The following is a 57,671-nucleotide window of genomic DNA, read 5'->3' on the forward strand; positions in this document are numbered from 1 at the left end:
TGCTCTTCAATAACCGCGGTGAATTTGTGTTCGCCAACAAGAGATTCTTCGAAATGACGCACTACGCCGCTGACGAAATATGGGGAAAACCGATCTCGATGCTGGTACACCCGGACAGTGCCTCAGATGTAATGCAAAAGATCCAGGAGCTGTTCTTGTCACCCGAACAGCACTTGAGACATACTGTCCGGCTCCTCACGAGGTTTAACGAGGAGCGGGTTGCAGAGCTCAGCATGACGACACTCCGGGCTGCCGACAAGGTCACGGGCATCCTCGCGATCGGTCGTGACGTGACACAGGAGCAGTCTGTGCGTAACGCGCTTCACGAGTCGGAGGAAAAATACAGAAGCCTTGTGGAGCATTCGCTCTTCGGAGTGCTTGTACTTCAAAACGAGAAAATAGTTTTTGCAAATCAGACTCTCAGCAGCCTTTTCGAAATGGATCTGTCGTCGCTCCAGGGAGCATCGATAGACTCGTTCGTGCATCCTAACGATTACGTCCAGCTCTCCGGAAAATTCGCAGAGGTTGCATCGACACCGAACACTGATGTGAGATTCAACCTCCGGATAATGACACCCAGCGGGAGCATGAAAATGCTCGAAGGATGGGCGGCGGCGATAAGTTACATGGGCAAGCCGGCGATTCAGGCCGCGGTTGTCGACGTCACCGATACCAAGCGCCTCGAAGAACAGCTGATCCAGTCACAGAAAATGGAAAGTATCGGACAGCTGGCCAGCGGAATCGCTCATGATTTCAATAACCTTCTCGGTTCGATATATGGCGCGCTTGAAATCCTCAGAAGACGATACGGCGCCTCAGACCAGAACCTGAAAAAGTATATAGATATTCTCGACGGCTCGGCCCAGCGGGCCGCCGAACTGACTTCCCAGCTCCTGATGTTCTCCCGGCAAAGGGAAAGCAATATCAAGCCGGTACGAATGAACGACACGGTCAACGACACGATGAAGATTTTGACGAGAAGTATTGGGAAGAATATAAAGATTGAGTCTGCCCTTGATCCTACGCTTTTCACAATCGAAGCGGATACGAGCCAGCTGGAAAGCGTGATCCTGAACCTGAGCATCAATTCACGAGACGCGATGCCGAGCGGTGGAACATTGAGAATCGAAACCTCCAATATGGAGTTTGACCAGAGGATCACTCACCAGATTGCTGATGCCAAGCCCGGCAACTACGCCTGCTTGTCCGTTTCAGACACCGGCATCGGAATGGATGAAGAGACGCAGAGAAAGATATTCGAACCGTTCTTCACTACAAAGCCGCTCGGAAAAGGCACCGGGCTCGGACTTTCGATTGTCTACGGAATCGTGAAGAATCACAGGGGATTCATCAATGTTTACAGCGAACCCGGAAGGGGCACGACATTCAGAATTTATCTTCCTGCTACCGATAAACTCCCGGTCGATGAAGCGACGGTAACATCCAAAGAGGTGCCGCACGGCAATGAGACAATTCTCCTGATAGATGATGAGTTGACTCTGCTTGACCTGACAAGAGAAATACTCGAAGGTCTCGGATACAGGGTGATGATTGCCGAGGGAGCGCTTGAAGGGATAAGGATCTACAAGGACAATCGCTCAGACGTGAACCTGGTCATACTCGATATGCTCATGCCGGAGATGACGGGGACAGAAGTCTATCCGATCCTCAAAAATATTAATCCCGACATTAATGTCCTCCTTGCAACCGGGCTTAACGTCGGCGAAAAGGTGGAGGACCTCCTCGCAATGGGTGTCACCGACGTCGTCGGCAAACCGTATTCCATCAGTGATCTGGCGGTTCACGTAAGGCACGCGCTCGACGGCAGCAGGTAGCCGTTCCCCAAAGATCAGTTTAAGAAATTCCAGTTGACTCCGAACCCGAAGCTCCTATCGAGGGCCGGGTAAACCGGAGTGAGGACGTAGTCTTGGCCCGCTATGTTGAAGAATGTGAGGTAGAGAATCGCGTCGCCGATTTTCGCCTGGAGAAACACGTCGGAGCTTCCGAATGGCCCGAACTCGTCGATATTCGAAGGATAATAAATAAGCGCCTGCGAGTAGAATTCGCTTCCGCTGAATGTGCTCACAATGCTTCCGCGGATTCCGATCTTAAGGTTAAGATGGTTGTCAAACATTATTTCGTGAAGGTAGAGCTCTCCTTCCGCTGAATATTTTGGGAGAGTGTAAACCTGATTGCCGTCCACCTTCTCATAAGTGTAATTCAATTTGCCGTCCGCGACGAGTTTCCAGAAACTGACCTGCGCGTTCAAGTCGAGCCCATAAATATCGCGCGAAGAAAGATTGACGATCGATATTTGTGGATATGCAGGCTTACCGTTATAAACCTCGCGATAGTAAATCGGTTTGTCGATGCTTCTGAAGTAAGGCTTAATGTAATAGGAGACATTGTCACCTGCGTTTCCCGAAACAGTCAGCTGAAAGTCGCGGTCGGTCTCCGCAGTAAGTCCAGGATTGCCTGTAAAATTTTGTGTTACGAAATACTTCTCCGATTGACTTGGCAAATGTCTCGAAGAGCTGCCTCCAAGTTCCAATTTGAATTCATCACTCCCAACGCCGAAGGACGCACCGTAAGCCGGATAGAACTTGCTTTCCACAATGTCTCCCCTTCCGAATATACCTGCCGTCACGAAATTGAAAAGCCTGAATTCCTGATCGCCATAAATTGAAAACCGGGTTACGGAAGGTATCGAGGTAGAGGTATTGTAAGTGTCTTCATCTCTTTCAATCTCCCCGCCATAGTTCAATCTGCCGAGCGGGTTCACTTGACTTCCTCGTGAATCCAAGCCGTATTTCCTGCTATGGTTTGTAAGAGAGTACGGGATGCCGCCGTCACTGAAGATAAAATTGTAGTAGTCATAGTATGAAGTGGCGGAGATGAAATTGCTCGAATCGACCGGATCCGACTGGGAGTATGCCGCGCGCAGGTGATGCTGGAGATATGTGAGATCAGCTTGCTGGCTCCTCAGGTTTATCTGAAACTGATCAAAAGTGCTCGCGTCGATCGCGTACGGCATCGCTCCGCCCGTCATTCCTCCCTTCGTCCGGTAGTAGAGTTCGGTCAGAGTAAATTGCTTGGTGGAATCAATGCTGTATCTGTATTTCGCTCTTATATTTATCCCGTCGTAGACCGAATTTAAAAATCTTCCGTCAGTAGTCTGTCGTTCGAAGCCTGCGTCTAGATTTGAATTGAAACCGATGTTTTGGGAAAAAACTCCGTCGGTGATGAGATAGTTGTACGGCTCCTCGAGGTGCCTAATTTTTGAATACGGCTGCTGCTCGCTGTAGGATTGTGACTTAAAATTCACAAGCGCACCTGTGGAATTGAAATCATAGATCGGAGCCCTGAGTGCGTCTATATATTCAACGTCATTCATGAACTCCATTGGAATATGATACAGGTTCATGGTGGAAGTGGTCGGTTCATTCAGCGCGACCCCGTCAAGCGTGTACCGCGTGTAGTTTCCTCCGATACCGTCGAAAAATATTTCCGACGGATCACCGGGCTGATACATGTTCGCGAGATATACGCCAGGGATTTTCCGGAGCACATCTCCGGAAAACGTGTAATCATTCCAAGCGATTCCCGAATCATTAATTGAATAAGACGGAATTGTCATCACTGATCCGCTGTATAGAACGGGCTTCACCAGCGAGCCCAACGGGATACGCGCGGAATCCTGTTGTCCGTAAGAAGCTGATACCCCAAAAAAGATAAAAAAGATGATGAAGGACCGTGGTCGGAAAGGAAATGACTTCTGCTGATTAATCATTCAAGTGACACAAAATAAACAATACCCGCTAAAATGAACAGCCGCAATTTCAGGTAGATGCGAATATTTCAGTTGTAAAGCTGATACTTAGATCTTTCCGTCTCAAATTTCTGCAGATTGTTCTTCCAAGAAGAAATGATTGAACCGGGATCTTTGCCCGACTCTATCATGATCCAAATCGACGCGTCGCCGGAAAGCCTGTCGAATCCCGAGACCCTCACCTTGAACTCGCCCGGATAGAGCTCGTGCAGCGCCCAGATCAACGTGACTCCCATTTCCACCGGCCTGAATATGTCTCTATCCGTGACAACAATATCAACTCCGTGGCACAGCCTCGAAACAAATTTCGGATCTTTCGCCCACGGAAGGGAGTCGGGAGTAAACTCGATCGGATCGAATCTAACACCAGGAAGGTTCCGAGCGTTAAGCAAACCGATTAACTTTTCTGAATCGATGAAGGGCGCGCCGATCCACCGGAAAGGATGAGGTGTTCCTCGCCCTTCGGAAACATTTGTGGCTTCAAGGAGCACACAACCCGGATAGACTTCAACCGACTGCATGTCGGGAAGGTTGGGCGAGGGATCGATCCATTTCAATCCTGTTTGATCGTACCACATCTCATGACGATAATTCTGCATCTTTATCACCGTCAGGTCGGCTTTCACTCCGTTCTTCAAGAGATGCTCCTCGTTCATCATAGTAGCGAGCTCACCGGGAGTCATGCCGTAAACACTCGGAAGCGGTTGGATACCGACGAAAGATTTGAGTGAATCGTCGAGTACCGGTCCATCAATAAAATCGGATCTAACCATATCGGGTTTGTCCAGCACGACGAATTTTATATTATGCTCGGCTGCTGCCTCCATACATAAATCAAGCGTGCTTATGTAAGTGTAGAATCTGACTCCGACGTCCTGAAGATCATAGACCAACACGTCGATGCCGGAGAGCATCTCAGCGGTAGGCTTAACATTTTTTCCGTAGAGCGAATACACGTGGACTCCGGTCCTCGGATCAATGCTGTCGGGCACGGCAGTACCGTCGCTCGCTTTGCCCCGTATCCCGTGTTCAGGTCCGAAAAGTGCGACCAAACTAAAATCGTGGTTCATCGACAACGCGTCGGCGATGTGCGTGCCGTTCTGCATTATGCCGCTCTGGTTCGTTATTAATCCGACTCTCTTTCCTTTTAGAATCCCCAGGTCGTTCTGTAGGAGAACCTCGTCCCCTGTTCGCACGCGGTCCTGTGCAAATACCGATATAGAAATTGCCAGTATTGCAGCTGGAATGATTTTCAAGCGACGCATCACTGCCTCCCTTTCGTAAATTTTGCGACTTGTTTCTCCGCCAGGCACCATGCCGCGAGCGTCATCCCGTCCCAGATTTCCATCTTCTCGATTCGCCTTCTTAATTCTGACGGACTCATCTTCATAACTTCAAATTCTTCGGACGGGTCGTTTCCCTTTTCCGCCGGTGACAATTCGCTGGCGACATAAACATTACACTTCTCGTCAGTCACACCGTTAAATGGATTGAACTTTCCTACGAGCTTCCAGTTTCTGGCGGACAGTTTGGCCTCTTCTGCCAATTCGTTCTTTGCCGCGGTCAGGAACGACGGCGCGTTCACTCCTCCCGAAGGGAACTCGACGCTCTCAGTCTTCCACAAATACCTGAATTGTTTGACCATCACCAGCTTTCCGTCATGGGTTACGGGAACAACCATCACGGAGCCGGGCGTTCTTACAAAATGGTACTCCCCGACATTTCCGCCGGGGAGTGAATATCTATCGCGCCAATATTCCCAGTAAGGGTTCTTGTGAACCAGCTCAGTCTGGAATGTCTTCAGACGCTTGAGTGCCAATTCTCCTCACAATTCCAGCAGCTCGCGATCACTAAAGAAGAATGCTATTTCACGCTCCGCGTTTTCCGGAGAATCCGAACCGTGCACAATATTCTCCTGCTTGTTTGCTGCAAAGTCGCGACGGATAGTTCCGGGTGCCGCATCTTTCGGATCGGTCGCGCCGATCAATTCCCTGAATTCATCGAACGCGTTTTCCTTTTCGAGGATAATCGGCACACACGGGCCAGACGTCATGAACTCGACGAGATCTTTGTAGAACGGCCTTTCCTTGTGAACGGCGTAGAATCCTCCGGCATTTTCCTTGGTCAATCGCACCATCTTCAATGCGACTATTTTAAAATTCGCTCTCTGGATTCTCGCAATCACTTCGCCTATCAGATTCTTCTTCACACAGTCCGGCTTAAGTATCGCTAATGTGCGGCTCATATGAGTTCAGGTATTCCTCTCTTTCAACGTGTAATTTCTCAATTCGAAACTGTCTGGATAATCCGTGCTATTTTCTTTTTCTTATCCTGGCGGCCGATTTCTTCTTCCGCGATTGTGTCGGCTTCTTTGATTTCTTTGAGACTGAGACGGATATCTTTTTTCTCGAGGCTCTGCCGAGTATTTTTGCCACCGCGTCACCGATCATAGCGGGGCTCTCCACGACTACAACTCCCGCTTTACGCATCGAAGCCATTTTTTCGTCAGCGGTGCCATGTCCGCCGGATATTATGGCGCCGGCGTGTCCCATCCTTCTTCCGGGCGGCGCTGTGCGGCCCGCGATGAACCCCACTACAGGCTTGTTGAAATGGCTCCTGATGTAAGCAGCCGCCTCCTCCTCCGCGGTACCGCCGATCTCACCGATCATCACTACCGCCTCGGTCTGCTCGTCGTTCCTGAAGAGCTCTAACGCATCGATGAACTTGGTACCGATAACCGGATCTCCGCCGATGCCGACACAGGTCGACTGTCCGTATCCCTGCGCGGTTACCTGTGCGACCGCTTCGTAGGTCAGTGTTCCGGATCTCGAAATCAGACCGACGTTGCCCTGTCGGTGTATGAAGCCGGGCATTATGCCGACCTTCGCCTTGCCGGGCGAGATGACGCCCGGACAGTTCGGTCCGACCATTCTCACGTTCTTCTTCTTGAGATAGTCGTAAACTCCGATCATGTTTCGAACGGGGATTCCCTCGGTAATGCATACGACTAGTGCGACTCCGGCGTCTGCCGCCTCGACGATTGCGTCAGGCGCAAAGACAGCGGGGACAAAGATTACCGATGTGTTCGCCCCTTCTTTTTCCACCGCCTCCGCTACCGTATTGAACACGGGAACATCAAGATGTTTACTTCCTCCCTTCCCCGGAGTGACGCCGGCGACGACTTTCGTCCCGTACTCGATCATTTGACCGGCGTGGAATGAACCTTCACTGCCAGTGATTCCCTGTACAACGAGGCGAGTGGATTTATCAACCAGGATACTCATCTACTTCCTCTTCTAATTTTTCTGCGAACGTTCGACAAGATCTGCCAAAGAAAGAATCGTCTGCTCGTCAAATTGGCGGCCGAGGAGTTGCATCCCTACCGGCAGACCGGAAGAGTCATTGCCCGCCGGCACTGAAATTCCGGGTATGCCTGCGAGGTTTGCAGAAACCGTAAATATGTCTTCGAGGTACATCTCAACCGGATCAGAAGTCTTCGCTCCAAACTTGAATGCCGTGGTGGGAGCAGTGGGGGTAATTATCGCGTCAACTTTGCTGAACGCCTGATCGAAATCGTCCTTTATGAGCCGTCGTACTCTCTGGGCTTTTCTATAGTATGCGTCGTAATACCCGGCCGATAGAACAAACGTACCGAGCATTATCCGTCTTTTCACTTCAGGACCGAAACCTTCGGTGCGTGACTGGACGTACATTTCTTCGAGATCATCTATTCCTTTCGTCCGATGCCCGTACCGGGCACCATCAAATCGCTCCAGGTTTGAGGACGCTTCTGCAGTCGCAAGGATATAATATGTCGGGATAGTGTAGTCAAGATGGGGCATAGACAACTCCACCATCTCCATTCCTGCATCTCGCAAGAGATCAATTTGTTTTTCGATCGCGCTCCGAACGTCGTCGGCCACACCCGCCCCCATGGTCTCTTTGACCACTCCGATCCTGAGTTTATCCAAGTCTCCCGTCAGGAATGAGGCATAAGATGGTACAGGCATCTTTGCGGATGTTGAATCGCGCTCATCGTAACCCGCAATTACTTCGAGAATGAGCGCGGCATCCTGCACGGTAGTTGCAAATGGGCCGATCACATCGAACGAAGAAGCGAACGCGACCAGGCCATGTCTCGACACGCGGCCGTAAGTCGGCTTCAATCCGACGACACCGCAAAAGGAAGCCGGCTGGCGGATCGATCCGCCGGTATCACTCCCGAGCGCCATCTGGCAGGTCCCCGCAGCAACCGCGGCAGCGCTTCCGCCGCTTGATCCACCCGGAACCCTAGAGTTATCGACGGGGTTCAGTACGGGCCGATATGCGCTGTATTCCGTCGAAGATCCCATCGCAAACTCGTCCATGTTTGTTTTGCCGATAATGATGGCGTCTTCTCTTTCCAGCCGTTCGATAACGGTTGCATCGTAAGGGGAGGTAAAATTCTCGAGGATCTTCGAACCACAAGTAAGCCGCTTGTTCTTTATCGCAATAACATCTTTTACAGCGAGCGCAAGTCCGGCCAATTTGCCGGCAGTACCATTCTTGATCTTAGTGTCGACACGACGCGCGACTTCCATCGATTCGTCAAAAAGCTCAAGGTAGGCGTTCAAGTTTGACTTCGACTTCGCAGCAGCCAGGCATCTCTCAATGTTCTTCTCACAGGAGATTTCGCCTTGAAGAAGTCTCTTCCTAAAATTTCCGAAAGTCTCGACTTGAGATGATTTTGTGGGCAAGAATACTATGACTTGTGGTCGGTTGCCGCCGGGTCAGTATTGGATGTTCCGCTATGATCCGCAACTCCAGGCTGTGATGATGACGCCAATCTGCCTGACTCCATTTGAGGTTTCGTTTCAGCATCCGGACTTTTCTTCACCTCGTCCGAAACATCGTGCATCGCCTTCTTAAATTCCCTGATCCCTTTTCCTATCGACTGTGCAAGATCAGGTATCTTTTTCGGTCCAAAGAAAATCATTACCACAACGAGTATCAGTAATATCTTGCCAATGCTAAGGTCTTCAAGCATAACATTTTGCTCCTTATATGTATCATAATCATCGACCGGATTCGCTTCTGATCCGGATCGCCGCGATCATTTTGAGAGCATCCCGAAATAAACGCGCCGAGTTCCATTAAATTTAAAGGCTGTGGAGCAATCTTCAAAGGCGTGTAAGATTGGATCCAGACACCCCGGTATCTCTAGCGCTACTTAAGTGGTCAGGACTTGATTTCGGTCTTCGACTGGGAGTCGGCCTTCAATTCCTGATTCTGAGCAGGAGGAGTTACCTGCTTCTGGTCTGTCGTCTTAGGGACTTCGTTCACCGATCTCGTTACTTCATCCTGAACATCTTTCATTGCCCTCTTGAATTCGCGAATCCCTTTTCCGATTGATTGGGCAATATCGGGAATTTTCTTCGGACCGAAGAAAACTATCAATACTATAATGATCAGAAGAAGTTCGCCGAAACCGATATTCTCAAACATCGATTCTTCTCTTAGCTTTTCTTTTCTTCTTCCTTCTTGTCAGGATCTTCCTGGATTTCCTTCACCGATTTTTTGAACTCTTTTATACCTTTACCTATGTTCTGGGCAAATTCAGGTATTCTCTTGGCACCGAAGAAAATGAAAAGGATCGCAACTATCAGTATAAGCTCAGGGACACCAATTCCATCAAACATATCAGCCTCTTCTTTGACCTAATTTAAGTTTTCGATCACCGATTTCAAAACCATCGCGCCGCTTGCGCTTCCCAATATCTGTTCGCTGGCCCGCTCAGGATGAGGCATCATTCCCAAAACATTTCTTCTATTGTTCACGATCCCGGCGATATTCATGATCGACCCGTTCGGATTTGATTCAGGGGTGATTCTGCCGTCGGACGTGGAATATCTGAAAACTATCCGGTCTTCATCCTCGAGACTCTTGAGAGTCGATTCGTCCGCATAATAGTTTCCATCACCATGCGCGATCGGCACTTTTAATATTTGTCCCGGTTTCAGTTGCGAGCTGAAAGGTGTATTCGTCGTCTCTGTCCGCAAATAGACCTGCTTACACACGAATTTCAGCTCTGCGTTCCTGAGGAGCGCTCCCGGGAGCAATCCCGCCTCCACAAGTACCTGGAAGCCGTTACATATTCCGAGGACAAGTCCGCCCCGTTCAGCGAATTTCACAACCTCATTCATGATGGGAGAGAACCTCGCGATTGCTCCCGACCTCAGGTAGTCACCGTAAGAGAAGCCGCCGGGAAGGACCACCAATTCCGATCCGTTGAGATTTGTATCTTTGTGCCAGAGAAATGCTACATCCTGGTGCATCACGTCTGCGAAAGCGTTGTATGCGTCTCTGTCACAATTGGATCCTGGAAATACCACGACGCCTATTTTATGTGACATCAGGCGCCGACCTTCTCGCGTGTTGAAGCAGACTTCACGCTCGAGAAATGCTGGAGGAGATTTCCTTTCTCGTCAAACATATCGAGCTCATAATCTTCGGTTACAGGATTTGCCAGGAGTTTCCTGCAGGCGGCCTGCATCGATCCGAGCGCGCGTTCTGTGTCAGTCTCGTCGACCGAGATTTCGATCGTTCTTCCGGTTCTCACGGAGCCCAGCTTTCCAAAACCAAGATTATGGAGACTGCTCTCAATCGCTTTCCCCTGCGGGTCAAGTATCTTTTTCTTCAGGTTGACTTTGACGACGGCCTTGAACATTTCAAATCCCCTTAGATGTCGAAGCTGCTGAATTCCACGTCTTCTTCTTCCTCGCGGCCCTTTCTCGAGTGGACAAGCGATTTGATGTGCTCAATTATCCACCTCACTATACCTCCGAGGATATAAAGAAGGAATAGCCAGAACAATGCTTTGCCGATTGTAACCACGATGAGTGTCAATGAGACGATAAAAACTGAGGCCTTCAATGGATGAGCGCGAATTCCCCTTCTGCTCAGCTTCGGCATCGTATCGTATCTAACCGTACTTACCATAAGGAGAGAGAGACTTACCGCAAGCACAATCAGAAAAGGTGCCGCGTCAGCAGTCAGCGACTTCAAGTTTCTGTCAAGAAAAAGAAGCACAAAGGAGCTCACCGTAATCGCTGCCGATGGAATCGGAAGTCCTTTGAAGTAATCTTTGTCAAAACCGACGAGCTGGACGTTGAACCTCGCGAGCCGCAATCCTCCAAAGACCATGAGCATGGCGCTGGAGAGTGTGCCCAGCGGGCCCATTGCTCTTAAGCCCAGCATGTAAATCAAGAACGAAGGCGCCACACCGAACGAGACAAGGTCGGAAAGTGAGTCCAGTTCCACACCGAACTCGCTCGAGCTTCTCGTCAAGCGCGCCATGACTCCATCAAGACTGTCAAATATTGCCGCTAAAATTATAAGCCATGCCGCAGAAACGAAATCCCTGTCCGTGGTCGAGAGGATCGATAGGAAACCGGAAAACATGTTGAGGATCGTGAAGAAATTCGGGATGACCGCACGCGAGATGCGTATGTTGTATCTTCTTTGTTTACTCATTGCGCAAAAATCCCAGTACAGTCTTGCCTGAAAAAGTCTTATCGTTCATCTTGACAGTCACTTCACTATTCATCGGTAACAAAACATCCACCCTTGATCCGAACTTGATCATACCAAACCGGTCTCCGGCATTCACTACCTGACCGTTCGTCAATTCGCACACAATTCTTCGCGCGACAAAACCCGCTATCTGCTTGAACAGAAGCCGCTGGCCTTTATCTTCGATGCCGATCAGCATGCGCTCATTTCGACTGCTCGATTTCTCGTCGAACGCTACAAGATAATCACCTTTAACGTATTTCAGAAATTCCACAGTCCCCTTCATGGGGATCCTGTTCACGTGAACATTCAGGGGTGACATGAATATGCTGATCATTCTCGCATTTGACTTGAGGTACTCGTCTTCTCTAACGTCGCCTACAAAAACGATTTTGCCGTCCGCTGGCGAAATGACGGCGTCTTCCCTTTCTGAAGCCGGTGTTCTGTCCGGGTCACGAAAGAAATAAAGAGTAAAGGCGGTCGCGATAAGAGCTATGAAGTCGAGAATTATCCTGACGACAGGTCCTTCCGTTAGGAATGACCCCACGACCAGTGCTACGCTGACGATGACAACAACTGCGATCACATCGGATCCGTAACGCGCCAATCTGGGGAACATTAGATATCAAGCCTTGCGTGAGGCAGAGGGAAGGATGCGGTCGTACACCAGTTGATATTGCTTAGACGCCTCCCGCGAATCTCGCGCCGAGAAAACGGAAATCTCTTCGCCGGTAGGATTGTCGATGGCAGTCATGTTTTCCGGCGAGATCTCGTCTCCAAGCATGACCACACCTTTATACTTTCCGAATTTCATGGAAATATCGACCAGGGTGAATCCACGCCGTTCGAGAAAACTCTTCATCACAGCGTCGATCTTGCTCGCCAGTCGGTTGATAGTCCGGAATTCTTCCGGCGTGAGAATCTGCAAGGCGTACAAATGAGTCTCGTTGACAAGAAAGTCACCGCTTTCATCTTTCAGGAGGTATTCATAGATGGGAAAATCAAGGGGGTGCTTCGCCTTGAAATGTTTGAATCTTTTTGCAAATGCCTGTGACACCAGATTCCGGACAGTGACTTCCACCGGAATTATGCTCAACCGTTTTATGAGAAGTTCATCAGCGGACTGGCTGAAGAAATGCGTAGGAATCTGGTAAGTTTCCAGATAAGCATAAATGAACGCCTGTAATTCTGCGGCGATCTTTGGTCTGTCTTTAATCTTGAAGACTTTTTTTCCGTCAACTGCCAAATCAGGACGAAATTCCGCCAAAAGTATGTCGTCTTGAGGAAGGGAGTAAAGAATTTTTGAACTCCCCTTGGAAAGGATGACACGTTTTTCCTTTTTTGCCAAAAACCCTCCGGTAAAATTCGTAAAATAATAACAAAAAGGGAGGCAAAAGTCAAGGTTCTAACTTATTGATTCTGCGAAAGTTACAATATTTTTCGGGGTCTTTGAAAACACTAAAAATCTGGCGGGTGAAAATTAAGGGCAGTTGAACTTCGATCTTCAAAAAAATCAAAATTCTGGCACTCTAAGAGATTCCGGACGGCGAAAGAAATCTGAAGCCAGAGGGGTTCAGCTACTCGGCCAAGCAGCAGCATCCACCCACCAAATCAAATCACCGTGAGACGGCTTGATTCCCGCGGAGGGGCACAAATGATGATCAGTTGAAGGCGTCACCGCCGCTCGAAGTGCCTCCCGCTTGCCCGCACCGGCAACCAGGAAAAATATGTTTCGCGAAGAGTTGAGGGGAGGATAAGTAAGCGTAATTCGGGTCGGAGGCAGAGCTGTGGTGCTTACTGGGACGACCCATCGATCCGTTTCGTCAAGCGCGGGTGAATACGGAAATAGCGACGCGGTGTGACCTTCCTTCCCCATTCCAAGTAATGCAAGTGTGAACGTATTTTCGGTCCCCGGGAAAAACTCACGCACCTCGCGCTCGTATGCAACTGCGGCTTTCTCAGCGTCAGGAAAATTTGTGCGAATAGGATGAACATTTTCTCTCGGGATGGGTACGGCCTCTAACAAAGTTTCCCTGGCCATCCGAAAATTACTTTGCAGGTCATCTTGAGAGATATAACGTTCATCTCCGAAAAAAATATGTATTCGGTCCCAGGGTATAACATCGCGTCTTGTCGTAGAAAGAAACTTATAAAGTGTTTTGGGCGTGCTCCCACCTGAAAGGGCAAGCGAGAAGACGCCCTCCTTCGAAACGACTTCATGGATTATCTCGACAATACGATCCGCGGCGGCGGCGCTGAGATCTTCCAGGTTCCGGAATGATTTTATTTCGCCGTTCAGACCGTGCACCACTTACCTCCCCCAAGGAGGCGCTCCGCCACTTCGGGTCCCCAAGTGCCTGATGCATATTTGTTGACCTCGAACTTGTTGCCGAGGAGTGGGGTATAGATTTCCCAGGACGCCTCGACCTCGTCGGCGCGGACAAAGAGCGTCTGGTCTCCTTTGAGAATGTCCTGCAGGAGGGTTTCGTACGCGTCGGGAAGTTTCCCGAAAATGTCGGCGTACTGGAAATGAAGTCTCTGTGTCGAAAGCCTGAACGGATCGCCCGGTTCCTTCACCTTGAATAGGAGATCGAATCCTTCGTTTGGCTGGAGCGTCATGACTAACTCGTTTGCCTTGATATCCTGGATTGAGAATTGTCTGAAGATTGAAACGGGGGGGCGTCTGAAAGTGATCGCCACTTCCGTGACTCCTTTAAACAGTCGTTTACCTGTACGAAGTATGAACGGAACGCCTTGCCATCTCCAGTTCGAGATGTTCACCTTCAGCGCCACGAATGTTTCAGTTCGCGATTCTCCGGATATGCCCTCTTCCTCAGAATAACCGACGACCTCTTTTCCATCGACTGCACCTCGCGAATATTGTCCATAGATGACGTCATCGTTTGAAATCGGGGACACGGATCGGAGGACTTTTACTTTCTCGTGTCTGACAGCTTCAGCCTCGAAAGCCGTGGGAACTTCCATCGCAACGAGAGTCATGATTTGTGTCAGGTGATTTTGAATCATGTCGCGGAGCGCGCCGACTTTGTCGTAGTATCCCGCCCGGTGTCCCAGACCGACAGTCTCGGCCACTGTGATTTCCACTCTCTCGATCCTATCTCTATTCCAGAGCGATTCAAACATCGCGTTGCTGAATCTGAACGCAAGTAGATTCTGCACGGTTTCTTTTCCGAGGTAGTGATCGATCCTGTAGATTTGCGACTCGTTGAAATAACTGTGGACAAGCTGGTTCAGCTCGCGGGCAGTTTTCAGATCCTGACCAAATGGTTTCTCCACGACCATTTTGACGTCACCTGCGCTCTTGTTCAGGCCGACCTCGCCTATATTTCTTATGGCAACGGGAAAAACCGAGGGTGGCACAGCCAGGTAAAAGACTCTATTGCCGGGGAGATTCATCTGTTTCTCGAGCTCCTGCACTCGATCAGCAAGTCCTTTGTACTCTTCAAGGCTTCCACCACCGACGGAGTGATAGTGCATCCAGCTGAAATCGTCTCCCAGCGTATTCAAGTTCACCCCTTCGTCCTCGAGGGAGCGGGCGACGAAATCGCGGTAGGTCGCATCATTGTGTTTCCTTCCTGTCCCCGCCCCGATGAGATAGAATTCGGAGAGATTCTTTTCGCGCAATCTACAAATAGCCGGGAGGAGTTTTCGTCGCGCTAGATCGCCCGTCCCTCCAACAATTACAAGCAAATACGGGGGTACTTTTTTGCCGTTCATTTTATGTCCTCATTAATTGCCGCCCGACGATTCAAGTTCAGATCCTTCACCTTTCAAAGTCCCGTAAGCGTATCATGATAACAATTTGAACATCCCTCACGTTCCTCTCGTGCTCGAAATGGATTTGTCAAACGACTTCCACACAAAAATCTTTCTCCTCCCATTTACCTGGTTCCGTCCAAAAGAACGTGAAGAAGATCTTCGTTCCCTTCTTGAGTCTGGAGATATCCAGGTCGACTGTGAAAAGTCCTACACCTGAATCCGTGGTCGATGAATCGATTACTTTCTTCCACTTGTCGGGACTCCAACGAACCATTGCGGGCGCAAGCACTTCTATTCTGAGCTTTAAGCCGGCAGCGATAGATTTGATCTTATGATTGAATCGCCATGAGCCGAAAGCTGCGGGGTGATTCTCTTCCACATATCGTTTGAAAGTCTGAGGAGGCATATCAAATACTGTCCCTTCTTCCAGGGAGCGTACAAGTTTAAGGTATTCAGCGTGCGCCCACACAAGCGGCATTGCCGAGCCTGAAGGCTTCCCGAAAAAGAGTTCCTTATCCGGAATGTCGGCGGAGTCCCAAATCTGTTCAGGCGGCATCCCACCGTCGCCGGCGAATGATCCCATCGCAGCAAGCAATTTCCTGGCGCCCGATATCCTTCCCGCTGCGAGTTCGTAATGAGCCCGCTCGCCCGTAAGGAGCGGCCAGGCCCTGCCGATTCCGGTTCCGTCGAACGGACTGCCATCCTCGTGTTCGCCATATCCATCATCGTTATACCTATGCCAGCAAGGGCCCCTCGGAGTTTCCACACGGAGGGTGTAGTCTATCGCCTTTACAGTATCGACCAGACGCGGGTCACGCGCACTCCTAAGTCCCATACGCACAAGTGCGAGAGCATCGGGACTGATAACGTGCGCGGCATCTACGTTGGCTTCAGACGGAGGGCGATTCTTGATCGGGACGAAGCCGTCCTTTGGCGAACCCGCATCGGCAACATCGGCAGGCGCGACGCGTACATAATACCCATCGACCTCCAAACGCTTTGCGAAATCAGTATTGGAAACGTATATCCATTTTTCTATGTTCGAGTTCCAGGTGCCTGCTGTTTCCAGCAAGTATCGCGCCAGTCTCACATCTTTGAACCTGCGGGAATGTTCAGCTGCAACGACGAGTGCCGCAATCTCGGCGGCTAGAGTAAACGGCGTGTAACCCGGATCTTCTTCCCAACGATCCTCCTGGCTCACAGGTCCGTTTCTGAGGATGAACCCGGCCGCCTTCTTCATCATCGGCCAGAATCTCCGGAGGTCTGAAAGAGAGATCGCATTCTTCCGGAAGGCGAGGTCGACGAGAAGAATCGGAAGCGCCGACTCGTCCATCTGAACTCCGTCCCAGTACTTTCTTCCATCAGTCCACATATTCTGCGGCCAGTGTCCATCGTCTTCCTGAGTGGCCTCAAGATATTTCAGCGCGGTTCTGACTTCGTAGTTTGCGTTGATCGCGAGGAATCCACCTGCCGCCTCCGCCATATCGCGCGGCCAGATAAGATGGTAGCCTCCGAGGTCGTCATCACCTTTCGATGATCCCCACGGTACTGACAGGCTCGCGATTATGCCGCCGGAAATTGAATAGCCTGAATGCGACTTCAGAACGGATTTGCTTACAGCGTGAAGATCATTTTTCTTTTTTGGACACCAGGTATCTTTGGTCCAATCGCTCCAGAATTTCAGGTAATCCTTAAGGAGACTTTCGAAGTCCTCGAACAGCGAAACCGAAGCCTGATGTGCCGCTTCTTCGGGAGTCTTTCCGAACCCGAGGGCCAGAACAAATTCACCTCCCGACGAATCAATATCTATCTCGGCGACAAGCGCCACATTTCCGTTCTCCGCGCGATCGTAACAAGTGGTCAGCTTAGCGTTCGCCCGAAGGTCCAGCCACCCGTCAGAGAAGCCGACGAATCCCGCCGAGATATCATTCAGGGAGACCGAGGCAAGGAGTGAAAGCGCGGACTCGTCCCGGGACGCCATTAGTGCGGGGCGACCTTTGTAGTCGCCTCTCCACGCCGTGTTCCCTCCGCCTCTGTTTGAAATGTGCGGTGCAAGCAGGACGTAAACGTGGTAGTTCGATCTTGGTTCTTTCGCGACGCTGAACTTTATGTGCTGAAGTACGACGGCGCGATGAGGATCAGTTATGATTTTCTTTTGAATAACAAATCTGCCCGAAAGACACGTGTTCGTGAGCTGGTACGCCGGGAAACTGCCGGAGATCGACTCGACTCTGTGTTCCGTATTTCTCTTTTCTTCTGAAAAAAATCCGTCATCGCAAGTGACTATCAGCTCCATGTCACGAATCATGGCGACATCCAAACGAGGATAGTATACTTCGTTGAGAATGCCGTGGGATATCGTGAACCACACCGGGCTCAGACCGGCATGTGCGGTTCCGACACCGTTTTTCGCGCTTGAAGTCCATCTCCCCTCAATCCCTGGCCATCCCGGCGCGTTTTCTAATCTGACCAATACAATCCCATATCTTATCCTGAAACAATTTATCTAAACCGAGTCAAAATCGACAAGGTATTTTAGATTAAAAATGATTCATGACGATATCCGTCCCACTTGAATTGATTGATTTTAAAGCAGAGCTGTACGATCCCGAAAATGGGAATGGAAAGGATCTAATGTCTCTTTAAGATCGGCACCATAAGGATGCCAGCCGCGAATCCTCCGACATGTGCCCACCACGCGATTCCGCCCGAAGTATCGAGTCCCCACGATTGAAGTCCGCTCACGAACTGTAACACAAACCATATTCCGATAAAGATAACCGCATACATTTCGATTATATCGAAGAAAAAGAAAATGAAAATGAATGTAACTACTTTTGCTTTCGGAAACATGACAAGATAAGCGCCGAGAACTCCGGAGATCGCCCCGCTGGCCCCGATCGTCGGCGCGGAAGACGAAGAGGACACAAATGCCTGTAGTGCCGACGCGGCAAGCCCGCTCAAGATGTAGAAGACGAAATAATTGCCATGGCCTAGCTTATCCTCGACATTGTCCCCGAATATAAATAGGAACCACATATTCCCGATTATGTGCATCCATCCACTGTGGAGGAACATGGACGAAAAGAAGGGGAAGTACCTCATAAAAATGTGAGTGTGGCTGCCTGCCAACTCAAAGAATCTTGCCGGTACAAGTCCGTATTTTAAGAAGAAGACATCAAGCTTGGGTCCGAGCGAAAGCTCGTAAAAGAACACTGCGACGTTCGCGGCAATCAGAAGATAATTGACAATCGGAAATGTACGTGAAGGGTTCCTGTCCTTCAGAGGAAGCATTTAGATCTCTTCGGACTTGTAGAGCCTGTTCAGTACGGTTGCTGGATGCACGACCTTCAGCGGGAGGCCGCGCTGTTTGATCCCGGCATCGATTTGTGCAAGACACCCCGGATTTCCCGTTATCACGATTTCGGCACCGCTGGCAATAATATTTTCCATTTTCCGCTCGAGAAGTTTTGCCGCGTCTTCATACCGAACAATATTATAGATTCCCGCGCTTCCGCAACACCATGTGGACTCGTTCAGCTCGCAAATATTTGTCCCGGCCAGCTGGCTCACGATCGCGTTCGGTTCCTTGCTGACCTTCTGGGAATGCACGAGATGACAGGCTTCATGATACACAGTCTTCTTTCCGATGGCCCGTTGGGGTATCTCGTAACCCGTCTTGAAAAGGAATTCTGAGAAGTCAAGAACTTTAGAACTGAATCGCGCGGCCTTCTGTGAGAATTCCGGATCATCCGATAAGAGCGAGGCGTATCCCTTCATGAAGGCACCGCAGCCGGCGGAATTGATCACGTAATACAACGCCCCGGTCTCTTCAAACACCTTTATGTTTTCCCTCGCAAGCCGCTTCGGCAATTCTGAATCGCCGTAGTGGCCGCTGAGCGAGCCGCAGCAAACCTGCTTCCGCGGTATTACGACTTTCCAGTTGTTCCTGACCAGAACCTCCACCGTATCTACGTTGATGTCTGAATAGAAGACATCCATGACGCAACCGGTCAGAACAGCGACTGTTCCCCTGGAATTGCCCTGAGACTCGATAGTCTCGGGTAATGTAGCCCTGGCACTTCTCCTTGAAATGCGCGGCATCAGAAGGGCACGAGCGTAAAGATTGCTTGACAATTTTCGAAGCAGAACAAGGACACCTTTTTCAATTCCGGATATTTGATACACTCTAAGCAGTCCGGCGACAAACTTGAGTACGGGGCGCTTAGAGACGATGTACCGGAGAATGAACTTTTTAAGAGTGAGGGGCCTGTTTTCATCTACGAGGACCCGGGCGGACTCGACCAGTTCACCGTATTTGACTCCCGCGGGACACGCTGTTTCACATGCCTGACAGTCCAGACAGAAATTCATTTCCTCGGCAAACTCGTGCGACACCGGGAGAGCCCCCTCCATCACGCTTTTCATGAGCCTGATCCTCCCCCGCGGCGAACTCTTCTCCATTCCCGTGAGCGCATAGGTCGGGCAAACCGGAAGACACAATCCGCAATGCATGCACTGTGTAAGAAGATCGTCCGGAATGCGCGGCGTCAAAAATACGCCTCCGAAGGATTGTCCATGTTTCGGGTTGCCTTTTCGATTTGCTCGCGACTCCTTGGTAGCGCACCTTCACAGCGAGGTTCAACCGAGATGATCTTTCCGGGATTGAGAATCAGATTCGGATCGAGCATTCTCTTTGTGGTCTTCAGCAACTCTATGTACGGCGAATCGTACAACTCCTCGAGAAACGCCTTCTTGGCGAGACCGACGCCGTGTTCACCGGTGATCGTGCCGCCGAGCTCAACAGCCTTAGCAAATAGTTTCCTGAAAACTTCTTTTACCTTTTCTATTTCCTTTTTGTCTCTCTCGTCTGTCAACCCCGTCGGATGGAGGTTCCCATCGCCGGCGTGCCCGAAAGTCCCGATTTGCACGGCATGCTTCTTTGCGGTCTCATTTATGAAGTCCACCATAACCGGCACTTCGCTTCGCGGCACCGTTACATCTTCGAGAATAGTAGTCGGACGGATTCTCGCGAGTGCCGCAAAAGCCGACTTTCGCGCGGCCTTTAGCCGTGCCGCCTCCGCATTGTCCGTGGCAGCTCTTACCGTTACCGCTCCCGCACTTTTACAAATCTGAGCGATCGCGGATGCGTCCTCATCAACAACTGCGCGAGGCCCATCCACCTCGATCAAGAGCACAGCTCCCGAGTTCTTGTCCATGCCGAGGTGGGAGAAATCTTCAACAGCGCGGATCGTTGGGTTATCGAGAAATTCCAACATCGCGGGCATGATCCTCGCAGATATGATCGCCGATACTGTCTCGGCCGCTCGCCCGATCGAATCGTAAAATGCCAGGAATGTCTTGCTCGCCGAAGGTATCGGTATAAGCTTCAGAAGAATTTTCGTGAACACACAAAGTGTCCCCTCAGATCCGACCAAGACGTCTTTCAAGTTATACCCCGCGACGTCCTTGGTATTCTTCCCGCCTATATGCATGACGTCGCCGTTCGGCATCACCGCCTCGAAGCCGAGCACATAGTTCTTCGTGACGCCATATTTGAGACCTCTCAACCCGCCGGCGTTTTCCGCCACATTTCCTCCGATAGTGCAGATCTGAGAACTTCCGGGATCGGGTGGATAGAAGAATTTCATCGATTCAACCTGCGATTGGAATCTTCCCGTAATCACACCGGGTTCAACCCAGGCGGTGAGATTGTCGGGATCGATTTGAATAATCTTGTCCCATTTGTTCATAAGGATAATAACAGAGTTCTCGGAAGGTATGGAGCCGCCGCTCAAACCGGTACCCGATCCTCGCGGAATAACGGCGAACCTTTCTTCGTTCGCGAGCTTCATCAACCGGCTCAACTGTTCCACATTAGTCGGGATCAGTATTGCATCGGGAAGCGCCCCGAGCAGTGCAGTTCCATCATATGAGTATGCAATTCTGTGTTCCGGGGAATCGAGAAAGTTCGACTCGCCGAAGATCTCTTTCAATTTTTTCTTTAATGCTTCAGTAATCATTTTCTATTCCCTGCTGAAATTTAATTACAACAGGCTCACAGTTCACAAAAGAAAAGTGCAATCTCATATTGATTGGCGATGATATTGCGCGCGCCCGAAGACATTTCGTCCGATTTTCTGCAAATGCGACATTCCGCGATAGACAGCGAGAGTTTTGCCCGTCGACACCGGATGCTTACATTACCAGCAAATGAGAATTGCTGTAACAGGCTCGACGGGATTCATTGGGAAAGGACTAGTGAAGCGCCTGTCCGAAAGTGGTCACGAGATAATTGCGCTTACCAGGAACACAAATCGCGCGATGAAAGTCTTAGGTGCAAGAGTTCGATGCGCAGAATTCCCCGGAGACAATCCGGAGAGAGCTGCCGCCGTGCTCGAAGGCATCGACACGATTGTGAACCTGGCAGGCGAAAACATCGGCTCCTTTCTCTGGACTAAACGTAAGAGAGGAAAGATAATTGATAGCCGCGTTCGCATCGGTCGGTTTATCACTGAGATTATTCGGATCATGAGGAATCCGCCTGAGGTTCTTGTCCAGGCCTCCGCGGTCGGTTACTACGGATCAAGAGGCGATTCGATTCTCACCGAGACTTCAGACAAGGGATCGGGATTTCTTCCAAAGGTCGTAACGGAGTGGGAAGGTTCAGTTGCCGAAGTTGAGTCGCTCGGTGTCAGGACTGTTATCATGAGGAGCGGTGTGGTGATTTCTCCGGATGGCGGAGCATTCCCGAAATTGTCTCTACCTTACAGGCTGGGCGTCGGTACGCTCCTTGGTTCGGGAATCCAATGGCTGCCCTGGATTTATTTTGAAGATGAAATCCGTGCCGTCATTTTCCTCCTGTTGACAAAGAAGTGTTCGGGGACATACAATCTTGTCGCGCCGAACCCCGAACGGATGAGTGAGATCTGCAGAAGGCTCGGCCCGACGCGTCTGTCAATTCCACCGGCGATTCTCCGGTTTGTACTTGGAGACATGGGTAACGAGACAATTCTCACTAGTCAGCGTGTCCTTCCTGAAAGACTGACTGCGGAGGGATTCGTTTTTCAGTTCCCGAGGATAGCTGACATTCCAGCCATGGTTTTTAATAGGAAAACGGATTCACCCCCCCTCCAATAATACACCCGTTGCCTTTCAAACCCGGCAAATGCAGTTGAACGGGACGGTATTCGTGAGTTATTTTGTGATCGAGTCCTGAAGCGGGATCGGGCTTCCTCATAGATGAGAGTTGCTTCCTTTGTACTCGTGGGCTGCGTGTAATATATCGAGAAAGGGTCGTTATGCGTGAAAGGATTTCTGTATCCGTCGGAGCTGTTCAAAGAACATTACTTCTTCCATTGTGGGGGCGAGCCGTGGAGACACGCAGTCCTCACCCTCTTCTCATCGACAAGACGGCAGAGGTAATCGTTGAGAATATCGACTACGATTTTGTGCAGCAAGCCAGGAATCTCAGGAACACGACGAGAAACGCATGGATCATCCGCGCTATATATATGGATTCCGTTATACGAGATTTCCTCTTGAGCCATCCTTACGCGACTGTTGTGAATCTCGGGTGCGGACTGGATACTACCTTCGAACGAGTGGACAACGGAAAGATCATGTGGTACGATCTCGACTTGCCTGACGTGATCGAATTACGACGAAAATTTATACCGGAATCCGAACGACGAATTTTCATCCCTTCGTCATTACTGGAAGAATCATGGCTGAACTGTCTGGTTGTCCGGGACAATATCATATTCATGGCTGCCGGCGTCTTTTATTATCTCGACGGAGAGGATGTCAGAAAGTTTTTCAGGACCTTAGCGGCCCGTTTCCCAGGAGGCGAAATCGTTTTCGACATTTCGTCTACGTTCGGCATGAAGCTCGCCAACAAGGTCGTGATACGCGACAGCGGGCTGGATGAAGGGTCCTTTCTCAGGTGGGGTATCGACGACCTGGATGAAATTCGGCTGTGGCACGAGGGATTAGAAATCGTGGAGTCATTTCCTCTATTTAAAGGAAGGAAGAGACTGTTGGAATTTCCTGACAAAATCGGGGCTTTGTTTTCAGACCTGCTCAAAGTGCAGTCGTTGATCCATATCAAATTCGGTGCGCAAGAGTAGTAGTAAAGTGCTAAATTTGTTTCCGGGATGCCCGAACGGTGTACGACATTCCTAATAAGTCATATTATGAAAGTGCGGAAAAAGGACAGGAGAGCTTAGCTCGTGAAAAGACTTCATTACATCCAGCATGTTCCTTATGAAAGCCCCGGCAGCATTCTAGATTGGGCTCACCAAAAAAAGATCGGTGTGAGTTCCACGAGGATGTATGACAACGAAAACTTCCCCGATATCGAAAGCGTTGATTGCCTCGTAGTTATGGGAGGCCCCATGAGAGCAAACGACGACAAGATTTATCCGTGGCTCAGGAACGAAAAAGGTTTCATCGAGAAAGCGATCAGGTCGGACAAGATTGTTCTCGGTATCTGTCTCGGTTCGCAGATAGTTGCAAATGTCCTGGGAAGCAAGATCAACAAGAACAAAGAAAAGGAGATTGGTTGGTTCCCGGTCCGGCTGGCGGCTGAAAGAGGCGAACTCGGCCCGCTCAGCTTCCTGCCCGATAGCTTCACGCCATTCCACTGGCACAGCGAAATATTTGACATACCGAAGGAAGCGAAAAAAGTCGCGAGTTCAGACGGCTGCGATAACCAAGCCTTCCTCTACGGCAATAAGGTTATCGGCCTCCAGTTTCACCTCGAAGCCACTGACGATTCGTTGGCCGAAATGGTAAAGAACGGCGGAAAGGAACTTGTGCCCGGCCGGTTCGTCCAGGACAAGGATACTATCGTTCGGACCGCGCAGTACATCGCGACGAACAACGCCTACCTGTCGAAATTGATGGACAGACTTGCTGAGTTCTGATTTTTTATATCCAGTAAGTCATCAGGCCGGTTCATAATTAACCGGAACTTTTAAGGTGCATTAGGGCAAAGGAGTCACTCAACATCAATCAAAAAAAATCTTGGGAGGCAAACATGAATCGCGTTATCACTTTGGCAGCAGCACTGTTTTTCGTGACAGTAACGGCTTGGGCACAGGAGGAGCAGGATGCGGAAGGATCTCACGATCACCCGCTGTTCTCCAGGTTGTCCGGATTCTACATCACAGCTTACGATCAGAAAGAGTTCGACAGTTTCGTTTCGCCATACATTCCCGAAGACCAGGGTCCATGGGAGGGAAAGCTGACTCAGATCAACTACAATGTTAAGACGGGGGCGAAGAGAGCGAGTACAATCCAGATCGAGAGGAATTACGAAAACGCAGTCAAGAAGATCGGCGGGAAAGTCCTTTTTCACGATGACCGAATCCTCTGCGCGAAGATCGAGGCAAACGGCGCCATCACGTATGTGCAGGTCGAGGGATTCAATGATGGGATAAATTACCAGCTGACTATTGTAGAATCGAAAGCGATGGAGCAGGAAGTGGTTGCCGATGCTGCGGCTTTAAGTGAGAGCATCGCGTCAACAGGCAAAGCAGCAATCTACGGGATTTACTTCGACACTGGAAAATCGGAGATCAAGCCGGAGTCGAAACCTGCCATCGAGCAGATCACCAAGCTGATGAAAGACAATATGGCCCTATCGCTGTATGTTGTCGGTCATACTGATAATGTCGGCACGCTTGAGTCGAATTTAAAATTATCATCCGACCGGGCCGACGCCGTAGTGAAAGCATTGATTGCCCAGGGCGTCGAATCGTCAAGGCTGAAGGCTGCGGGAGTGGGACCATATTCACCTGTTGCTTCTAACTCTACTGAAGACGGGAAAGCCAGAAACCGAAGGGTTGAACTCGTCTCCCAAAAGTGATTTAGCTGCCGCTTGATAGAGATACTTGCACTCTAATTCACCCGACCGCGTTCAGGTGATGATAGTGCCTTCATCTTATTCAATTGCACGAATATATTGTTCAATAGGTTTCAGATAGAGAAGGCATCTCATGAGAATGAAACATTGGGCAGTACTGGTCCTATCAGTGACGGCGGGCATGTTAGTCGGTTATATCGACAGCAGGCCGACATGGGACGATACGGGAATAACAGTGGCAGCGATCATCGGGACAGGACTTATTATCGGATTCATAGAACGCAGGAGGTCCTGGCTTTGGGCCCTGTCGATTGCGTGCGGATTCAGTGTTTTTCAACTTAACTCAAACCACGTGTCAGTCACTTTGGCCGTACTTGCATTTTCATTATTAGGCACGTATCTCGGGGCATTGGTGAGAAGAGCGATTTCAATCACTTCTTCGGCAGGAGATAAGGGAGTCAGAGAAAAATGATAAGCAGGATCTGGCATGGTTACACGAACATGCAAAATGCTGATAAGTACGAGAGACTTTTGAAGGAAGAAATATTTGTGGGAATTGGAGACAGGAAGATCAACGGTTATCGTGGCATTCAGCTTTTGAAGCGACTAGTGGGCAGCGAAGCAGAGTTCATAACAATTATGTCGTTCGACAACATTAATGCAGTCAAGGAATTTTCAGGCGAGGACTATGAATCAGCGGTGGTTCCGGGGCGAAGGCAAAGGAGATACTCTCGCACTACGACAAAAGGTCACAGCACTACGAGGTCCTAGTGGGGGCGTGAGGCTGCGGCTCGTCGGAAGTATGTGATTTTGATCACCCGTTTCGTAAAAATTGCATCGAAACGCACCTGAAACGACGAGAATTTTTGAAAATGTGCATGACGTGAACACCTCACTGGGAAATGTTGTTATATTTTGGTGAGCGGGCTTGAGGGGAAGGCCAAGTAGAACGCTCACAAAAAAAACGGAAGGAGTTCAGGATGAACATCGCATTATTTGCGGCCAGCGGGAAAATTGGGTCGAAAATAATGAGCGAGGCGTTGCGCCGTGGTCACAAAGTAACGGCCATCGTCCGTAATCCCGCTAAGATTACCTCCTCAAAAGATAACCTTGTCATCAAACAAGGAAACGTCTTAAACGCGCAGGAGGTAGCATCGTTGGCTAGAGGGCATGATGCGGTCGTAAGTGCGTACGGACCTAATGGGAGAGCACAGGAGCTCGTGGACGTGGCTCATTCCCTTCTCGAAGGAGTGAAGATGTCCGGCGTAAAACGGCTTATCATGGTTGGTGGAGCTGGAAGCCTCGAAGTGTCTTCCGGCAAACAATTAATGGATACTCCTCAATTCCCGGCCGCCGCCAAACCTTATGCGGTTGCCCACCGCGACGCGATGGCCGTCTTCCGCATGGAGAGAGATCTGCAATGGACTTTCGTTAGTCCATCAGCACAGGTCGAACCAGGAGAGAAAAAGGGGAGTTATCGGACGAGTGACGACAGACTGCTCACAGACGAACAAGGCAAAAGCACAATCTCGACAGAAGACTATGCAGCTGCGCTCGTCGACGAGCTGGAGCACCCTCAACATATCAGAAGGCGCTTCACGGTCGGTTACTGAACCGGAACATCGTAAGTGCCGGCCGACGCGGAGGTCGGCCGGCACTTTTTTATTTTCTCACCACGGCAGACCCGCACCCAACTTACCACACTCTAACACTGACTGAACCATTCCCCGGGTTTTCAAATGGTCCGGGAGTCGGATTCGCCAGACTTCGATCATGCCCTGAGTAATCGTTCGAAATGCTTATCTGATTTCCATCTCGATCTTCGTAAGGTAAATCAGGTATCACCGCTTTGCCCAGAACCAGACTGGTTACCAGACGGTGTTCCCGCGTGACACTCCACGTCGTGTCGAATTTAAATTCGAGAAAATAACTTTTGTCCTCTTCGATCAACTTAATTGACGGATCGAAGTCGGGCATAATTATCGGATTCCTTTCCTGAACTGTGGGTTTCGCACCGTAGAGATAGACATTTCCATCCATCGGCATCTTTAATTGTGCGTTATCATAATTTTTCAGATCACAACGTTTCACAAAAATATTGTTGTAATATGTCTCATCACCGCACGGATTGTCGTGATAGCCCGCCACCTCAGTTGAGTGCGGCTTCAGGAAAGGTGTTTGGCGGCCATCGAAGTGAAAGATATCGAACGAACCTGCAAAAAGGTTATGCACATACGCGCCTCCCTGCGACCGGTCCATCAAAGATGAGGACGAAAGAAAGAGATTATTGTCGAAGAGGAACGGGCCGTGGTCCACTTCGACCAGCACATCGAAATCGTTGTCGTTAAGGAGATTGCCTGTCACGCGCGTGCCCTGAGCCATCCAATCGAGCCAGAGGCCGAGGCACGTCCGGTAAATATGATTATGCTTTATGACCACGTCGACGGCCGCATGAAACTTGATGCCCGCCATCTCCGCGCCCGAAAAGAGCTTCCGCACGTGAATGTCGTGTATGACGTTGTCCGTAACAGTGCTGAACACGGCACCAAGACTTCCCACAATTCCCGCCTGTTCACAATGAGAGATCGTGTTGTTCCGGACAATATGATGACCGATATTTTCTTTTGACCATCCGTTCGCGAGCGCGCGCTCGATAGTTTTTACATATCCTTCGGCAGTATTTTCAGATGTGTTATCCCACTGATCGCCGTACTTGCCCAATGCGATGCCGGAGCAGGTCGAATAACAAACGACATTGTTTTCTATTATCCATCCCTTGCTCCAACGAGTTCCGATCACACCGATTTGCTCGGCGGTAGGAGGTGCCCAGGGTGTAGCGGCGTCCTCCAACGTGAAGCCGCGTACCGTTATGTAGTTTATCCCGGTCTTGCCGGGATAAAACACAGTTCTTCTAACATTTATTTCTACGAGCTGATCATTCGGATCGACGCTTTTGAATTGAGCCCATATGGTCGTGCTCGCACTGTCAACTTTTGCGAACCACAGCGCATTCTCGCCCACGGGCTTCACTAGATCACTGAAAGTCGCTGCCTCTGTTAGCCAGTCGCCGTTCAGATATACCGCACCCGTGTGATGATCGCGTCCCATATTGTCAAACCAGTCGCCGTGGATTAGATCACTGTAGGGATTGAAGCTTCCGAAGAATGAATTGGGAATCGTGGTTTTCCAGACATCTCCTTGCATTTTCACCCAGTTCCTGGCGACTTCAGATCCTGTTATCACCACTTTGTCTCCAGAAGCGGCTTGGTACACGATCCGTATCGAATCGGAAATGCCTCCGCGGGGCGGATCTACGCGTTCCCTATAAACTCCTTCATGCACCGTGATCACGTCGCCGGGTTGTGCCACGTCGGCGGCTCCTTGGATGGTTCGCATTGGAGCCGAAAGAGTACCGGGATTGGAGTCACTCCCGTTTGTTCCAACGTGGATCTCTCTCGACTGAAGAGTTGCTGAAAAGATTGAGAAGGTCAGAAATATTGGGATCACATTTTTCATTTCCGTATCTCCGCTCGAGTTGTCTGTGCCATTTTAAATTTTGATGGACTATCAATATCCGTGATCAGCAATTTCAAAAACAATAAGAGCAATTGACCGGACGAAATCGGAAAGGACTCTGAAAGATAATCGAGAGATTCATCGATTCTCGCAGACCTTTCTCCGGCAGAATTTTAGGTTGTCTCGATTAGAATTACAATCCGCGTCCGGACCAATCAACGTTGACGTCAAGACTTATTGCGATTAAGGACGGCATTAACAGAGATAAAAGAAGCATTTGGTTTCGAAACAATCGCCGCGAAGGAGAAGCTCGAACACGCGACCAACAGACTGAAACAAAAAATCCCGCCACGCAACCATGTGGCGGGACTCCGATCAGGAGGAGACCGGTGGAGAGCTTATTTTATCAAAAGCATTTTCTTCGCTGCGACATTGGTCCCTGAAACAAGTCGGTAGAAGTAAAGACCGCTCGAAAACCTAGATGCATCGAAATTGACACTGTACGCGCCCGGCCCTTTTGTATCGTTCACCAGAGTTGCCACTTCTTGTCCGAGGGTGTTATAGATTTTCAAACTGACGTGACTGAGCGCTGCAACCTGATAGTTGATTTTCGTCGTCGGGTTGAACGGGTTCGGATAGTTCTGCGCAAGCGCAAAGTCGACAGGTTGTCCAACTGATTTGTTGACAGCTGTCTGAGTCTGGCCGACACGCGTCCAGGAAATCGAAATCACATGCACTGTACCGGATGTAGCGCCGGAGTCGACACCCACTGTCAATTGATGGCCCTCCTGGGTAGTCCAGACGAGCGAATAGCTAGTTGAACTATTTACCAGTGAACCGCCACTATAGATCTTAAAGGTAGTCACTTGATTGGAGCGAAGCGCCTGAAAAGTTCCGTTGGGCAGAGTCAGGGAGCCGTAGGCGTCATACGTGGATGACGTTGTGACCACCTGCATTATGCCGGGGGCGAGAACAACCGTATCCGGCGAGCCGACCGCGACCTCCCCCAAAGAGAGCGGCACATGGAAGGCAAATTTCATCTCGTGCTGAGACAGCGTGGAGTCAATAGCATGCCCGCCGGAAGATCCTGATAAATGTTCTACAAATCCGATCAAGTATAGTGAATCGTTCGAAAGCTCCAGGTATGCGTAGTATGAAAGAGTGACACCCGTGTCGGTCTCAGTGAATGTCTCGGCGTATGTGGCTCCCGGAAAATCGGAGGCAAACGGTGTGGAAGCGGGAGAAACGTTGTCCAGTATAGACGAGTCAAGGACGACAAAGGCGGGGATAGTCCAAGACTGAGCCGCAGAGGTGGATGGAGTTCCGACGTTCATTGTTTCCATGCTGTCGTGATTTGAGTACGTAAAATTCGTTGTTCCGGCCCCAAATAGATTCTGAAGATCCGATACTGTAATTGTGATTTGGGCAAATGCGGCTGATTGAAGAAGCGCAATAACGGTAACAATCATTAAGCCGTAGGTATAGTGTTTCATTGTATTCTCCGATTAATGATTCATAAAAATAAAATCTCTTAATTGCACCAGCCTTTGTCGCGCTATTTTATTAAAATCATTTTTCTGGTTGACACATAACTACCTGCGACCATCCGGTAAAAGTATATGCCGCTCGCAAGCCGACTAGCATCGAACCTGACGCCGTATTTTCCGGCGATCTGTTTTTGATTTACGAGCGTTTGGACTTCTCTTCCCAGAATATCGTAGATCTTCAACGTCACGAAATTGTTAGCCGGTATGTCGTAGCTGATCATTGTAGACGGGTTGAATGGGTTCGGATAGTTCGGGTAGAGCTGGTAGCTCTTTGGGACGTTGCCTGGGGCGGATTTTACAGCGGTCGGGATTTTAAAAGGAGTTATCGAGACCGAGACGTGCGAGGAAGTATACCAGGTTTTTACTAGGCTCGATTCGGTCTCCGTGCTGTCTGCCAGATTATCTCCGACGAAAGCCCATCCGCTATCATTTCCAAAGAAAGAAGCCGTGGTGTATGGAGAGTGCGGATAGGTCAGGAACTCGTTCGTGTATAGATCAATAGCATCTGTAAAAGGAGTGTCTCCACCGAGTGTTGTTGTTGTGCCATCACTATTATAATAAGTGGTGTACCCTGTCGTTATCCCATCGTATTTGATTTGCGATATAAAGCCGAAAGTGGGGACGGTGGCGCTTGGTAATACATACCAGAGAAGTTGCAAGTCGTTTGTGAACTTTTCATGCCTGGAAATCCAACCGCTTGATGTGATGAGACTGTTCATTGTGCTCGTGATGTATTTTTGGGAAGAAAAGACTGAAATACCTCCGCCCCCACCATACATTGCTCTAGTATTAAAGCTGGAGTCCGTTATATCGGCAAGGATGTACTGTTTGAATGTCCCTTTCGACCTAAAGGTTAAATCAAAATAGGAACCACCGGTCTCGGTGCGGCGGGAATTTTCGGACTCTATAATTATCAACTGCCAAATCCTCAATCCGGGATCATTGATCGTCACGACGGCGAACCCTTGCGAGCTTCTCTGCTGGTGCATGGGTGTCGTATACGGGTCATAGATTGCGGTCAGGCCGGCAACATCTGACACGTTATCTGCGGTGAAATTCGCTGTCGCCTCGCCGTTGTCGTCCGTTACGACGCTTGATTGATCGAAGCTGCCATTGCTGCCGCCGATTGTCAGTGTCACGCTTTTCAACGGCGTGCCATCGCAATCATTGACCTGGAAGGTCACCGGAATTGTCTGCAGCGCATTCATTTCTGACTGGGATGGTGTAATGCTTATCTGCGGATCGAGCGCCATGTTGGTGCCATTTTCCACCAGGCTCTTTTGGTATGCCCTGATCTTGCCGAAGACAGGTTCAATGTGCGATACGGTAGAATCCGCTGCCGCCGCTGCGTCTGCGGCGGTCGTGAAATTTCCCTGAGCTGAATCTATCCGTGTCCTGGTGTAGCCATCCTCCAGGTAAACATGGAAGTGATACCGGCCCCCTGAGCTATCGAGCATCGCCCAGATCAAATAGTCGACACCGCCCAACGTTCCGGCGGGAGGTACATCTCCAGCGGAGTTCTTTTCAAGAACTACTTTCATCAGCGAATCCGCCGACGTGTCGGACGGGAAAAAGCTCGTGCCGAAGAACCAATTAACGCAACTTCCCTCCGGGTCGTTGATCGCGATCAAGTCAAGCGCGAAAGTGACATTCTCAAGTGAGGACCAGTTCGATAAAGCCTGATGGCTTGAAGGTGTTGAATAGTCGCCGGTTGTCGAGTCAGGCGGGGGCATGCTCACATTCATCTGAACTCCGTAGATCTCCACTTGTGGCGGGGGACAATTGTCACACTGTGCCATGGCAGTCTTACCTATCGTCAGAAGACTAATTAAAACCGCAAACCTTTTTATAGTCGCCCTCATTTTCATTTCCTCGATCCCTATTCTTAGTGCATGCGTTTTACTTGACCAGCATCAACTTCTTAGTCTGCGAGAAACCACCAGCCTGCAGCCTGTAGAAATAGACTCCGCTCGCGAGCCTGCTCGCGTCGAACCTGACGCCATATTTTCCTGGACTCTGCCTCTGGTTGATAAGCGTTTCGACTTTTCTCCCTAGTAAATCGTAAACCGTCAGACTTACGATAGATGTCGTCGGCACGTCGTAAAAGATCATTGTAGACGGGTTGAACGGGTTCGGATAATTCGGGTACAGATGGAACGTCTTCGGCAAATTGTCGGAAGCGGATTTCACCGCGGTCGGTAATTGGTAGGGCGATATCCCGACGCTGATCATTGCATTATAGATGGCGCGCTTCTGACCCGATGGGGAAACATCGTAGGTACTGTCAACGTGATAATTTCCGCTGAAATGGTAACTTGTTCCGCTGCCTGAAAACGACGAAGTGACTTGAGTCGAAGGAGGATAGGATTGAAACTCCGTCAGGTAAAGACCGAACCCGTCCGTTATCGGATTGGAGCCACTGCCAGAGTTCGAATATCCTGGTTCGTTTTCGCTCGGGACAGGCTTTACTAGATAATACTGGTTCCCTGTAGATTGACCGTCCCACTTGACCTGGGTGGCGAAATAGAAAGTCGGTGGCTGGCCAGGCAGTCGATAGTAGTCTAGATCAAGATCATCTTTATAATTCTCATCGCTGGCAACCCAGCCGGTTGTCACACTGAATCTATTTGTCATGGACCCTCCGCCATCGTAGGCACTAATGTCTTCGAGGGTCTTGTCCGTATTAAAGAGTGTTAAGTCGCCCGAACCTCCGTACACGGCTCTCGCATCTATCGACGAGTCGGTAATCGTCCCGAGGACGTACTGTCTGTAGTTTCCTGATGTTTTAATTTGCTGTTGTTCGTACTCATATGTACGAGTCCCGACATTGTCCGTACTATCAAAGTAGTACAAGTAGGATTGGTCCTCCGACTCGGTGATGGTGTATTGCCATATCAGTAGTCCCGGATTATCGATCGTAACAACAGCGTCTCCGTGTGAGCCTCTTTGTTTGTGCATGGGTGTGGTGTAGGGATAGCACACGGCAGTCAGGTTGGCTACTCCAGGTGAACTGCCCGCTGTAAAATTCGCAGTGGCCTGACCGCTTTGGTCTGTTACGACGGAAGATTGGTCGAAGGATCCCTCACTCCCGCCAATGTTCAGAGTGAAACCGTTGAGCGGCGTTCCATCGCAGTCGGTCACCTCAAACGTTACCGGGATCGATTGAAGGATATGCATGTCCGCCTGAGACGGAGCGATGGTGATCTGTGCGCTTAGGGCCATGTTGGATGTCATGTTCCGAAGATTCGTCTGGTACTCTCTGATTTTATCGAAAACTGGTTCTATAGAGGCAATAGCCGTGTTTGCTGCACCTACAGCGCCGCTTGCGCCGGAAAAGTCGGCGGACCCTGTTGCTATTCGCTCCCTGGTGTATCCGTCCTCGAGATAAACATGGAAATGATACGCGCCGCCCGAGCTGTCCATAGTGGCCCGAATCAAATAGTCGACCCCCCCGAGAGCTCCTGTATCGGGCACGTCACCCGTCCAATAGTTCTGAAGGTGAATTCTCACCAATGAATCGGGCAGAGTCGCCAGCTGATTTGCAAGTGAACCCTGTGACCACCTGACGCAATTCGCTTCCGGATCGTTGTTCGCGATCCCGCTCAGCGGAACAAAAACATCTCCGAGTGCAACCCAATTCAGAAATGCCTGCTGGCTGGCAGTCGTTGTATAACTGCCGGTGGTCGAATCGTCCGGCGAGGGTATGGGCACATTCAACTGCATGCCGTAAATCACGACCTGCGGCGGCGGACAATTGTCGCACTGAGCGCGCGCGCATTCACTAACCGCCAGCATGATAATCATGACTCGCACCAGGTTAATAATTGTTTTCATTTGCATCTCCTTAGTCTCAGTCGATTCAGGTCGCGACGTCTCTAGTGCAACCGATGTGTAATTCGAACATGTTCGAGCAATGCAGCCACAGGTTTGTTGGGCCCTGGGGCACGGAGAACAAAATCTCTCCGTGCCTCACGTGCCTCTCGCAGCTCAGTCGAGCTGCGTGTTCAGCCGATCATTTCACCAGCATTAGTTTCTTTGTCTGCGAGAAACTTCCAGCTTTGAGTCTGTAGAAGTAGACTCCGCTGGACATTTTGCTTCCGTCGAAACTGACTGAATGCGTTCCGGCCGTCTGAACGCCGTTGACAAGTGTAGTGACCTCTCTGCCCAGGATATCGTAGACAGTCAGTGTAACGTGGCTGACAGCCGGCAACTGATAACTGATTAGTGTTGTCGGGTTGAACGGGTTGGGATAGTTCTGCGAGAGAGAGAACTCGGTGGGTGTTCCACTATGATTTTCATTGACGCCGGTCGTGATCTGGGATGCCGGTCGGATCAAAACCGAATTATTGTAGCTCCCGGCAAAGACATCTGTTCCATTAGCAGCTAGTGCATTGACTCTCAAATTAGGTAGACCGCTATTAAACCCACTCCAACTTGTCCCGTTGTCAGTGGAAACATACACACCGCTGTCAGTAGCGGCGATAAGGTTCGAACCGCTGACCGCAAGAGTATGGAGGTACATGTTGTTGAGGCCGGAATTTACCGCAGTCCAACTTGTCCCATTGTCGGTCGATCGGAAGACTCCTTGGCCGGAAGTCCCGGCGAATAAATTCGAGCCGATTTGGGCAAAGCCTTCAACATAATCCGTGTCGCCAATGCCATTATTGGCGCCAGTCCACGTCACTCCGTTGTCAGTCGAGACAAGGACTCCTTGCCCCGAGCTTCCGGCAAGCAACTTATTGCCTACGGTTGTAAAAGAGATGACTGTTGTATCGATGCCGAGATTCCAGCTGCCACCGTTGTCGGTTGAATAATAGATATTTCCGTACGCCCCGGCAATTACATTGGATCCACTGACGCCGATAGCATAGATATTACTAGTGTATAATCCTGAGTTGGTCAGATTCCAGCTTGTCCCATTGTCCGTTGAAAGAAAGACCCCGCTTGTTGTCGCGAGAAATAGATTTGCACCCGACTTCACAAATCCACCAATCCAGGTTGTTCCCAACCCTGAATCAACGAGCGTCCAGGTTGTACCATTATCAGGGGAAACAAAGAGACCGTTGGATGTCCCCGCATAAAGACTCGAGCCGTTAAAGTCTAACGAATAGACATCCATTAAAGATATTCCGTTACTCGCCGGCGTCCAGTCTGCACCGCCGTCGCTGGAAACGAAGATTCCCACCCCACCGGTCGCCGCAAATAGATCCGAGCCGATCGAGGCAAAGGCATTGGTTGAGCCGGGCAATACACCAACTGTATTCCAGGTGTTCCCGTTGTCGGTGGAAAGGTAAAGGGTGTTCTGGTCGTTCCCCACAAACAGATTCGTGCCGACAACGGCCATCGGAGTGAATACCTTGTAGAACGTACCACTCGGACTAACGTCGGTCCAGCTCTTCCCGTTGTTGGTGGAGCGGAAAAGACCATTGTCGGTTCCCACAATAAGATTTGTATCGATGGCGGCCATCGAGAACACATACTTGTTTGTCATCCCTGAATCAGATTCTGCCCAGTAGGTCCCGTTGTTCGTGGAACGAAAGACGCCGTTTGTTGTCCCCAAAAAGAGGTTGGTCCCGCCTGCAAGGAGACCGCTGACGCTTTGGATTGTCACACCTGAATCTTTTGTAGCGGTCCAAGTTGAGCCGTTATCGGTGGAGACGAAGATTCCCCGATAGGAACACCCTGCAAAAAGATTCCCGCCGCTTGCAGCCATGGCGTCAATCCTTAGATTCGACAAGCCTGAGCTGATCGGCGTCCACGTCGCTCCGTGGTCAGTAGATAGAAAACTGCCTCCAGCGGCGCCCGCAAAAAGATTAGAGCCGTTGGTAAACAAAGTCCAGATCTGATTATTGGTCATGCCGGAATTCGAGGCTTTCCAGCTGGCTCCCTGGTTGGTTGATAGGAAGACGCCAGCGGAAGTCCCGGCAACAAGATTTGATCCGCTCGCGGCGAGACTTAAGATGGTCCCTCCTCCGGGCCCGCTGGTTTGGACCCATTGCGCAAACGACGGGTTGATGCCGCAGAAAGACAGAAGCATCAACAAAAGAATATTCCGGTGTGAATTACGCATTTAGAACTCCTCCTCCTTATGATTGAATAATTGTAAAAGGTCTACTGATGATGTCCAGATAAGTTTACGGACGCGCTGAACCGAACGGAGATTAACTCCAACATGAGTAAGCGGGAGTGTGTCCCGGCGTATTTGTTCGCGATCATTTTGATGTGCCAACGCTCTTTTCATATATCAGCACAACTTACCGCAACAATTGCAACCATTCTCCTCGCGATCCGCTCATATGTATCATCTCTAGTATCCTCAGTACCAAACTAGGGTTATAAACAACATGCGCAACTGAACGAATGTACAGTAATGGAGCACAGCCGGGATAGCGTGACTGGCGTCATGGTCGAAGGGATAAGTGGTGATAAGATGGAGCAGTGGCAGCGTTCTGCAATTAGTCGGGGGATATCGGTCTGGGTCCTGCCCTTTGGCCCGGATTCACAGACGATCACAATGACCTATACCGGCCTCACGCCAGTTTCGCGGTGAGTCTCGCTCCATCCTCACCGTCCCCTGAGTGTATCTACGAGTCCTCCTTCGCACCACAACATGGCACACGTACATCAATGCCGGTGGCAAAGTCATGGAATGGGTGACTAACATCCCCAACTCACGTTTGTAATTTCAAATGAAGGCAAAACAATGTGTGAGGCTGAACCAACTCGAGGGAAATTGTGGCGGAGGAGGGACTCTCCGCCGGAGGCGGATCCTCCGATCCGAAGGATTCCGTCGGAAAGGAGTCTCCCGAAGGGATCCTCCGAAGGAGTCCTTCGGACCTTCGGGACTTCGGACCTTCGGGAGAACCCCCGACACATGTTCGGTCGCCTTAGCAGTTTGATCCCGGTCTAATCTACGAAATACAAACTATACACTTCGGGAACCTGGGATGGGAAGGCGAGCATTTAAGATTGGAAGAGACTTAAGTGAAGCAGTAGCGGAGGAGGGACTCGAACCCCCGACACGTGGATTATGATTCCACTGCTCTAACCACCTGAGCTACTCCGCCTTGAAATCAATATACCGCACGCGACATCGTGATTCAAGAAGTGCACTTCGGTTCCAATGTGAACGCCGAATCGATCAACTCCTTCAAGATATTTACGCTCCCGATAGTTTCATCCCGAGATCTGAGCGGACCTGTGGCCATTCCGTATCGAGTATGCTGTAGTAAACCGTATCCCTGATCCGGCCGGAATAAGTTACAACATGCTTCCTAAGCGTTCCCTCTTCCTTTGCTCCTATCCGGAGAATCGCATTCCGCGATTTCTCATTCAGAGCATCTGTCTTCAACTCCACTCTCGTGCATCCGAGTTCTTCAAACGCGTGTCTGAGCATTAGATATTTCATTTCCGTATTCACTCGCGTCCGCTGCCACTTTGTTCCGATCCACGTGGCTCCGATCTCGAGACGATTATTCGGGACGTCTATGCTCATATACCTCGTGCTTCCTATCGCCTTGCCCGAATTCCTTTCGAGGATTGCGAACGGAATCGCAGATCCATCGGCCTGGGCACGGAGTGCCGCTGCAATGTAATCTCTCATTTCATCTACGCTTCGGACCGCGTAAGGGATCCACTTCCATATCGATTCATCAAGCCCGACCTCGCAAAGCTCACCGAGATGTTCCGCGCTAAGCGGCACCAAATCGACGGAATTACCCGTGAGCGTTAACGGATAAGGTTTTTTCATGAAGCACGATGGGCGAGCGACTGCCCCATCATCCCTCCAGGTATTTCTTACTCGTCACCTTGTCGCCATCGAACTCATAAACAAGCGGCACACCTGTAGGAATGTTCAGTTCAAGAACCTGCTCTTTGGTCATATTGTCCAGGAACATCACGAGCGATCGAAGACTGTTGCCGTGAGCCACTACCAAAACATCTTTGCCCGCTTTCACGTCGGGAAAAATTTTAAACCGCCAGTACGGCAGTACTCTCGCCGCCGTGTCCTTCAGACTTTCTCCATTTGGCGGCGCAACGTCATAACTTCTCCTCCATATGTGGACCTGCTCGTCTCCGAACTTCTTCGCGGTCTCCGCTTTGTTGAGACCTTGCAAGTCTCCATAGTGTCTCTCATTTAGCGCGGTGTCGTACTCTATAGGCAAATCCTTTTGACCTGTCTTTTCAAGAACGATTACAAGCGTGTCTATGGCCCTCTTCAATTTTGAACAATAACCCTGGTCAAACCTGTACGATTTCAGTTTCTCACCCGCTGACTCAGCCTCTTTTATTCCGCGTTCCGACAAAGGTACGTCGACCCATCCCGTAAAACGATTTTCGAGATTCCATTGTGATTCGCCATGTCGAATTAAAACCAGTCTTGACATTTTTACTCCGATTCGATTTTATGATTCTCAAAATGTGAATTTAACTGAAGTGGAGCACCCGGCATACCACGCCTTCTCGCGAAACCAGTGTCACAGAAACGGATCGAATATCTCTGTGTGGATCCGGTTCTCCTCAATAAATTTGTCGATTCCCGACGTTGAACGCAAGGTCGCCAGTTTTTCGAGGCGCTCTTTTGAATCATCTCCTCGCTCGATGATCTCCATGAAGAGTCCTGGTTCGTCATGTTTCCGCATTACTGATTTCAGCCCCAACGATTGCGCACTCCGGAAATAGACCGGGATCCTTGCCTCAAAGTCTTCTGATGAGGTGACATGGTAATAAACAAAAATCATCCGGTCTCCTTCAGATTTTGTAAGCGACAGCCACGCCATCTCTCACAGGAATTATGCTCGTCGAGAATTCTTTCAGCGAAAAAAGGAGCCTGTTGAATTCCTTTATGCCTTCGGTCGACTCGTCTCCGCGTGATTCCACCACTTTTCCAGACCACAGGACATTATCGGCAACTATCAGCCCTCCCTTCTTTACACGCGGGACGGCTTTTCGCAGTGCTCGCGGATAGTCCCGTTTCTCGATGTCGATGAAAACTATATCGAATTTTCCTCTGACTCCGTCGATTATCTCAAGCGCGTCACCGACATGGTATTTCACTTTGTCAAGGAGTCCGGCCTTCTTCAGATATTTTTCACCGGAAGATTTGTTCGATTCACTTCCTTCCGTGCAGATGACTTCACCTCTTTCCATGCCGAGAGCCCACCACAAGGCCGAGTAGCCGTATCCGGATCCCATCTCGAAAACGCGACGCGCTCCCGTCATTTTCGCAAGTTGAAAAAAAAGTTTCCCTACCAATGGTCCGACAATCGGGAAATCTCTCTTCTCCGCTTCGGCTTCCATCTCACGCAGAACCCGGTGCCTCTCACCGTAGATCTCGCCCATATAGGTTTCTATCTCAGGACTTACGATTTCCATTTCCTTACCCTCATTTTACAGATGTGTCACCGCTCCGTCAATCTACCGTGAACTGGAGCTTCCTCAAACTTACGATACGCAGAGACTTTGTAATAATAGCAAGGATACCGAACCCTGCCGCGAAGAGAACGCCTTCAAAGAGAAACCGGATATAGACATTTGAGAACTGACCCCGGAGCAGGATCACGGGCCCGAGTCCGACAAGTGATATTCCTACTATCCGCAAAATTTTCAGCCACGGGAAAAATTCTTTGACGTTAGTCTTGAGAAGAAACATCAGGACAGATGCCAGTACAGCAACCTCGAGGTAACTGACGATCACCTTTCCCACCGCCGCCCCTTCAAGTCCGTAGAGTCTCATCATGATGTAAGATGCGAATCCGCTGAGAAGCATTTCTGCAATAGATGTATACATATAAAGTTTTTGCTTGCCGAGAGACAAAAGTGCCTGGCTGTAGAAAACCAATCTCAGAGGTAAAAGAAAAAGAAAGATCCTGAAAATAGTTGCGCTCGCGATATATTTCTCACCGAAGAAGAATCCCATGAAATCCTTGGCGACGAACATTAGAAAGACCATCATCGGGAGGAGGAATAGTCCTGTCTTCGAAATCGAGTTCCGCCATAAGCCGATGAACTGCGCGTTCATTTCCTTTGATCCAAGTTCGCTGAACACGGGGAATAGGACGGCTGATGCCGATCCGGTGATGACCGCGACCATCGGAATTTGTTTAGAGCCGATCGCGTAGATTGCAAACTGGTCGGGAGTGAAGAAAAGGGTCACAAGGTATCGGTCGATCTGCTTGCTGACTGTTCCCATGAGGCTGCTTATGAGAATGGGAAGAGCATAGAAGAGTTGTGCCTTCATAGCCGGGCCGATTCTGTCCGAGGAGAGCCTCCGTTCTCGAATAAGATAGAAGAATAGAAAAGCCGATTTTGCAAGACCGACTCCGGCGATCGAAATGAAGACCACGGTGAGACTATGGAAGAACAAAGCCGATACCATGACGACAGCCGCAAACATGGCTGCCAGGAGGGCATTTCCGATGAGGAGGAGACCGGTTTTGCCTTCGGTCACGAATACGGACTCGAACATAAGCGATGGCGACGATAGTACCGCGTAAAGCGCGAAGATGCGAATGTAAATCGTTAGAGAGTCCGCTTTGAACCAGTGAGCTATCAGAGGCGCGAAAACGGTGAGCACAATGCCGGTCAGCACTCCGATGATTGTCGTTCCGAGTGAGGCAGCTGCATAGACAATCCGTTTATCTTCTCTTGCAGAGAAAAAATAAATCGCGCTGCTCAGACCGTATCCGACCAGCGGGAGAAATGAATTGTACACGAGCCAGACCTGCTCATAATTTCCATATTCGGATCTGTTGAGCAGGCGAGTGAGGATCATAGACGCGGCGAGAAGTCCGAGGATGTTAACGAATTTTGAAACGCCCACGAGACCGGCGCTTCGGGTCAGCGAATTCTCTTCGGGATTTCCCATCAGAATTTCTTGAAACGGGAAGCCAATCTGGTTATCAATGTGTTTGCGCGCCAGACCCTAAAGTACGCCGCAAGTCTCGGTCCGAAGGCCGACTTGAAGAGATTTATTGATGGAGTGTTCGCTCCGCAAAAGTCGACGAAAATTTTTCCCTCGCGTTTTTCTTCATTCAGGATATTGTGATAAAGGAGATGCGACGCACCTCGCTCGGCAATCGCATCCGTCCCGCTGACATAGAGGTACATCCCCCGGCCTCGTATAAGAGAGGTCATCGCAGAAACCACTCTGCCATTCTTGTTCCGGACGCACCGGGTGCGCAGCAATCCTGCCGCATCAAGCCGCTTCAGAAGCGCGAGCAGATTCCCCGCCGATACCGGGGGACGCCGGCCGTGCCTTTCGTAACTTAGCTGCTGAAGTGACACGAGCTCATCCACACCGCACATCCCGCCAGCGAGACCGGAATTTTGCGCGCCACGCAACACTTCTCTCAAAGATTTTGTATAGCCATCTTCCGTGAAACCGGGAAGATCCATGACGTAAGTGTAATTCGTTACGACCTGGGCGCCGTCCCATTGAAATGCCCGTATGTCGGATGTGTCAGGCGGGAAGACCATCTGGTAGAAAGCGAAATTGCGTTTCAGATATTCGGCCAGAGCCTGGAGCGCCGTCAGCACGTCGTATTCCCTCTTCTGATTCGTCGAGGATTCGAGCGACCTGAAATGGACACCGTCATATGGACGGATGGGCATAAGTTTGACCAGCTTCTGGCTTGCTCTTCGTCCCACAAAGAGAGCACAAACCGCGACGGTAGAGTCGTTCCTATTAATTGACAGGAGTTCACTCTCCGTAGAGAATGTTTCGCGGTAGGCCGCAAGAAATTCGGGAAGGGAGAAAGGCGACGAGGGTGGATTGTTGGCAAGAAATTTCGAGTATGCTTCGGCGTCGATCTTTTCTATTTTCAGATCAGCCATCTCAGGGGAGACAAATTCTAAATTCGAAGAACGAAATCCTAAACAATCTCAAATTTTCAAAAGTCAAAAGACATTATCTCCTTTTATGAATTTCTAATCTCGAATTTTGATTTTGTTCGTCCACGACATTTGAATGTCCGGCTGCCGCTTCGATCAAAATGATTCCGTTGGAAAGGAGTCCTTCGGACAAGGCGGCATTTAGAATTTAGAAATTAGGATTTAGTATTTGCTCTCAGAGTATATACTTGCTCAAATCGCGGTCTTTAACAATCTTGCTGAGACGATCGCTTACCATTTCACGCGTGATATTCACCAACTTCTGATCTATTTTGTCCGGCACGTCGAACAGAATTTCCTCGAGTAATGTCGTCATTATCGTGTGAAGTCTTCGTGCACCGATATTTTCCACCTGCTCATTGACTTCAGTGGCGACTCTTGCAATCTCGTGTATCGCATCATCTGTGAACGTTATGTCGACACCTTCGGTGGCAAGAAGAGCGGTGTACTGTTTTATGAGCGCATTTTCAGGAAGTGTAAGAATCTTGTAAAAATCTTCCTCGTTCAGGCTGTTCAGTTCAACCCGAATAGGAAATCTCCCCTGCAATTCGGGGATCAGGTCGGAAGGTTTCGAAGTATGGAACGCTCCGCTCGCTATGAAAAGTATGTGGTCGGTCTTAACCATTCCGTACTTCGTCATCACAGTCGAGCCTTCCACGATAGGAAGCAGGTCCTTCTGAACGCCCTCCCGCGACACATCAGGACCGTGTGTCTCTCCGCCGGTACTGGCGACCTTGTCAATCTCGTCGATGAAAACGATGCCGCTGTTTTCGACACGTCTGACGGCTTCCTTTACCACACTATCCATATCGACGAGCTTCTGCGCTTCTTCCTGTTCAAATATTTTCAATGCCTCCGAGATCGGCACGCGTCTCGTCTTTGTCTTCTTAGGCATGATGTTGCTCAATAGATCCTGGAAGTTAGGTCCGAGATCCTCTGAGCCGAACGGACCGAACACCTGCATCATCGGCATTGCGTCGGTATTCACCTGCACTTCCACCGCGCGTGAATCGAGCTCGCCGTTCTGAAGCATCAGTCGGAGTTTCTCTCGCGTCTGTTTGCGTTCTTCGTCCTCCTCACCGTCGTGTGGACCGTCCGCCTTCAGTTTCTTCGGAGTTTTCATCGGGATGAGCTCGTCGAGGACGCGCTCTTCCGAAAGTACTTTCGCGCGACCGATGACTTCGGAAGTTTTTTCAGTCTTGACGTTTGCAACTGCTATTTCGGCGAGGTCGCGTATCATCGATTCGACGTCGCGGCCGACATACCCGACCTCTGTAAACTTCGAAGCTTCGACTTTGACGAACGGCGCGTTGGACAGCCTGGCGAGTCTCCTGGCAATTTCGGTTTTCCCGACTCCTGTTGGGCCGATAAGTATGATATTATTCGGCATTATTTCTTCGCGCAGGTTTTCCGGGACCTGCTGGCGGCGCCAGCGGTTCCTCAGCGCGATCGCGACGGATTTTTTCGCGGCATCCTGGCCGATGATGTACTTGTCCAGCTCACGCACGACCTGGCGCGGGGTAAGTTCGTTCTTCACAGGATCTACGGGCTTGAGAGCTTTCGGCATGTCAAATTTCTTCAATCGAAAAATTCTTGTTCGTGTAAATACAGATATCGGAAGCAGCCCCGAGAGATTCAAGGACAATTTCACGGGCGGACAGCTTTGTATGTTTGATCAGCACTCTTGCGGCGGACAGCGCGTAATTACCGCCCGACCCTATTGCGACAATCTTGTCATCAGGTTCAACGACATCTCCATTTCCGGAGATAAGGAGCGCCGTCTCGTGGTTCATTACGGCAAGGAGTGCTTCGAGTCTGTGAAGGTACTTGTCCATTCGCCAGTCTTTCGCGAGCTCGACAGCCGCGCGGCTGAGATTCCCGTGATATTGCTGCAGTTTATCCTCGAACCGCTCGAAAAGGGTGAAGGCATCTGCCGACGCGCCCGCAAAACCGGCTAACACGGCATCATTATATATCTTCCGGACTTTTTTGGAATTGTGTTTCATGACCGCCTGCCCGATCGTTACCTGACCGTCGCTTCCGATCGCGCACTTCCCGTCCTTTATGATGCCGATTACGGTTGTCGCGTGAATGTCCATCGTTCTCCTTGATGCGCCCATATTCAATTACCAGGAATAATTATATAAACCGCCGACCGGATCAACCTGGTTAGCCGAACCCACCGGATATTCTTTCGTAAATGCCGAGCATCAGGAGGGCCTCCTTCCAGTCGAGAAGATCGTCCTCAATCTCTGCGGTCATCGCTTTCCCCGCGATTGATTTGGAGAATTCTTCGTAAGTCACCGAATATTTCTTCGTGTAGTGCGAGACGATGCCTTCATAATGCTTGATTTTTTCCTGAACGGATATGTGATCAGAGGTATCTGTAATTCCCATTATGTCATGCCTCCCGGCGCATTCTGGCGGGGGATATCTTCAACTGCTCGCGATATTTCGTCACAGTCCGCCGCGCCACCCGGTATCCCTGCTGGTTCAGGAGTTTCGTTATCTTTTCGTCATTAAGCGGTTTATTTTTTTCTTCAGATTCTATCATGCTCTTTATCTTGTTCTTGATCTCCCGGGTCGCGACTTCCTCGCCGTCGTTCGTCTTAAGCCCCTCGCTGAAAAGTTCTCTCAGCCGAAAGACGCCATAATCGGTCTGCACATATTTCGCGCTGACGACACGGCTGATAGTCGAGATATCGAAACCAGTCCGGTCGGCAATGTCTCTGTATATCAGCGGGTGAATATTGTCGGGTCCTTCCGTGAAGAAATCGCGCTGAGTCTCTATCAGTGCTTGCATCACCTGCGTCATAGTCTGCCGCCGCTGCAGCAATGCGTTCACGAACCACTTTGCCGATTCAAGCTTTCGTTTCAGAAAATCCTTCGTTTGAGGATCTGTCTTGTGTCCGCGAGCCTGCTTCATCATGTCGAGGTACCGAGGGCTAATCCTCACCTGAGGCATGTCGCGCTCGTTAAGGGTCAAGATCAGTTCCCCCTGCTCGTTTTCCGATACTACGAAATCGGGGACGACTACGGTTGTCTCAAGCGGGACCATGAATCCTTCGCCCGGCTTGGGATTGAGTTTCCTGATGATCGCATCTGCCGTCCTGATCTCCTCGGGGGTAATGTTCAACTTCCGGGCAAGCTGGTCATACCGGTGATTCGAGTAATCTTCAAAGCCCTCTTCGATTATCCGAAATGCGACGGTGTGCTCCTGAGGATCCGCTTCAGCTCTCGCTCTCAACTGGACAAGGAGACACTCCCTCAGATTTCTCGAGCCCACACCGACCGGGTCGAGACTCTGAATTCCCGCTAAAACTTTTTCAGCGTCCTGAATAGTGAGGCTCATCTGAAAAGCGAGGTTCGTGTCGTCTACAATTTTCTGGAGGTCTTCCCTGAGATATCCGTCGTCGTCTATATCACCTATTATTTCTTCTCCGAGTCTCTTCTCGTCATTGTTAAAATCGAGGAGCTGGAGCTGCTGGAGAAGATGGTCGTACATTGTGTCGATTGCCGGCGGCGCAAATTCAAACTCTTCATCATTATCGGGACGTTTCTTCAGGCGATAGTCGGTTTCATCGTTCCTGAACTCGTCAAGATCGACATCGCTGAATTCGGGTTCATCGATCGGGTCGTCCTGTTTATCTTCCGAGTCTTTCAGTTCCGTCTCGGGTTCTTCCGAGAGTTCTTCTGCTTCCTCGAGCTCAAGGACAGGATTCTCATCGAGCTCGGTCCTGAGTCTTTGCTGCAGGGCAAATATCGGCTGCTGGAGCAAATCATAATAAAGTATCTGCTGGGGCTGGAGCCGAAGCTCCTGGCTCATCCTCTGTGTCTGTCCAAATTTCAGCATCTCAGTAAAATACTCCCATCACTGTCGTCCCGAAGTCTCCTCGGTCTCCGAGGTAACATGTATTGACTCTTCTATTATCGACTTCCCATACGATTTGAGTTTTGCATACCATTCATTTCCATACCGCCGGACGAGCGGTCCCTTCAGGAAATCCACTACACTTGTATTTTCCGCTTCACCTCTTGCTATTGCGGGCTTGCACTCGAGTATCCGGTGATATCGCAGCGCATCGCCGCCGAACTTATTGACTCGAATCGGGTAGAGGTGACATGAAATCGGCTTCTGAAAGTTCGTCTTGCCCTCATTGAATGCGCGTTCGATGGCGCACTTAGCAATACCTTTTTCGCGATAAACAAATATGCAATCCTCGTCGTTGACACATGTAGTGGCATAATCTCCTTTGACACCTTCGTAGAAACCGACGTGTGATATCCTTTCCCTCTTCTCGTCGCTTAGAAGCGGGAGCACTGAAGGTAGTGTCGCCTCTATGGCCTCGATTTCAGAATCGAGAAGGGGCGCTCCTCGTCCCCCGGGGAGACTGCAGCACGCGCCGCGACATTTCAGGATATCGCAGGCAAATTTGCGGCCGAGAAGGCCCGCTTCCACTGCAACATCGTCGACAATTATCAGCTCTTTCATCGCTGATTAAGTTAACAACTGAATGCCTAACTTGAAACAAACGTGGAACGGGATTTGATAGCCGGAATTCCTGGAACCGGCAAAATTCTTCTAGAGGGCGGATTCCAGGAAATTAGAATGGCGCACAAGCATCAGGATCGACGAATGACCTACGATAAAATACTTTTCGCCTTCGTATTCGATTTCGACGGCCTGATCGCGGAGGAAAAGCGCGTAATCGCCCGCCTCAGCTTGAAGGGGGATGTATTTCACCGGGTCCCGAGGCGAAGTCGACCACGGTTCCTGATCGATGAAGTTCGGGTTGGCGATCGCGAATCCCGGACCGACCTGGACTACAATTCCACCCTGTACCCTGTCTTTTTCTTTCACACCCGGCGGAAGATATAATCCGTGTTCTGTTTTTTCCTGGTTCTTATCGGGTGATATGAGCACTTTATCACCGACGAGTACAATTTTCCTGTGGGTTTTGGTGTCCATCGATTCACCGATAATATAAGATGAAACGGGAAGATATGCTTTCAATGCGGAGATAATGAATCTATACTTTGCAAATCCCCCTTAATCCCCCTTTGGGAAAGGGGGAAAATGTTGGTGCTTTGGGAAAAGAGGAGAGTGTCAGTCCTATGCTGAGGTAGTGGCGCAATGTGGGAGTGAGCAAATCCCCCTTAGTCCCCCTTTGGGAAAGGGGGAAAGTGGTGGCTTTGAAAGTAGAAAAATGATTATGGTATCGGGAAAAAGAGAAGGGAGGAGTTCAAACTGTGAGTGAGCAAATCCCCCTTTTGTCCCCCTTTAGGAAAGGGGGAAAGTGTTCGTGCTAGTCCGATGGGTAAAAATGTTACGGAAGAAGTTTAGCATAACCGAGAGCAAATCCCCCTTAGTCCCCCTTTGGGAAAGGGGGAAAGTGTGAGGCTTTGAAAATAGAAAATTGCTAATGGATCGGGAAAAAGAGAAAGGAGGAGTTCAACCTGTGAGTAAGCAAATCCCCCTTTTGTCCCCCTTTGGGAAAGGGGGAAAGTTTTAGCTTTGAAAAAAGAAAATTGCTAATGGTATCGGAAAAAAGGGAAAGGAGGAGTTCAAACTGTGAGTAAGCAAATCCCCCTTGATCCGCCTTTGGGAAAGGGGGAAAGTGTGAGGCTTTGAAAGTAGAAAAATGATTATGGTATCGGGAAAAAGAGAAGGGAGGAGTTCAAACTGTGAGTGAGCAAATCCCCCTTAGTCCCCCTTTGGGAAAGGGGGAAAGTTCTGGCTTTGAAAAAAGTTAAATGCTTATGGTATCGGGAAAAAGAGAAAGGAGGAGTTCAACCTGTGAGTGTGCAAATCCTCCTTTTGTCCCCATTTGGGAAAGGGGGAAAGTGTTCGTGCCTTTGGGAAAGGGGGAAAATGCTGTTGCGATGTCTTGAGGATGGATATATGACTCAGGTGCTAAGATAAGCTGAACATATTTGAATCTTACCCGGATGTTTGCTAGAATTCCGTTGCAGTTGTCAGATTATTCCAAAACCATCAAAATGGAGGCACAATGAACAAGAAGGTATGGCTGGGGGCCCTGGTGGTCTTCATAGTCCTTGAGCTCCTCATGATCCTGGTGGATGGCGTATTGCTCGCGAGTACGTACCAGTCTGTCCAGGGCGTTTGGCGTCCCGACATGAACTCCAAAATCTGGATATACCATGTCATTAATGTCTTCACCGCATTTTTCTTCACGTTTATTTTTTCGAAGGGGTACGAAAAGAAAGGCGTCATGGAAGGAGTGCGATACGGCTTTTATATCGGAGTCTGGATGAGTGTGGGGATGGCTTACGGAACCTATGCCATGGTCGCGATCCCGTATTCGCTGGCATTACAATGGTTCATTTACGGAATAATTGAGTACATCATCGCGGGCGTTGCGCTGTCATATGTTTTCAAGGAGAAATCCGCGCAAGCACCAGCGAAATAAAATGGGTGAGGCGGCGTCCCCATGGCGCCGCCTTCATTAATCCTGTTTTAGTCCGATTGAAGATGGAGGCTCCCGAGATACTTCTCCGCGTCGATCGCGGCCATGCATCCCGTCCCGGCCGCTGTAACAGCCTGTCGGTATTTTTTGTCGGCAACATCACCGGCAGCGAAAACTCCGGAGACACTCGTCTCTGTTGAACCATTCCGCGTAATGACGTAACCGGCATCATCCATCTTGAGTTGTCCCGCGAATATGGAAGTATTGGGCTGATGGCCGATCGCGACGAACACGCCGTCGCATTTCATTTCTGATCTCGACCCGTCGACGACATTCTTCAGCACAACACCACGGACGTGTTTCTCCGTAACGCCCAGGATTTCGTCCACAACCGAATTCCACACGAATTTTATTTTCGGATTGGAGAATGCACGTTCCTGCATGATCTTCGACGCACGCAGGGCATCACGTCTGTGGATGACCGTGACTTTGCTCGCGAACTTCGTAAGGAATGTCGCTTCTTCCATCGCGGTATCCCCTCCGCCTACAACTATTACTTCACGACCTTTGAAGAAAAATCCGTCGCACGTCGCGCAAGCGGACACGCCGTAACCCATAAGCGATCTTTCAGATTCGATACCGATTAATTTCGCCGACGCGCCTGTGGAAATTATAATTGAATCGGCCGTATACGTTTCGTTATCTGTTTTAACAATAAACGGTCGCTTGGAAAGGTCTACCGATGTCACATCTTTAAAAATAGACTTCGCTCCAAATCTTTCGGCCTGTTTCTTCATTATGTCCATCAGCTCGGGGCCCATTATTCCGTCTGCAAATCCCGGATAGTTCTCCACCTCTGTTGTGATCGTGAGTTGCCCGCCAGGCTGACTCCCTTCAAATATTACAGGTTCGAGGTTCGCACGGGCAGTGTAGATAGCTGCGGTGAGACCTGCTGGTCCGGAACCGATTATCACAACCTTCTTATGACTCATACTTTCTCCTTAGCGTTCACACGAAATATTTTCTGTAATTCTCCGTCGGTGAAATCCTTTATGAAGAAATCAGCTTTGCTTAAGACTTTACGAGTTGTGGTCGTCAGGAGCGCCACGCAGGTTGATCCGGCCGCTTTAGCGGCAATAACACCGGGGTACGAATCCTCGAACACGACGCAATCTTCGGGTTTCTCCCCGATAAGTGCGGCGGCTTTGAGGAAAACCTCCGGATCGGGTTTCCCGCGAGAGACGTTATCTGCACAGACTTCAGCGTCGAATACTCCCGACAATGAGAACGCGTCGAGAAATGCGTCGACGTTCTGGCGAGGCGCAGAAGTGGCCAGCGCGACCTTCCGTCCCTTTTCTTTCAACATATCGATGAATTCGAAAGCACCTTTTACCGGTACCCCGAGTTGAGCGACGGTATCTACAAAGTTCGCGTCGATCCGGTCGGAGAGATTTTTCGCTTCTTCAGGAGTAAACTTCCCTTTTCCGAAAACCTGCTCAAGTGTGTCCGCACCTCTCCTGCCGAAATAAGACTTAAGAAAAGTTTCGTATTCGACATCTCTGCCGAGTTCGTTCAACACTTTTCTCCAACCTGTAAAATGAATTCTTGAACTGTCTATCAATACACCGTCTAGATCGAATATGAATCCTGCGTACACTAGTTAGTCTCTCCTGATTGATATGAAACCTTACAAATTTGTTCGTTCCGAAAATTAAGATAGATAAAATTGGAAAGAGGGACAAAGGCACAAAGGGACAGAGGCGCAGAGGTAAGGAGGCGTGAATGAATGTCGTTGATGTTAATTGTCGGCTTTATTTCCGGATTCAGAATTAGTTTTATTGACTATTAAAGCTTTCGCATTTCGAATGAAGCCGCTGTGTTTCGCGCGTTTGACCGGACTGCGACTGAAACGCCTGGCGAACTCCTCCTGACTTATTAGATGAGCGTCGTCCACATTTAGATTCAGGTTTCCCTGGCGTGGAGCAAATCGCGCTTCATCCGTCGGCTTTTGGAATTTCAAATTCCACGGACAGACTTCCTGACATATATCGCATCCGAAGATCCAGTTCTGCAGATTGCGAGCGAGATCTTCGTGGATGGTGTCGTCACGGTTCTCGATGGTTAGGAATGATATGCACTTGTTTGAATCGAGAACATAAGGTTCGTCGAGCGCGTGAGTCGGACATGCGTCGATGCATGCGCGGCATTCCCCGCAGTGGTCCATTGCAGGTGTATCGTACTCGCACTCAAGGTCTGTGATAATCTCGGATAGAAAGAACCATGAGCCGATGGATGTGTTGATCGCGTTGGTATGTTTACCAATCCATCCTACGCCCGCTCGCTGCGCCCAAGCCTTGTCCATCACGGGACCGGTGTCGCAATAATGGACGAATTTCCTACCCGGAAATTCCGATTTAAGCGATGCAACGAGATGTTTCAACTTTTCCTCAATCACAATGTGGTAATCGTCTCCCCACGCATAGCGTGAAATCTTTGCGGGCCCTTGAGGATGCTCGACCGGGTAATAGTAATTCCTGGCAAGTGAGATGACAGACTTCGCACCTTCGACGATTTTACGCGGATCGATTCTTTTCTCGCGGCTTCTCGCCATCCAGTCCATGCTTGCGTTGTGTCCTCTCGAGAGCCACTCGTAGAGTCTCTCTCCTTCCGGACCGAGCTGTTTGGCTTCTGCGATTCCTACGAGGTCGAAACCTTCTTTTGTCGCGAGGGCTTTCACGATCTCCGACGAGGTCAATTTCACCACAGCGAATTTCTCCCGGGCATTTTGACAAACACGGTTTCATTTTCGATCTTCACTTCGAGCATTCGCAGCTTACCACTTTTCCCGCTCATCATTGTAGTCTCATCTGAATGCGGGATGCCGTAAGACGGCACGTTCACGCACTTTCCGGATTTGAGTTCGAAGGTCCAGCCGTGCATTGGGCAGGTGAGGTTTCCGTCTGCAATTTGACCGCCCGTTTTGTCGACGAGCGGTGTATGTTGATGAGGACAGACATTTATGAATGCGTGGACTTCGCCTTCGAGCTTTACAAGTGCGATGTCGTCGTCCTCAAGCTTGCGCACGATTCCCTTACCTTCGCGAAGGTCGTTCAAGCGTGCAACTTTCTTAAGATCAGTCAAAGTGCAATCCACATCTCAGCCTTAATTTAACCACAAGAGACACGGAGACACAGAGGAGAATATTATTCTCCGTGCCTGCACGCCGAAGTATTATCAGAGTTGGTTCCGGCACGCAGGCGTGCCTCGGTGTTTTAATTCAACCACAAGAGACACAGGAGACACAGAGGGAAGACATTACTCCCCGTGCCTCTGTGCCTCTGTGTTTTAATTCAACCACAAGAGACACAGGAGACACAGAGGGAAGACATTACTCCCCGTGCCTCCGTGCCTCGGTGTTTTAATTCAACCACAAGAGACACAGGAGACACAGAGGGAAGACATTACTCCCCGTGCCTCTGTGTCTCTGTGTTTAGATTCAACCACGGGAGACACAGGAGACACAGAGAGGAGATATCATCCTCTGGGTCTCTGTGTTTTAATTTCTCTTCACTTCAGTCGGATTCTAGATCGATCGGTTCTCCTGCCCTAAATCCCCTCTCGGTTCTTTCTACGAGCGTTGCTGCGTGCCTCGGGTCGTGCTCGAAAAATAAAATCCAATTCCTGTCCGCCGCCTTTCTCAGAATGTCCGCTTTCTCTTCAAGTGTGATCAAGGGATAATTGTCGTAGCCCATTATGAACGGAAGCGGAACGTGGGATGACGTCGGTATCATGTCGCCGGGATGATAGAGTGTCTTCGTCCCATCAGTAACAAGAACCGTCTGCTGCGCGATCGTGTGCCCGTCTGAGAGCTTGATGTAAATGCCGGGACGAAGCTCCATTTCACCATCGAGGAGCGCCAACTTTCCCTGTTCGTACAATGGGACAAATCTCTCGGCGACAAAACTCGCCTTGTCCTTCTCCGAGGGTTTGACAGCCCATTCGTAGTGTTTTTTCTGAATGAAGTACTTTGCGTTCGGAAAGGCCGGTTGCATCGATCCGCTGGCGCCTTTGACCATCGCCCCACCAGTATGGTCGAAATGAAGATGGGTTATAATGACGTCTGTTATGTCAGCGACAGCGAGACCGATCTTCGCAAGCGATTTGTCAAGTGTAACAGACGAATGATCGACCCCGTATATGTCGGCGAATTTTGGATCCCAGTTCTCGCCGATACCGGTATCGACAATAACATTGCGTCCTTCGCCCCTGATGATGAGGACTCTGAGTGCAAGCTCGATCCTGTTTCTCTGGTCAGCGGGATTCGTTTTATTCCAGATCACCTTCGGGACGACTCCGAACATCGCGCCCCCGTCAAGGAAGAATCGACCCGATTCCAGTGATGACAAAGTGTAATTTCCAATTCTCATTCATTCTCCAATGTTGTTCCATAATCATTCAGAGATAGAACACGAGAACGGCCTGTAAAAGTTTGCCGCCGTACGCTATAAAATAAAAAAGGCCGGGGAGTTAAACCCGGCCATGCAGGCGTTATTTACAAATAAGTTTATTTGCGAAATCTCGAGTTCGCCGGAGCGAGTTCAAGTCCAGCCAGCTGCGGATTGAGCTGTATTGCCCGCGCGAACAGAACTTCTTCTGTTTCGGGATGATTAGGATCAGGAATGCAGCAATCCACCGGGCACACGGCTGCACATTGTTCCTGCTCGTGGTGTCCGACGCATTCGGTGCACTTTTCAGGAACGATATAATAGAAGTCGTTGGAAACCGGTGGATGTTTTTCTCCGGAGAGTTCCCATTCGACGCCGCCAGCATAGATTGCTGTGTTAGGGCATTCAGGCTCGCATGCGCCACAGTTAATGCACTCTTCGGTGATAAACGTAGCCATTAATATTCTCCTTTTTTACTGATCGATACCGGTCTCGAGTGTGCGACGGGGAAAGAATTGCCCGCCATAACCCGCCGGTATCGGTTATCTATTTACCACTGCCATCGTTGTCAAAAAGCTTCATCACATCAGGTACAATTTCCGGGCCTGAATGGCTCAATGTTATTTTTGGCAAGAAAATCGACTTCTTTAACGTTTCACAACGTTATCGTCGCGGCACATCGACACATAAAATATATTTCAAATGGGGAAAAAATTCAACAGCCGGGCGCTGCTGGTGCTGGCTCAGTTTGACGGCTGGGTCGAAACCTTGCGAAGGTAGCTAGGCTTTTGGTCAGAAACCTTCGCAAGGTAGCTCTGCGTGAAAAAAAACACAAATGTCACTTCACTTTGAAAGCAGCCCACTACCGCGCGGCTGGGGGGATTGGAGGTGTCATCCCGGAGGAGTAAATATCAAACAGGCTCGACCGGGTGGTTATGCGGGTTCTTTTTCTTCGCACATAATCCCTTTGGGACCGACTTCACCTCCTGAATAGCGTTAGGAGTTTTATTGCCGGTGTCTTCCTGAGAGGCTTGCTTTGCGAAGTCTCCCTTCGACAGCAGCCTCTGTCTGAGTTCTTCAGGTGTGAGAGTGCAGCCTCTCTCCTCCATTGCCGCGAGTTCAGCCCTGTACCTGGCTACGATCTCCAGAAGCATGTTTTGGAATGCGTCCACATCTATTCCTTGGTCGGCAAGATATCGCCGTATGTACTCCGGGTCTTCGTCGCTCATGTCGGAGTAAAAATCTATGAAAGTGTCCCGATCCATCTTATGTTCTCCTTCATGCTTTAATTCAAAATCTCAGACGTAGTCGCTAATCAAGATCGATGAGATATGCGGACGGGTCTCCATTGATTCGACAAGACGCTCTACATTGATCTAAGCCGGCAAGTAACTATCCGCCGCGCAAAGAGAGCCTCTGGGGGCGGAAGTGATGCCTCCTTCGATTCTAACCGCACCCGACCCCGGGTATATCGGTTCGACGAGGCGGCCAAGTCAAAGTAGAGAATTTATTAACCCGACTTGCGCGTGCCTTTGAGAAGTTTGTCCCCCTTTCGTTTGATTCTTTTCTTGGCATTTAAGACCTCCGAAGGGTGTAACATGAGATTCGAAGCGATTTGATCGTTCGTCATATCCTGGAGCATACCGGCAAGAACTGAATACTCGACCCCATCTTGTTTGAGCATGCTCTTAAGTCTTTCAACAAACTCGCTGCTCTCATAGTGCTTGACGTGGTCCAGACTCCCAGGGATGTCGATCCCTTTATCGGATAACTCCTTTTCAAGCGAAGAGTGATGAACCTGATTGTGTACCAGGTTATACATTTCACTTCTCAGCTGGGTAATGATCCACCCGTCAAATCCAGGCATCTTGTCCATGTCCCATGTGCGAGTACCGCACAGGGCGTCCGCGACAAGTCCCTGCACCAAGTCTTCGGCAGTGATTGCTCTTTCGGTATTGCCATAAGTGGTGCGGTGAAGCATCCTCTCCGCGGTTGCGATGACCTTGACGAGTCTCGGCTTATCCATCATGAATGCCGCAATCAGCGCGGTCTTCACACACCCGTCGTCTCTGCCCATCCTTCCCCCGTAATTTTGTGCCAGAAAATTGGATTACGACTGCTGCCTCCCTATCAATATATATTACTCGTCAAATACATGATTTTGCCGTCGAGAAGAAAATTTTTCGAGCGGCGGCAAAAAGACTGATTCCATGAGTAATACAGTTAAGAAGGACGAAGACAGGTTGGATGAGCGAGTGCTTCATTCCCGGTTCATTCCCAGTTCAGTCCCAGTTTGATCTCAGTAAGCCCCGGTTTCCGAAAATCGGTAACACACCCGGCGGTTTACGAGTGGCCCGGGTGTGCGAAGGGATTGGTTGGAATGAAAGAGGGGGATGAAGAGGTCGAGGTTGAGAAGCAAGTCCGGCACGGCCCGCAGGGGAGAAGGAGGGACTGCCTCGGGTCCTTTAAATGAGTTCACAAACCCAAAAAAAGAAAGGAAGGTAAGGCAAGATGGCACACTTGAACAAATCGGTGCTTGGGAAAGTCAGCGGGACTGTCGGTGACATTACGTTCCGACAGAGAGGCGGGAAGAACGTGATAAGTTTGAGGCCGAAGTCGTTCATCCCCGGGGACGACGCGGCTTCGGAGGAGAGGCGGGCAAAGTTCGCGTTTTCAGCAAGACTCGCACAAGCAATGAACGGGGTGCCGGTGCTCCGTACATTGTGGGAGGCGGACACGCCGCCAGGGATATCGCCGTACAATTACATGATCGCGGTGAACTATAAGCTGGTCAACGCGGACTCCCCGACGAGCCTGACGACGATCATCCCGTCGATGGGATTCCCCGCGAAGGCGACAACGATCTCAATCGACTCAAATGCTGTAGCGATAGAGATGCAGCCGCTCGGGACAGCCGCGGGCGTAGATCCAAATGTAGAAAAAACAGTTCAGCTGGTTGCGGTTCTTCATCTTTTCAAGCCGCTGAACGCGACGCTTGACGAAACCCGCTGCGTCGCGCTGATTTCTCCCGAGCAGGCAGTGGTGACGGATGCGGCGATGATATTCACGATAAAGCCGGGGAGCATGGAATCGCAGATGATCGCCGCTTACCAGGAGAACAAGGCATTGATGGCGATCATCACACTCGACGCAGACAAGAATGTTGTCCAAGCATCGAACACGTTCCAGTCGGAGTGATGGTTAGCACGAAGGCAAGGTCAGGGCGCGCCCCGCGGTGCGCCTTGTTTTTTTGAAAGGGTTGGTGAGGCTAGGAAGAGGTGGAAGGCGATTTAGAGAAAGGGTTTGATAGGAGGAACGTCATAGCCGCAATCGAATCGGCAGAGCTTAATCTCGCTTGACAAACTCGGCTATCGAATGGACAACGTATTCCAGTTGATCGTGCGTCAGTTCAGGGAATATTGGCAATGCCAGCGAGTGTTCCGCGGCATAATTTGAAACCGGAAAGTCTTCATCCTTCGCGTGCAGGTTGGCAAAACATTCCTGCCGATGAAATGGAACCGGATAATATATTTCCGATCCTATCCCGTTATCCGACAAATGTTTCTTCAGGGCATCTCGCTTCGAAACCCGAATGACATACTGGTTGTAGATATGATAATTCTTAATCTGATTTGATTTGTAAACCGCTTTCGGCAGAAGAGCTGCGTTTCCAGGATCAAGTGCTACTCGCCCCTCAGCGTCGGCGAGTCCTGATGATATGAAGATCCTAGAATACTCAGCCGCATTATCCTTTCTCATCTGGGACCATTTATCAAGGTGAGGAAGCTTCACATTTAGGACTGCCGCCTGTATTGCATCGAGCCTGAAGTTTCCACCTATTACTCTGTGAAAGTACTTCGGCTTCCCGCCGTGAACTCTCATTATTCTCAGCTTCTCTCCGAGATCATCGCCGTTCGTGACGACCAGTCCGCCGTCTCCAAAACCTCCCAAGTTCTTGCTCGGAAAGAACGAATAACATCCGATATCACCGATGGTCCCTACTTTTCTGCCGTCTTTGTACTGGACTCCAATCGCCTGCGCGCCGTCCTCTATCACTTTCAATGAATGCCGCCGAGCGATTTCCATTATTGGAGACATGTCAGCACTCTGTCCGTAGAGGTGAACTGGAATTATTGCCCTTGTTTTTCCGGTGATCTTCCTTTCTATGTCATTCGGATCAATATTGAATGTAACGGGATCAATATCGGTGAATATCGGCTTCGCATTCATTCTTGCAACCACGCCGGCCGTCGCAAAGAATGAAAATGTGGGGAGAATAACTTCATCTCCCGGCTTGATATCGACTGCCATCAGGGCAATCAACAGGGCGTCTGTACCAGATGAAACGCCGATCGCGTGTTTGGCACCTAAGTACGAGGCGAGGCCCTTTTCCAGTGCTTCTACTTCCGGTCCAAGAATAAAGTGCTGCGACTCGGCGACCTTGAGCAGCGCTTCGTTGATCTCGGTCTTAATTGAAGCGTACTGTGCTTTTAAATCCAAGAGTGGAACTTTCATCCCGCAATCTCCTTCACGATTCCATTTTGAAGTCTGTATTTCTTCTTCGATTTTTCGCAGTAAGCAACGCCATTTCCGTCAAACTGCAGCCTCTTGCCCGCTTCACTGAACCACCCGGCAACTCTCGCAGGGTTGCCGACGACGAGAGCAAAATCAGGTACATCCTTCGTCACAACAGCACCGGCTCCGACAAAAGCAAACCTACCTATGGTATGTCCACACACAATTGTGGAGTTCGCACCGAGCGAGGCTCCTTCTTTCACGAGCGTGTTAATGTAATATTGCGCCCCGACCTGAGGA

The 57,671-nt window shown here is 50.0% G+C and carries 57 protein-coding genes and 1 tRNA gene (2 of these 58 cut by a window edge); 10 read left to right on the top strand and 48 right to left on the bottom strand.

Annotation, left to right across the window (positions count from 1 at the left end; all coding sequences use genetic code 11):
• Window positions 1-1,835: the 3' portion of a PAS domain S-box protein gene (locus tag VIS48_07365; protein HEY9165962.1), read on the top strand. The gene continues 1,408 nt to the left of window position 1, outside the view; 1,835 of the gene's 3,243 nt are visible here — the last part of the coding sequence; its start codon lies off the left edge, out of view; the stop codon is at window positions 1,833-1,835.
• Between the two features lie 14 nt (window positions 1,836-1,849).
• Here the strand turns inward: VIS48_07365 and VIS48_07370 are convergent, their stop codons facing one another.
• The 20 genes from VIS48_07370 to VIS48_07465 form a co-directional block, all read right to left on the bottom strand.
• Window positions 1,850-3,637 carry a putative porin gene (locus VIS48_07370; GenBank protein HEY9165963.1) on the bottom strand — a complete coding sequence of 596 codons (1,788 nt, stop codon included), beginning with the start codon at window positions 3,635-3,637 and terminating at the stop codon, window positions 1,850-1,852.
• A gap of 221 nt (window positions 3,638-3,858) precedes the next feature.
• On the bottom strand, window positions 3,859-5,094 hold the full coding sequence (locus VIS48_07375) for a DUF1343 domain-containing protein (protein ID HEY9165964.1): 1,236 nt from the start codon (window positions 5,092-5,094) through the stop codon (window positions 3,859-3,861).
• A complete protein-coding gene (locus VIS48_07380) occupies window positions 5,094-5,648 on the bottom strand; it encodes an NUDIX hydrolase (GenBank protein ID HEY9165965.1) in 555 nt (184 codons plus the stop codon). The genes VIS48_07375 and VIS48_07380 overlap by 1 nt, the downstream gene beginning before the upstream one ends.
• A 6-nt stretch (window positions 5,649-5,654) precedes the next feature.
• A complete protein-coding gene (ndk, locus tag VIS48_07385) occupies window positions 5,655-6,074 on the bottom strand; it encodes a nucleoside-diphosphate kinase (protein HEY9165966.1) in 420 nt (139 codons plus the stop codon).
• Between the two features lie 67 nt (window positions 6,075-6,141).
• Entirely contained in the window at window positions 6,142-7,113 is a 972-nt protein-coding gene (gene sucD, locus VIS48_07390) for a succinate--CoA ligase subunit alpha (GenBank protein ID HEY9165967.1), read from the bottom strand.
• 12 nt (window positions 7,114-7,125) lie between these two features.
• Window positions 7,126-8,565 carry an Asp-tRNA(Asn)/Glu-tRNA(Gln) amidotransferase subunit GatA gene (gatA, locus tag VIS48_07395; GenBank protein ID HEY9165968.1) on the bottom strand — a complete coding sequence of 480 codons (1,440 nt, stop codon included), beginning with the start codon at window positions 8,563-8,565 and terminating at the stop codon, window positions 7,126-7,128.
• 5 nt (window positions 8,566-8,570) lie between these two features.
• Entirely contained in the window at window positions 8,571-8,855 is a 285-nt protein-coding gene (locus VIS48_07400; protein HEY9165969.1) for a twin-arginine translocase TatA/TatE family subunit, read from the bottom strand.
• 191 nt (window positions 8,856-9,046) lie between these two features.
• Window positions 9,047-9,313, bottom strand: a complete 267-nt coding sequence (locus VIS48_07405) for a twin-arginine translocase TatA/TatE family subunit (protein HEY9165970.1) — start codon at window positions 9,311-9,313, stop codon at window positions 9,047-9,049.
• A gap of 11 nt (window positions 9,314-9,324) precedes the next feature.
• Complete coding sequence (gene tatA / locus VIS48_07410; GenBank protein HEY9165971.1) at window positions 9,325-9,507, bottom strand: twin-arginine translocase TatA/TatE family subunit; 183 nt, start codon at window positions 9,505-9,507, stop codon at window positions 9,325-9,327.
• An 18-nt stretch (window positions 9,508-9,525) separates the two neighbouring features.
• Window positions 9,526-10,221, bottom strand: a complete 696-nt coding sequence (gene purQ / locus VIS48_07415; GenBank protein ID HEY9165972.1) for a phosphoribosylformylglycinamidine synthase subunit PurQ — start codon at window positions 10,219-10,221, stop codon at window positions 9,526-9,528.
• Complete coding sequence (gene purS, locus VIS48_07420) at window positions 10,221-10,535, bottom strand: phosphoribosylformylglycinamidine synthase subunit PurS (GenBank protein HEY9165973.1); 315 nt, start codon at window positions 10,533-10,535, stop codon at window positions 10,221-10,223. Before purS ends, purQ begins: the two co-directional genes overlap by 1 nt.
• 11 nt (window positions 10,536-10,546) lie before the next feature.
• Complete coding sequence (gene pssA, locus VIS48_07425) at window positions 10,547-11,341, bottom strand: CDP-diacylglycerol--serine O-phosphatidyltransferase (GenBank protein ID HEY9165974.1); 795 nt, start codon at window positions 11,339-11,341, stop codon at window positions 10,547-10,549.
• Window positions 11,334-11,999, bottom strand: coding sequence for a phosphatidylserine decarboxylase family protein (locus VIS48_07430; GenBank protein ID HEY9165975.1), 666 nt, complete (start codon window positions 11,997-11,999; stop codon window positions 11,334-11,336). The genes pssA and VIS48_07430 overlap by 8 nt, the downstream gene beginning before the upstream one ends.
• Before the next feature lie 6 nt (window positions 12,000-12,005).
• Window positions 12,006-12,728: a phosphoribosylaminoimidazolesuccinocarboxamide synthase gene (locus VIS48_07435; protein HEY9165976.1), complete on the bottom strand. Its 723-nt coding sequence runs from the start codon at window positions 12,726-12,728 to the stop codon at window positions 12,006-12,008.
• 225 nt (window positions 12,729-12,953) lie between these two features.
• Complete coding sequence (gene pgl / locus VIS48_07440; protein HEY9165977.1) at window positions 12,954-13,688, bottom strand: 6-phosphogluconolactonase; 735 nt, start codon at window positions 13,686-13,688, stop codon at window positions 12,954-12,956.
• Entirely contained in the window at window positions 13,676-15,118 is a 1,443-nt protein-coding gene (gene zwf, locus VIS48_07445) for a glucose-6-phosphate dehydrogenase (GenBank protein HEY9165978.1), read from the bottom strand. Before zwf ends, pgl begins: the two co-directional genes overlap by 13 nt.
• A 127-nt stretch (window positions 15,119-15,245) precedes the next feature.
• Window positions 15,246-17,633 carry a glycoside hydrolase family 15 protein gene (locus VIS48_07450; GenBank protein HEY9165979.1) on the bottom strand — a complete coding sequence of 796 codons (2,388 nt, stop codon included), beginning with the start codon at window positions 17,631-17,633 and terminating at the stop codon, window positions 15,246-15,248.
• A 158-nt stretch (window positions 17,634-17,791) separates the two neighbouring features.
• Entirely contained in the window at window positions 17,792-18,454 is a 663-nt protein-coding gene (locus tag VIS48_07455) for a rhomboid family intramembrane serine protease (protein ID HEY9165980.1), read from the bottom strand.
• The gene (locus tag VIS48_07460; protein ID HEY9165981.1) at window positions 18,455-19,714 is read right to left on the bottom strand and encodes a (Fe-S)-binding protein; all 1,260 of its coding nucleotides are present in this window, start codon (window positions 19,712-19,714) and stop codon (window positions 18,455-18,457) included.
• Window positions 19,711-21,183 carry an FAD-linked oxidase C-terminal domain-containing protein gene (locus VIS48_07465; GenBank protein HEY9165982.1) on the bottom strand — a complete coding sequence of 491 codons (1,473 nt, stop codon included), beginning with the start codon at window positions 21,181-21,183 and terminating at the stop codon, window positions 19,711-19,713. The genes VIS48_07460 and VIS48_07465 overlap by 4 nt, the downstream gene beginning before the upstream one ends.
• A 190-nt stretch (window positions 21,184-21,373) precedes the next feature.
• Here VIS48_07465 and VIS48_07470 point away from each other — a divergent pair, with 190 nt between their 5' ends.
• The 7 genes from VIS48_07470 (at window position 21,374) to VIS48_07500 (ending at window position 26,641) form a co-directional block, all read left to right on the top strand.
• Window positions 21,374-22,300, top strand: a complete 927-nt coding sequence (locus VIS48_07470) for a TIGR01777 family oxidoreductase (GenBank protein HEY9165983.1) — start codon at window positions 21,374-21,376, stop codon at window positions 22,298-22,300.
• 233 nt (window positions 22,301-22,533) lie between these two features.
• Entirely contained in the window at window positions 22,534-23,289 is a 756-nt protein-coding gene (locus VIS48_07475) for a class I SAM-dependent methyltransferase (protein ID HEY9165984.1), read from the top strand.
• Window positions 23,290-23,391: 102 nt separating this feature from the next.
• Window positions 23,392-24,087, top strand: coding sequence for a type 1 glutamine amidotransferase (locus tag VIS48_07480; protein HEY9165985.1), 696 nt, complete (start codon window positions 23,392-23,394; stop codon window positions 24,085-24,087).
• 113 nt (window positions 24,088-24,200) lie between these two features.
• Complete coding sequence (locus VIS48_07485) at window positions 24,201-25,031, top strand: OmpA family protein (GenBank protein ID HEY9165986.1); 831 nt, start codon at window positions 24,201-24,203, stop codon at window positions 25,029-25,031.
• Window positions 25,032-25,161: 130 nt separating this feature from the next.
• Window positions 25,162-25,500, top strand: a complete 339-nt coding sequence (locus tag VIS48_07490; GenBank protein ID HEY9165987.1) for a hypothetical protein — start codon at window positions 25,162-25,164, stop codon at window positions 25,498-25,500.
• Window positions 25,497-25,799: an antibiotic biosynthesis monooxygenase gene (locus VIS48_07495; protein HEY9165988.1), complete on the top strand. Its 303-nt coding sequence runs from the start codon at window positions 25,497-25,499 to the stop codon at window positions 25,797-25,799. Before VIS48_07490 ends, VIS48_07495 begins: the two co-directional genes overlap by 4 nt.
• A 209-nt stretch (window positions 25,800-26,008) precedes the next feature.
• Window positions 26,009-26,641 carry an NAD(P)-dependent oxidoreductase gene (locus VIS48_07500; protein ID HEY9165989.1) on the top strand — a complete coding sequence of 211 codons (633 nt, stop codon included), beginning with the start codon at window positions 26,009-26,011 and terminating at the stop codon, window positions 26,639-26,641.
• Window positions 26,642-26,723: 82 nt separating this feature from the next.
• On the opposite strand, the gene VIS48_07505 is transcribed toward VIS48_07500, so the two are convergent.
• From VIS48_07505 to VIS48_07590, 18 genes are all read right to left on the bottom strand, one after another.
• The gene (locus VIS48_07505) at window positions 26,724-28,544 is read right to left on the bottom strand and encodes a right-handed parallel beta-helix repeat-containing protein (protein HEY9165990.1); all 1,821 of its coding nucleotides are present in this window, start codon (window positions 28,542-28,544) and stop codon (window positions 26,724-26,726) included.
• 398 nt (window positions 28,545-28,942) lie between these two features.
• Entirely contained in the window at window positions 28,943-30,037 is a 1,095-nt protein-coding gene (locus tag VIS48_07510; GenBank protein HEY9165991.1) for a T9SS type A sorting domain-containing protein, read from the bottom strand.
• Window positions 30,038-30,099: 62 nt separating this feature from the next.
• Complete coding sequence (locus tag VIS48_07515; GenBank protein HEY9165992.1) at window positions 30,100-31,953, bottom strand: T9SS type A sorting domain-containing protein; 1,854 nt, start codon at window positions 31,951-31,953, stop codon at window positions 30,100-30,102.
• 37 nt (window positions 31,954-31,990) lie between these two features.
• On the bottom strand, window positions 31,991-33,925 hold the full coding sequence (locus VIS48_07520) for a T9SS type A sorting domain-containing protein (GenBank protein HEY9165993.1): 1,935 nt from the start codon (window positions 33,923-33,925) through the stop codon (window positions 31,991-31,993).
• 178 nt (window positions 33,926-34,103) lie between these two features.
• Window positions 34,104-36,161, bottom strand: coding sequence for a T9SS type A sorting domain-containing protein (locus VIS48_07525; protein ID HEY9165994.1), 2,058 nt, complete (start codon window positions 36,159-36,161; stop codon window positions 34,104-34,106).
• A 923-nt stretch (window positions 36,162-37,084) separates the two neighbouring features.
• Window positions 37,085-37,158, bottom strand: a tRNA-Met gene (locus tag VIS48_07530).
• 92 nt (window positions 37,159-37,250) lie between these two features.
• Window positions 37,251-37,841, bottom strand: a complete 591-nt coding sequence (locus VIS48_07535) for a GNAT family protein (protein ID HEY9165995.1) — start codon at window positions 37,839-37,841, stop codon at window positions 37,251-37,253.
• 28 nt (window positions 37,842-37,869) lie between these two features.
• On the bottom strand, window positions 37,870-38,478 hold the full coding sequence (locus VIS48_07540; GenBank protein ID HEY9165996.1) for a 2,3-bisphosphoglycerate-dependent phosphoglycerate mutase: 609 nt from the start codon (window positions 38,476-38,478) through the stop codon (window positions 37,870-37,872).
• 90 nt (window positions 38,479-38,568) lie between these two features.
• Entirely contained in the window at window positions 38,569-38,832 is a 264-nt protein-coding gene (locus VIS48_07545) for a hypothetical protein (protein ID HEY9165997.1), read from the bottom strand.
• Window positions 38,833-38,842: 10 nt separating this feature from the next.
• Window positions 38,843-39,466 (bottom strand): O-methyltransferase, encoded by a 624-nt coding sequence (locus VIS48_07550; protein HEY9165998.1) that lies wholly within the window; start codon window positions 39,464-39,466, stop codon window positions 38,843-38,845.
• A gap of 37 nt (window positions 39,467-39,503) precedes the next feature.
• Window positions 39,504-40,958 (bottom strand): oligosaccharide flippase family protein, encoded by a 1,455-nt coding sequence (locus VIS48_07555; GenBank protein ID HEY9165999.1) that lies wholly within the window; start codon window positions 40,956-40,958, stop codon window positions 39,504-39,506.
• Window positions 40,958-41,926 carry a GNAT family N-acetyltransferase gene (locus tag VIS48_07560; protein ID HEY9166000.1) on the bottom strand — a complete coding sequence of 323 codons (969 nt, stop codon included), beginning with the start codon at window positions 41,924-41,926 and terminating at the stop codon, window positions 40,958-40,960. The genes VIS48_07555 and VIS48_07560 overlap by 1 nt, the downstream gene beginning before the upstream one ends.
• A 232-nt stretch (window positions 41,927-42,158) precedes the next feature.
• Complete coding sequence (gene hslU, locus VIS48_07565) at window positions 42,159-43,550, bottom strand: ATP-dependent protease ATPase subunit HslU (protein HEY9166001.1); 1,392 nt, start codon at window positions 43,548-43,550, stop codon at window positions 42,159-42,161.
• 1 nt (window position 43,551) lies between these two features.
• Window positions 43,552-44,103, bottom strand: a complete 552-nt coding sequence (hslV, locus tag VIS48_07570) for an ATP-dependent protease subunit HslV (protein HEY9166002.1) — start codon at window positions 44,101-44,103, stop codon at window positions 43,552-43,554.
• Between the two features lie 49 nt (window positions 44,104-44,152).
• Entirely contained in the window at window positions 44,153-44,380 is a 228-nt protein-coding gene (locus tag VIS48_07575) for a hypothetical protein (protein HEY9166003.1), read from the bottom strand.
• A gap of 4 nt (window positions 44,381-44,384) precedes the next feature.
• Window positions 44,385-45,836, bottom strand: a complete 1,452-nt coding sequence (gene rpoN / locus VIS48_07580; GenBank protein HEY9166004.1) for an RNA polymerase factor sigma-54 — start codon at window positions 45,834-45,836, stop codon at window positions 44,385-44,387.
• Between the two features lie 18 nt (window positions 45,837-45,854).
• Window positions 45,855-46,475: a DUF3109 family protein gene (locus VIS48_07585; protein HEY9166005.1), complete on the bottom strand. Its 621-nt coding sequence runs from the start codon at window positions 46,473-46,475 to the stop codon at window positions 45,855-45,857.
• 90 nt (window positions 46,476-46,565) lie between these two features.
• The gene (locus tag VIS48_07590) at window positions 46,566-46,952 is read right to left on the bottom strand and encodes a co-chaperone GroES family protein (GenBank protein ID HEY9166006.1); all 387 of its coding nucleotides are present in this window, start codon (window positions 46,950-46,952) and stop codon (window positions 46,566-46,568) included.
• 1,042 nt (window positions 46,953-47,994) lie between these two features.
• Between VIS48_07590 and VIS48_07595 the strand changes: the two genes are divergently transcribed.
• Entirely contained in the window at window positions 47,995-48,414 is a 420-nt protein-coding gene (locus VIS48_07595; GenBank protein HEY9166007.1) for a hypothetical protein, read from the top strand.
• A 47-nt stretch (window positions 48,415-48,461) separates the two neighbouring features.
• On the opposite strand, the gene trxB is transcribed toward VIS48_07595, so the two are convergent.
• The 8 genes from trxB to VIS48_07635 all read right to left on the bottom strand — a co-directional run bounded on the left by trxB (window position 48,462) and on the right by VIS48_07635 (window position 54,933).
• Window positions 48,462-49,403 carry a thioredoxin-disulfide reductase gene (gene trxB, locus VIS48_07600; protein ID HEY9166008.1) on the bottom strand — a complete coding sequence of 314 codons (942 nt, stop codon included), beginning with the start codon at window positions 49,401-49,403 and terminating at the stop codon, window positions 48,462-48,464.
• A complete protein-coding gene (locus tag VIS48_07605) occupies window positions 49,400-50,068 on the bottom strand; it encodes an HAD family phosphatase (GenBank protein ID HEY9166009.1) in 669 nt (222 codons plus the stop codon). The genes trxB and VIS48_07605 overlap by 4 nt, the downstream gene beginning before the upstream one ends.
• 141 nt (window positions 50,069-50,209) lie before the next feature.
• A complete protein-coding gene (gene queG / locus VIS48_07610; GenBank protein ID HEY9166010.1) occupies window positions 50,210-51,175 on the bottom strand; it encodes a tRNA epoxyqueuosine(34) reductase QueG in 966 nt (321 codons plus the stop codon).
• The gene (locus VIS48_07615; protein ID HEY9166011.1) at window positions 51,169-51,552 is read right to left on the bottom strand and encodes a Rieske (2Fe-2S) protein; all 384 of its coding nucleotides are present in this window, start codon (window positions 51,550-51,552) and stop codon (window positions 51,169-51,171) included. Before VIS48_07615 ends, queG begins: the two co-directional genes overlap by 7 nt.
• Window positions 51,553-51,983: 431 nt before the next feature.
• The gene (locus tag VIS48_07620; protein ID HEY9166012.1) at window positions 51,984-52,838 is read right to left on the bottom strand and encodes an MBL fold metallo-hydrolase; all 855 of its coding nucleotides are present in this window, start codon (window positions 52,836-52,838) and stop codon (window positions 51,984-51,986) included.
• 137 nt (window positions 52,839-52,975) lie between these two features.
• A complete protein-coding gene (locus VIS48_07625) occupies window positions 52,976-53,314 on the bottom strand; it encodes a YfhL family 4Fe-4S dicluster ferredoxin (protein HEY9166013.1) in 339 nt (112 codons plus the stop codon).
• Window positions 53,315-53,767: 453 nt separating this feature from the next.
• Window positions 53,768-54,121, bottom strand: a complete 354-nt coding sequence (locus VIS48_07630; protein HEY9166014.1) for a hypothetical protein — start codon at window positions 54,119-54,121, stop codon at window positions 53,768-53,770.
• A 245-nt stretch (window positions 54,122-54,366) separates the two neighbouring features.
• A complete protein-coding gene (locus VIS48_07635; GenBank protein ID HEY9166015.1) occupies window positions 54,367-54,933 on the bottom strand; it encodes a hypothetical protein in 567 nt (188 codons plus the stop codon).
• Window positions 54,934-55,367: 434 nt separating this feature from the next.
• Here VIS48_07635 and VIS48_07640 point away from each other — a divergent pair, with 434 nt between their 5' ends.
• Window positions 55,368-56,054 carry a hypothetical protein gene (locus VIS48_07640; protein ID HEY9166016.1) on the top strand — a complete coding sequence of 229 codons (687 nt, stop codon included), beginning with the start codon at window positions 55,368-55,370 and terminating at the stop codon, window positions 56,052-56,054.
• A gap of 147 nt (window positions 56,055-56,201) precedes the next feature.
• On the opposite strand, the gene VIS48_07645 is transcribed toward VIS48_07640, so the two are convergent.
• Both VIS48_07645 and VIS48_07650 read right to left on the bottom strand, forming a co-directional pair.
• On the bottom strand, window positions 56,202-57,371 hold the full coding sequence (locus VIS48_07645) for a DegT/DnrJ/EryC1/StrS family aminotransferase (protein ID HEY9166017.1): 1,170 nt from the start codon (window positions 57,369-57,371) through the stop codon (window positions 56,202-56,204).
• On the bottom strand, window positions 57,368-57,671 hold the 3' portion of the coding sequence (locus VIS48_07650) for a DapH/DapD/GlmU-related protein (GenBank protein HEY9166018.1). It continues 299 nt past the right edge of the window; the window shows 304 of its 603 coding nt (coding positions 300-603); its start codon lies beyond the right edge, outside the window; its stop codon occupies window positions 57,368-57,370. Before VIS48_07650 ends, VIS48_07645 begins: the two co-directional genes overlap by 4 nt.

It is taken from the genome of Candidatus Kryptoniota bacterium, from assembly GCA_036567965.1.
Taxonomy (GTDB): Bacteria; Bacteroidota; Ignavibacteria; order Kryptoniales; family JAKASW01; genus JAKASW01.

Coding starts and splice junctions, on each gene's coding strand:
- VIS48_07370 (HEY9165963.1), bottom strand. CDS start 3,637: ATGACAATTCCGTCTTATTCAATTAATGATTCGGGAATCGCTTGGAAT.
- VIS48_07375 (HEY9165964.1), bottom strand. CDS start 5,094: ATGCGTCGCTTGAAAATCATTCCAGCTGCAATACTGGCAATTTCTATA.
- ndk (HEY9165966.1), bottom strand. CDS start 6,074: ATGAGCCGCACATTAGCGATACTTAAGCCGGACTGTGTGAAGAAGAAT.
- sucD (HEY9165967.1), bottom strand. CDS start 7,113: ATGAGTATCCTGGTTGATAAATCCACTCGCCTCGTTGTACAGGGAATC.
- VIS48_07400 (HEY9165969.1), bottom strand. CDS start 8,855: ATGCTTGAAGACCTTAGCATTGGCAAGATATTACTGATACTCGTTGTG.
- VIS48_07405 (HEY9165970.1), bottom strand. CDS start 9,313: ATGTTTGAGAATATCGGTTTCGGCGAACTTCTTCTGATCATTATAGTA.
- tatA (HEY9165971.1), bottom strand. CDS start 9,507: ATGTTTGATGGAATTGGTGTCCCTGAGCTTATACTGATAGTTGCGATC.
- purQ (HEY9165972.1), bottom strand. CDS start 10,221: ATGTCACATAAAATAGGCGTCGTGGTATTTCCAGGATCCAATTGTGAC.
- purS (HEY9165973.1), bottom strand. CDS start 10,535: ATGTTCAAGGCCGTCGTCAAAGTCAACCTGAAGAAAAAGATACTTGAC.
- pssA (HEY9165974.1), bottom strand. CDS start 11,341: ATGAGTAAACAAAGAAGATACAACATACGCATCTCGCGTGCGGTCATC.
- VIS48_07430 (HEY9165975.1), bottom strand. CDS start 11,999: ATGTTCCCCAGATTGGCGCGTTACGGATCCGATGTGATCGCAGTTGTT.
- zwf (HEY9165978.1), bottom strand. CDS start 15,118: ATGAACGGCAAAAAAGTACCCCCGTATTTGCTTGTAATTGTTGGAGGG.
- VIS48_07455 (HEY9165980.1), bottom strand. CDS start 18,454: ATGCTTCCTCTGAAGGACAGGAACCCTTCACGTACATTTCCGATTGTC.
- VIS48_07465 (HEY9165982.1), bottom strand. CDS start 21,183: ATGATTACTGAAGCATTAAAGAAAAAATTGAAAGAGATCTTCGGCGAG.
- VIS48_07470 (HEY9165983.1), top strand. CDS start 21,374: ATGAGAATTGCTGTAACAGGCTCGACGGGATTCATTGGGAAAGGACTA.
- VIS48_07485 (HEY9165986.1), top strand. CDS start 24,201: ATGAATCGCGTTATCACTTTGGCAGCAGCACTGTTTTTCGTGACAGTA.
- VIS48_07490 (HEY9165987.1), top strand. CDS start 25,162: ATGAGAATGAAACATTGGGCAGTACTGGTCCTATCAGTGACGGCGGGC.
- VIS48_07495 (HEY9165988.1), top strand. CDS start 25,497: ATGATAAGCAGGATCTGGCATGGTTACACGAACATGCAAAATGCTGAT.
- VIS48_07500 (HEY9165989.1), top strand. CDS start 26,009: ATGAACATCGCATTATTTGCGGCCAGCGGGAAAATTGGGTCGAAAATA.
- VIS48_07505 (HEY9165990.1), bottom strand. CDS start 28,544: ATGAAAAATGTGATCCCAATATTTCTGACCTTCTCAATCTTTTCAGCA.
- VIS48_07510 (HEY9165991.1), bottom strand. CDS start 30,037: ATGAAACACTATACCTACGGCTTAATGATTGTTACCGTTATTGCGCTT.
- VIS48_07515 (HEY9165992.1), bottom strand. CDS start 31,953: ATGAGGGCGACTATAAAAAGGTTTGCGGTTTTAATTAGTCTTCTGACG.
- VIS48_07520 (HEY9165993.1), bottom strand. CDS start 33,925: ATGAAAACAATTATTAACCTGGTGCGAGTCATGATTATCATGCTGGCG.
- VIS48_07525 (HEY9165994.1), bottom strand. CDS start 36,161: ATGCGTAATTCACACCGGAATATTCTTTTGTTGATGCTTCTGTCTTTC.
- VIS48_07535 (HEY9165995.1), bottom strand. CDS start 37,841: ATGAAAAAACCTTATCCGTTAACGCTCACGGGTAATTCCGTCGATTTG.
- VIS48_07540 (HEY9165996.1), bottom strand. CDS start 38,478: ATGTCAAGACTGGTTTTAATTCGACATGGCGAATCACAATGGAATCTC.
- VIS48_07545 (HEY9165997.1), bottom strand. CDS start 38,832: ATGATTTTTGTTTATTACCATGTCACCTCATCAGAAGACTTTGAGGCA.
- VIS48_07550 (HEY9165998.1), bottom strand. CDS start 39,466: ATGGAAATCGTAAGTCCTGAGATAGAAACCTATATGGGCGAGATCTAC.
- VIS48_07555 (HEY9165999.1), bottom strand. CDS start 40,958: ATGGGAAATCCCGAAGAGAATTCGCTGACCCGAAGCGCCGGTCTCGTG.
- VIS48_07560 (HEY9166000.1), bottom strand. CDS start 41,926: ATGGCTGATCTGAAAATAGAAAAGATCGACGCCGAAGCATACTCGAAA.
- hslU (HEY9166001.1), bottom strand. CDS start 43,550: ATGCCGAAAGCTCTCAAGCCCGTAGATCCTGTGAAGAACGAACTTACC.
- hslV (HEY9166002.1), bottom strand. CDS start 44,103: ATGGGCGCATCAAGGAGAACGATGGACATTCACGCGACAACCGTAATC.
- VIS48_07575 (HEY9166003.1), bottom strand. CDS start 44,380: ATGGGAATTACAGATACCTCTGATCACATATCCGTTCAGGAAAAAATC.
- rpoN (HEY9166004.1), bottom strand. CDS start 45,836: ATGCTGAAATTTGGACAGACACAGAGGATGAGCCAGGAGCTTCGGCTC.
- VIS48_07585 (HEY9166005.1), bottom strand. CDS start 46,475: ATGAAAGAGCTGATAATTGTCGACGATGTTGCAGTGGAAGCGGGCCTT.
- VIS48_07590 (HEY9166006.1), bottom strand. CDS start 46,952: ATGGACACCAAAACCCACAGGAAAATTGTACTCGTCGGTGATAAAGTG.
- VIS48_07595 (HEY9166007.1), top strand. CDS start 47,995: ATGAACAAGAAGGTATGGCTGGGGGCCCTGGTGGTCTTCATAGTCCTT.
- trxB (HEY9166008.1), bottom strand. CDS start 49,403: ATGAGTCATAAGAAGGTTGTGATAATCGGTTCCGGACCAGCAGGTCTC.
- VIS48_07620 (HEY9166012.1), bottom strand. CDS start 52,838: ATGAGAATTGGAAATTACACTTTGTCATCACTGGAATCGGGTCGATTC.
- VIS48_07625 (HEY9166013.1), bottom strand. CDS start 53,314: ATGGCTACGTTTATCACCGAAGAGTGCATTAACTGTGGCGCATGCGAG.
- VIS48_07630 (HEY9166014.1), bottom strand. CDS start 54,121: ATGGATCGGGACACTTTCATAGATTTTTACTCCGACATGAGCGACGAA.
- VIS48_07635 (HEY9166015.1), bottom strand. CDS start 54,933: ATGGGCAGAGACGACGGGTGTGTGAAGACCGCGCTGATTGCGGCATTC.
- VIS48_07640 (HEY9166016.1), top strand. CDS start 55,368: ATGGCACACTTGAACAAATCGGTGCTTGGGAAAGTCAGCGGGACTGTC.
- VIS48_07645 (HEY9166017.1), bottom strand. CDS start 57,371: ATGAAAGTTCCACTCTTGGATTTAAAAGCACAGTACGCTTCAATTAAG.